We start from the raw sequence: 55,222 nt of genomic DNA, 5'->3' as shown, positions 1-55,222 counted from the left end.
GAAGGCGATGTGTTGGTAGCCGAGCCTGCGGAATGCCTTTTCGGGAAACAGCTCATCGGGAACTTTCGTTTCCTGCAGGCAGAGCACATCGGGGGCGTACTCATCGAGCAGTCGCTCGACGATCGGCATGCGCAGGCGGACGGAGTTGATGTTCCAGGTGGCAATCGAAAAGGGCATTGGCAATCCGGGACAGCGTGATTCCAGCCAGGACCGGTGGACCCTGACAGAGAAGACGCCTTTTGAGGGAGTCAGTCCGGAAATTGCCAGCCGGGCGCCGTAAAGACAAGCCGGGCTGTGCTTGGGCGGGACCCAAGGTTCGCTGAGATTCAGGTCAGGCTGAGTCGAGACGGCTTCCGAGAACTGGAGCGGAGCGTACTTAGAGTACGTGAGCCCAGTTCTACTGCGACGCAGTAGAACTGGGAAGCGCAGGAAGCCGCCATTCGCAGGCCGGCCTCACCTGAATATCTGCGTACCTTAGCGCGTCTTGGTGTTCAGCTCTCGGTTGGCCGTGTAATCGATGGCGAAGGTGTCGGGCGCGAAGCTGACGCCTTCCTTGGTGTTGAAGATCATCACCGTGGTGTCCTTGCCCTGCGCGTCGGTGATCGTCCACTGGCGCAGATCATAGGTCTTCGGATCGAACATCATGGTGATCATCGCATTGCCGAAAATCGACTTGTCGGAAAGCTTGATGGTGGTGAGGTCGTCCTCTTCCTTGACGCTCTTGACGCGGTCGCCGGAGAGGTCGATGCGGTCGTCGAGCAGCAATTTCAGCGGCGTCTTCGACAGCGGATAAAGATCGGAGGTCTTCATTTTCTTGTTGAGGATGACCACCGACTTGCCGTCCGAAATCACCTTGAAATTCGATGACCCGTCATAATTGAAGCGGATCTTGCCCGGCCGCTCGAGGAAGAACTTGCCGCCGGTCTGCTCGCCCTTGGGGCCGAACTGCACGAATTCGCCGCTCATCGATTTGACCGAGGAAAAATGGTCGGCGATCTTCTGCGCGGCAGGGGGCACGGCGGCCTGCGCCGAGGCCAGCAATTCAAAGCCTGGCACTACATTGAGGGCGGCGGCCCCCGCGGCGACAAGGCCGAGGCCAAGCAGCTGGCGGCGGGTCGGGGCGAAATTGCCGAGGGCTGAAAGATCGTTTTTCATGGCGGTCACTCTCGTGGTGATTCCTGTATCTGTCGCTGTCCTGAGCCCCCAGTTGGGCTGAAGTTTGGCGGACGGACGGTGCTCCTCGCTTCAACGCGCCGCAAGGTTCAAGGTTGCGGCCCAGCTTCCCATCAGAATTTGTCGTCTTCGGTCGGCACCAGGATCTCGCGTTTTCCCGCATGGTTGGCCGGACCGACAATGCCTTCCTTTTCCATCTTCTCGATGATCGAGGCGGCGCGGTTGTAGCCGATGCCGAGACGACGCTGGATATAGCTGGTCGAGGCCTTGCCGTCGCGCAGCACCACGGCCACCGCCTGGTCGTAGGGATCGTCGGAATCGTCCAGATTGCTGTTGCCGCCACCCCCGCCGGAGCCGCCCTTGCCGGACGGCTCGTCATCGTCCTCGTCATCGTCCTCGGTGATGGCATCGAGATATTCGGGCACGCCCTGCAGCTTCAGGTGCCCGACGATCTTCTCGACCTCGTCATCGGAGACGAACGGGCCGTGCACGCGCTGGATGCGTCCGCCGCCGGCCATGTAGAGCATGTCGCCCATGCCGAGCAGCTGCTCGGCGCCCTGCTCGCCCAGAATGGTGCGGCTGTCGATCTTCGACGTCACCTGGAAGGAGATGCGGGTCGGGAAGTTGGCCTTGATGGTGCCGGTGATGACGTCGACCGACGGCCGCTGCGTCGCCATGATGACGTGGATGCCGGCGGCGCGCGCCATCTGCGCCAGGCGCTGCACGGCGCCCTCGATGTCCTTGCCGGCGACCATCATCAGGTCGGCCATTTCGTCGATGATGACGACGATGTAGGGCATCGGCTCGAGGTCGAGATTCTCCGTCTCGTAGATCGCCTCGCCGGTCTGGCGGTCGAAGCCGGTCTGTACCGTGCGCGAAATCTTCTCGCCTTTTTTCTCGGCCAGCTGAACGCGAGCGTTGAAACCATCGATGTTGCGCACGCCGACTTTGGACATCTTGCGGTAGCGGTCCTCCATCTCGCGCACGGTCCATTTCAGTGCCACCACCGCCTTCTTCGGATCGGTGACGACGGGCGTCAAAAGATGCGGGATGCCGTCATAGACGGACAATTCCAGCATCTTCGGGTCGATCATGATCAGCCGGCATTCCTGCGGCGTCAGCTTGTAGAGCAGCGACAGGATCATGGTGTTGATGGCGACGGATTTGCCGGAGCCGGTGGTGCCGGCGACCAGCACGTGCGGCATCTTGGCGATGTCGACGATGACCGCTTCGCCATTGATGCTCTTGCCCAGCGCCAGCGCCAGCTTGGACTTGGTCGTCTCGAAATCGCGGCTGGCCAATATCTCCCGGAGGTAGACGGTTTCGCGCTTGGCATTCGGCAGTTCGATGCCTATCGCGTTGCGTCCGGGAACCACGGCGACGCGGCAAGCGATAGCGCTCATCGAGCGGGCGATGTCGTCGGACAGGCCGATGACGCGCGACGATTTGATGCCGGGCGCCGGTTCCAGCTCATAAAGGGTGACCACCGGACCGGGTCGCACGGCGATGATCTCGCCCTTGACACCGAAATCCTCCAGCACGCCCTCGAGCAGGCGCGCATTCTGCTCCAGCGCATCCTTCGACAGGCTTGCGTCCTTGGCAACGTTCTTCGGTTCGGACAGGAAATGCAGCGACGGCATTTCGAACGTGTCCGAGCCGATCAGCGAGGTCTGCGCCTCGCGCTGGACGCGCGCGCCTGGAGCCGGGCGCGGTGCCGGCGCCTCGACACGGGTTGCGGCGTCGGAGCGGAACTGCTGCACCTTGGCCGTGGGGGCCCCGCGGCGCTTGGTGACGGGCTCGTCGTCGAAATCCACGTCGTCGCGGTCGAAGATATCGTCATCGTCCGGATCGACGGATACGCTGCGGTCATTGACCATGGCGGCGAAGAATTCCGGTTCGACGCGAGCGCGGCCGTCCGGGCTCATCCGCTGTTCGGCGAATTCGGCCGATTCGACCCGTTCGGCGGCGCGCCGCCAAGCGGTGGAGCGCGGCTCCAGCTCCGGCTCGTACTCATCGCGTTCCTGCCTGCGGCGCACGGCGCGGCGATGCATCCACGCACGCAGCGACAGCCACCAATGGGTGATGGCGCCGAGCGCTAGTATGCCCTCGTCCCCCTCATCCTCGTCATTGTCGAACAGCAGATCGTCCTCGCGCGGATCCGCGGCGGCCGGCTCTTCCATCACGGCGAAGCCGTTCTTGCGCCCGATCAGCGCCGATCCATAGGCGAACAGCCAGAGCGTCGGCGCCGCCAGCAAGACGGCGAGCACGCTGGCGATCAGCCCGGTCGGATAGCCGCCGATGAGCACGCCGGGGATCTTGAGCACCATGTCGCCGAACACGCCACCAAGGCCGGTGGGCAGCGGCCAGGTCTTGGGCGGGACGATGCAGCCGGCGATCGCGGCGGCGAGCAGCGCGAAACCGAACCAGAACAGTCCGCGCTTGGGCAGCCTGTCGACGCCGCGCGCCGAAAACAGGAGATACCCCCAGATGACAGCCGGGACCAGCGCGGCAACCGCGGCAAGGCCGAAGAACTGCATGGCAAGGTCGGAGAACACGGCACCCGCATAGCCCATGGCGTTGGTGACGGTGTTGCTGGTGGCGTGCGAGAAGCTTGGATCGGCGACGTTCCAGGTGGCGAGGCTGGCGACCCCGAAGGCTACAGCCAGGAACAGGCCGGCGCCGACCAGCCGGCCGACCTGGCGCCGTGCGAAAGCCTGGATGCCGTGCCCCGTATCGGTCAGCGCGAGCGGTGCTGAAGCCCCTGAACGCATGCTCTTCCCCGTCAGTGATTGCCTGGCCGCAGCACATGACGCACTCCGGCAGATTCGGATGCCAGACTATCGGTGGGAAGGTTAAGGGCGCATTAACTATAAGAGGTTGAGATCATCAAACCCCGTCACTTCAGGTTGAAGCGGAAGCGGACAGGGCGTGCAACGTCGCCGTGCGACCCCCAAGGTGGATAGAGGCATGCAATCTGTCTTCCTTCGCGTGGCGGCTCTCGCCTGGGCAGGGCTTAGCCTCGTGCTCGCCCTGCATTGGTTTGTCGACCTCGGCATGGTGGGCTTTCCTGATGGCTACATCACGCCCTTCGCGCGGGCGACCGGCCCACTCCTGCACCTGCTTGCCTTCGCCTGTTTGATACAGGGCCTGTATTTTCTGTACAGAGCTCTCTTCGGCAAGGGATTTGGGGTACTGGGCCTGGGCCTGCAAATTCTGATTGCGGCCGTCCTGACGGTGGCGCCGGCGTTGATTGTCCGGAATTGTCCCCATTCGCAGACCTGCAGCAGCGCCTATGAGGCGCTGACAAACACCATGATGGACGACGGGGTCGGCGGATAGACCCGCCGGTCGGGCCAGGGAACCCTACTGTCTTCGCTAACGCTGCTTTGACCAAACGAGGCAATGGCGGGCACCAAGGCCCGCCATCATCCGCTCGTTCATGGACATCAGTCAGGCCATCCGGCCGCCCGTCTCACGCGTCAGTTCGCGCCGCCGAGCATATGGACGTTGGCGCAGAACTCGGCGTGCGGCTTGCTCATCGCCGCATCCTGGCATTCCTTCTTCATTGCTTCCTGCTTTTCCATCGGCATGGCCATGAAGGCGGCCTTGAATTCCGCCATCGGCTTCATGGTTTTCATGCTGGAATCGGTGAAGAACGGCGCCATATTGTCCGGCTCATCGAGTGCACCGGCAAATGCAACGCCGCTGACCATGGAAAGAGCAAGTGCCCCGAGGCAAATGTTCTTGAAGTTCATGAGGAGTTCCTTCCCTGTGTTTTTACACACGAGCGTCATAACGACGATCGCATCCACAGTTCGGAGCCAGGGCGGTCGATGTTTCCTCGAAAAGCGTCCTCACACGAACGTGACGGCGCAAAGTTGATCTCAATCAGGATGATTTTGCCAAAAAAGAGGCCCGGATCGCTCCGGGCCTCAATGCGTGAGCCTCTTTCGAGAACGTCACGACGGGATCTTTGGAGCAATTCCAAGGAAAGCCAAATTGCGGGTTTCCTGGAATTGCGTGAAGGAATCATGGGGCCGGCGGGAGGAGGGTTCCGCCGGCCCCGTTGGCGAGGCTGGCCTTACGGCACCACTTCGCCATGCTGGGAGATATCGAGGCCTTCGACCTCTTCCTGGGTCGTCGGACGCAGGCCGACCAGCGCCTTGACGATGTAGAGGATCACGAAGGTGGCAATCGCGGTCCACAGGATGGTGAAGACGATGCCGTAGAGCTGGGTGACCACCGAGCCGCCCTTGCCGAGCGCGTTGATCGCCGGGTCGGCGAGCGCACCGGTGAGCAGCGCACCGATGATGCCGCCGACGCCGTGCACGCCGAAGGCATCGAGCGAGTCGTCATAGCCGAACATGTGCTTCACCTTGACCGCCGAGATGTAGCAGAGCACGCCGGCGACGATGCCGATGATGAAGGCGCCTGTCGGGTTGACGAAGCCGGAAGCCGGCGTCACCGCGACGAGGCCGGCGACGGCACCCGAGATGATGCCGAGCACCGAGGGCTTCTTGGCGACGATCCATTCCGCGAACATCCAGGCGAGCGCGGCGGCAGCGGTGGCGACCTGCGTGTTCATCATCGCAGCGCCGGCAAGACCGTCGGCCGCCAGTTCCGAACCGGCGTTGAAGCCGAACCAGCCGACCCACAGCAGCGAAGCGCCGATCACCGAATAGACCAGGTTGTGCGGCGCCATGTTGGTGGTGCCGTAGCCTTCGCGCTTGCCCAGAACCAGCGCGCAGACCAGACCCGCGACACCGGCGTTGATGTGGACGACCGTACCGCCGGCGAAGTCGAGCACGCCAGCCGTGCCGAGGAAGCCGCCGCCCCAGACCCAATGCGCGATCGGGCAATAGACCACGATCAGCCACAACGCCATGAACAGCAGCAGCGCCGAGAACTTCATGCGCTCGGCGAAGGCACCGGCGATGAGGGCAGGCGTGATGATGGCGAAGGTCATCTGGAACATCGAGAAGACGAATTCAGGAATGTTCGAGACCCCAGGCAGCCAGAGCGTCGAGACCGTGATGCCGTGATGGAAGAATTTCGAGAAGCCGCCGAGATAGGCATTCATGCCGCCGCCGTCGGAGAAGGCGAGCGAATAGCCGAACATGAACCACAGCACCGTCACCAGGCAGGTGATGGCAAAGCTCTGCATGATGGTGGCGAGCACGTTCTTCTTGCGCACCATGCCGCCGTAGAACAGCGCCAGGCCCGGGATGGTCATCATCAGCACCAGCGCCGTCGAGGTCAGCATCCAGGCGGTGTTGCCGGTGTCGAGCACCGGGGTGGGAGCGGCAGCCGGCGCGGCAGCGGCAGCGGCCGGAGCTGCTTCCTGCGCGAACGCGGCGACGCTGCCCAATGCTGCGAGAGCAAGCGAGCCCAGAAGGGCCGCCCGTCCCGTCGTCTTCAAGGTGGAAGAAATATTCATTGAACTCTCCATTGGAATACGTGTTCGCCGCTCAGAGCGCGTCGGTGTCTGTTTCGCCGGTGCGGATGCGCACCGCCTGATCGATGCCGAAAACGAAGATCTTGCCGTCGCCGATCTGGCCGGTCTTGGCCGCGGCGGTGATGGCTTCGACGGCCTTGTCGACCGTGTCGGCACTGACCGCGACCTCGATCTTGATCTTCGGCAGGAAACTGACCGCGTATTCCGCTCCGCGATAGATTTCCGTATGTCCCTTCTGACGCCCGTAGCCTTTGACTTCGGTGACGGTCAGGCCCTGGATGCCGACGGCGGTAAGCGCTTCGCGCACCTCGTCCAGCTTGAACGGCTTGATGATTGCCATCACGATTTTCATAAGGTTTCACCCTTTGCTGTTGCGGTCCCCCGCGTTTGCACGACTTCACCGATCCCAAAGAGCCGGAGAGTGCCCCCAAGGATTCAAGCTCCGTGCCAAGTGCCGAAGCAGCATGTTAACCTGTTGTAAACAAAGGGAATGGAGCGATTGGAGGCAGCAGGTGCCAATGCCTGCGGCACGTCATATGCTCAAAAATTATGCAATTTTTCGATTTTGCCTAATTTGCCGGCTTTGAGCACGATCCCGAAAGCCGAGCCCGGTTTTCTCGGACAAGCGCTTTTCGTTTATCCAGAGATCCTGCTCAAACAAGACTCGCAATGCTCAACGCTTAAGCCGGATCAACCCTTCCTGCGCCATCGAGGCGATCAACGTGCCGTCACGCGCGTAAAGCGTGCCGCGGCTGAAGCCGCGCGATCCCGAGCTTGACGGGCTGTCCTGCGCATAGAGCAGCCAGCCGTCGAGCGGATGCGGCCGGTGGAACCACATCGAATGGTCGAGGCTCGCCGCCTGGATGTCGGGATCGAACAGGCCGCGCCCATGCGCGAAGGTCGAGGTGTCCAATAGCGTCATGTCGGAGAGATAGGCGAGCAGCACCGACTGCAGCGCGCGATCGTCGGGAACCGGCCCGGCAAGGCGGATCCAAACATTCTGCCGGGGCGGCAGCTTGTCGCGGCTTTCATAATGCTGGAGATTGACCGGCCTGAGCTCCAGCGGCCGCTCGCGCGCCCAGAAGCGGCGCACCGCCTCCGGCACGCGCTCGGCCCTTTCGAGCAGCTGCCGCTGCGTCTGCAGCCCTTCCGGCGGCGGCACGTCGTCGGGCAGCGCGAACTGGTGTTCCAGTCCCTTCTCACCGACCTGGAACGAGGCTTCGAGCGAAAAGATCGCCTGTCCGTGCTGGATCGCCAGCACGCGGCGGGTGGTGAAGGAGCCGCCGTCGCGTATGCGGTCGACCTCGTAGACGATCGGCACCCTGATGTCGCCCGGCCGCATGAAATAGCCGTGCAGCGAATGCACGAAGCGGTCCGGCTCCACCGTCCGTTGCGCCGCCACCAGCGCCTGGGCGATCGTCTGGCCGCCGAACACGCGCTGCCACTCCACCTGGGGGCTGCGACCACGATACAGATTGTGTTCCAGCCTCTCGAGGTCGAGAATGCGCAGAAGCTCGTCGATCGCCGCCGTCATGTTTTGTGACCTCGCCGCAAAATTGCTATGGCGGTTTCCGACAGGAACAACGAGCCGTCAAGGGCGCCAGCTGTGGCCGGCGCGCAAGGAGCCAAGACAATGGAACGCAAGGCGGACGCCAAGACCAGATCCGGGCTCGATGTTCTCGTCGCCGGCGCCGGCTATGTCGGGCTGGCCACCGCCGTCTCGCTGAAACAGGCGCGGCCGCATTTGGCCGTGGCGCTGGTCGATGCCGCGCCCGCCGGTGCCTGGCAACGGGACGGCCGCGCCTCGGCCATTGCCGCGGCCGCCTGCCGCATGCTCGACCAGCTCGGCGTCTGGGCCGAGATCGCGCCGCAGGCGCAGGCGATAACCGAGATGATCATCACCGATTCGCGCAGCGCCGATCCGGTGCGCCCGGTGTTCCTGACCTTCGGTGGCGAAGTGGCGCCCGGCGAGCCCTTCGCCCATATGGTCGCCAACAAGTCCTTGAACGGTGCCTTGCGGACCAGGGCCGAAAAGCTCGGCATCGACATCATCGAAGGCGTGGCGGTGCAGGGTTTCGAGACCAATGGCGCCGGCATATCCGTGCATCTGGCCGACGGGGCCGCGCTGACGGCGCGGTTGCTGGTCGCCGCCGACGGCGTCAATTCGAAGCTGCGCGACATGGCCGGCATCAAGACGGTGAAATGGGATTATGGCCAGTCCGGCATCGTCTGCACGGTTGCGCATGAACGCCCGCACAATGGCCGCGCCGAAGAGCACTTTTTGCCCGCCGGGCCCTTCGCCACCTTGCCGCTGAAGCCCGACGAAGACGGCACCAACCGCTCATCGATCGTCTGGGTCGAACGCGCGGAGGATGCCAAAGCGCTGGTGGAAGGCGACGATCTCGTCTTCGAGCATGAACTCGAACAGCGCTTCGGCCTGAAGCTCGGCGAAATCCGCGTTGCCGACAAGCCGCGCGCCTGGCCGCTCGGCCTGACCATCGCGCGTGCCTTCGTCGCGTCGCGCGTGGCCCTTGCCGGCGACGCCGCCCACGGCATTCACCCGATCGCCGGCCAGGGCCTCAACCTCGGCTTCAAGGACGTCGCGGCACTTGCCGAGGTGATCGTCGAGGCCGACCGGCTCGGCCAGGACATCGGCGCGCTCGACGTGCTCGAGCGCTACCAGCAATGGCGCCGCTTCGACACGGTGCAGATGGGCGTCACCACGGATGTGCTGAACCGGCTGTTCTCCAACGACATCGCCCCGCTGCGCGCCGTCCGCGACATCGGCCTCGGCCTCGTCGAGCGCATGCCGCGCCTGAAGGCGTTTTTCATCCGCCAGGCGTCGGGACTGTCGGCCGGCACGCCACGGCTGCTGAAGGGCGAAGCGATCTGACTGTCTCACGCACACGCCAGGGTGTGTTGAGATTCAGGTCAGGCCGAGTCGAAAACGATGGCTTACGAGAACCGGAGCGGAGCGTACTTAAGTACGTGAGCACCGGAAGCGCAGGAAGCCGTCGTTTGCAGGCCGGCCTCACCTGAATATCAGCACACCCTCAATTTACCTCGAAACCCAGCTTCTGCCGCAGCCGCAGCATGCGCTGGTCGGCGATCTCGAGGCGCTTCTCGCCGCCCTGGGCCGCGCGGTTGACCATCTGCAGCAGGTCGTTGCGCTCGGCGACATCCAGACGCTCGCGCAGGAACGGTGCCAGCTTGTCGATGACGACGGTGGTGTCGTCGATCTGCGAGGCCGCCCATTTGGCGTAGATCACCGCCTCGTCGGTCTTCTTCTTGTCGGCGATCTCGGAAATGACAGCACGGATGACGGCCTCGCGCTGCGGCAGGATCGGTCCATTCTCGGAGACGATCGATGTGATCAGCGTCGCAGCGGCGACCACCGGGTCGTCGATCGCCGTTAGTGGCGATAGCGCCGCCTGCTTGCGCAGCTTCTTGCGCCTGATGTTGCCTTGCACGCGCCCGACGACGTCGGCGACCTCGCGCGCAGCGTCGTTCATGGCCTTCATCCGGTACCACCAGAACGCCGCCGCTCCGAGCACGCCAAGGACAGCAATCAGGAAAGGCATGTCGAAATCCCCCAGGAACCCGCGCGACGATAAGAGAACTGTCGCCTTGCTTCAACACGCGAGAGTTGACCCTGGCCAAGAAATTCAATTTGCGGCTGGTGACGCTTTGGCGATTAAACAAGCCGATCTGCCGCCCCAACCGCCAAAGCCAGATGCCATCTATGACCCCGGTATGTCGTAGATCGCCCGCACCTCGATCGTGCCGATCTCGGCCAGCGGAATGCCGGCGGCGATGTCCAGCGCTTCGTCGAGATTGTCGGCCTCGACCATGACGAAACCGAGCAGCTGTTCCTTGGTTTCGGCGAACGGGCCGTCGGTGACAAGGCGCTTGCCCTCGCGCCGCCGCACCGACTTCGACGTCCTCACCGATTGCAGCGCCTGCGCGATGATCAGCTTGCCCTCCTGGTCCAGGGACCTGTCATAAGCCAGTGAATCCGCGTCGAGCTTGGCCCCGCGCTCCGCGGTCAATGCGTAGAGGTCTTTTTCCTCGCCATAGACCAGGCAGACATATTTCATTGCGACCTCCCCTGCTGCAGCGAACCATAAGATGCGATAGCGAGCGTGTCAGCCTTGCCTTCGACCGCCGCCGCATGGTCAAGAAGGCATGCCGCGATCCCGATGATGGCAACAGCCGCAAGCAGCCGGCCGAAGACGGGCGCCGGCGGATCCATCCAGAAGTCTTCCTGTCGCCCGGCCTTGTTGCCCGGGCTCTTCCACAATGCGAAAAACAGATTGTCCATGTGAACCTCCAACCGGCCACAATCCCATGGCCGCCCGCAGGACGGCTGGGCCGGATGGGAGTCGACATTTTTGCCCGAATATTTTTTCAGGAAAGCCCGGTTATTTTTTCCGGAAGGCATGAGCCATCATCGTGCGCCGTCATCGTGCCGTGGTTCAAACAGCGCAGTGGTCTTCGCGCGCACCCGCGCTATAGTTGACCCGATGCCACTCAGGCCAAGTTCAAGACAACCAAGGAGGACTTCATGGACCGCACCGCAACCGCCGTCTGGAAAGGCAATCTGAAAGAAGGCAAGGGCACGCTCGACAGCCAGAGCGGGACGCTCAAAGGCACGCCCTATTCGTTCAAGGCGCGTTTCGAGGATGAAAGCGGCAAATCCGGCACCAATCCGGAAGAGCTGATCGCGGCCGCGCACGCCGGCTGCTACGCCATGCAGCTTTCGCACTTCCTGGCTGAGAACGGCACGCCAGCGGCTGAGCTCGACGCCAAGGCCGTGGTGACGCTGGTTCCGGGCACCGGCATCACCGGCAGCGCGATCACGCTGGTCGGCAAGGTGCCCGGCATCGATGCGGCGAAATTCAAGGAACTGGCTGAGAAGGCCAAGGCCGAATGCCCGGTCTCCAAGGCGCTTGGCGCCATCAAGGTGTCGCTCGACGCGAAGCTGGGGTGATCGGCGTTTCTATCTGAAGGGCAGCGATCCTTCGCCCCCCTCTCTGCCCTGCCGGGCATCTCCCCCTCAAGGGGGGAGATCAGATGTCATGCCGGCTTTCGCAAATCACCAACGTTGCAAGAGAAGCGCCAGCGCTGGAACTGCCAATCTCCCCCCTTGAGGGGGAGATGTCCGGCAGGACAGAGAGGGGGGCCTCGCGCCGCCGTCTCCGTTGACTGTTAAGCCCCCAGCGCGTCGAGTCGGGCGCGCAGAGCGGCGACTTCCTGCTCCAGCGCCTCCACTCTCGCCTCCAGGTCAGAGTGAGGCGTGGCCAGCGCGCTGCGCTGGACCGATAGAGCTGCAACGTCCACGGCTCCTGCGAGAAGATGCACGTAGCGGTCCTCGCGCTGGCCTGGCCCGCGCGGGATTTCCTGGATCAGCGGCGGCCGGCGGCCGATCAGCATGTCGAGTTCAGCGCGCAGATCCTCGATCGTCGAAAACCGCGCCATGCGCTCGGCTCGAGCCAGGAGTTCATGCGCCGTTTGCGGTCCGCGCAGCAGGAGCAGACCGATCAAGGCGGTCTGCGGCGTGGTCAGCGAGAAGCGCTGCGCCATCTGATGCTCATAGCGCTCGACGCGCGAGCCGAACATCTGCCGCACCAGCCCCTTCTGCTCGAGCAGCTTCAGTCCGCGGTGCACCTCTGTCTGCTCCAGCGCCATGACAGGCTCGCGCGCCGTCTTCTGGTTGGCGGCGGCAAGGGCTGCATTGAGCGTCAGCGGGTAGACGTCAGGCGTCAGCTCCTTCTTCTCGATCAGGCAACCGAGCACGCGGGCTTCGACGAGATTGAGGATGGGAAGGTCTTCGCTCATGAAAGTTGTTCAGCCTCCTGACGATAAAACACGGTTGCAAGGGCATGTTTGCGCGCCTGGCGGGCATTATCCCTCACCGGGGCGGCAAGGTTCATTGCGTGATGACCATATCGCGCTTCGAGATAGCGCGCGATGGCGGTCGGGATGAGACCGGACCCCATCTCCCGCGTCCGGCTTTTCCGCTCGGTCAGGCCGCGGATTTCCTTTGCTGCCGGCACCGGCACGGCCGTCTGGTCGAGGCATTCGCCGAGGTTCATCGGCGGCAGGCCGGCAAAGCCGCGCTGTTCCATCCAGTCCAGGGCCACCAATGTCCGGATCAAATAGAACAGCTTCTTCAGTTTCACCTCGCCGGAAAAACTGCCGATCTTGGCGACATGCGAGCGCGCCAGACCAAGATAGTGCTGCGATACCTTTACCGGATCGACGATCTCGGCCAGCAGGTCGAGAAGGCGCGCGCGAAATCCCGCGACTTCCTCATAGACGATGGGTGACTTTGCCCATTCGACGATGACCGCATTGCCGCCGAGCGCCAGGAGCAAGGCCTTGCGCAGATCCCAGCCACCGGCATCGATCTCGCCTTCGATCGGAAACTCAATGACGTCGCGCGGCTGTTGCAGGACGAGGTGATCCGACACGCGCCTGATATAGACAAAACGGCAGTCATAGTCGCTGTCCGGAGACGGAAAACCCCAGGCGCGACTGCCGCTTTCGATGGCGAACAGGATTATTACACCCTGGCTTCGCACCAGATCGAGGCGCTCGCGGAGGGCCCCGACGGCGTCCGGCGAAAAGTCAGCGGGTAGTTTCGGCGTCAGACTCGGCGCTCCACCATCATCTTCTTGATCTCCGCGATCGCCTTGGCTGGGTTGAGGCCTTTGGGGCAGGTCTGGGCGCAGTTCATGATGGTGTGGCAGCGATAGAGCCGGAACGGGTCTTCGAGATTGTCGAGCCGCTCGCCCTTGGCCTCATCGCGGCTGTCGATCAGCCAGCGATAGGCCTGCAAGAGTGTCGCCGGGCCGAGATAGCGGTCGCCGTTCCACCAGTAGCTCGGGCACGAGGTGGAGCAGCAGGCGCACAATATGCACTCGTAGAGCCCGTCGAGCTTCTCGCGGTCTTCGTGGCTCTGCAGCCATTCCTTGGCCGGCTGTGGCGACACCGTCTTCAGCCACGGCTCGATCGAGGCATGCTGGGCGTAGAAATTGGTGAGGTCGGGCACCAGGTCCTTGACCACCTGCATATGCGGCAGCGGATAGACTTTCACGGCGCCGGAAATGTCGTCGCAGCCCTTGGTGCAGGCCAGCGTGTTGGAGCCGTCGATGTTCATGGCGCAGGATCCGCAAATGCCTTCGCGGCAGGAGCGGCGCAAGGTCAGCGTCGGGTCGATCTTGTTCTTGATCCACAGCAGCGCGTCGAGCACCATCGGCCCGCAATCGTCCATGTCGACGAAGTAGGTGTCGATGCGCGGGTTCTCGTCATCGTCCGGCGACCAGCGGTAGATGCGGTATTCCCGCAGATTGGTGGCGCCTTCCGGCTTCGGCCAGGTCTTGCCCTGCTGGATCTTCGAATTCTTGGGGAGCGTCAGTTCGACCATTACCTCAGGTCCTTTCGGATGACGAGCTTCAGCCCGGACCAGATTTCATTGACGGCGGCGACCTTGACGTCGACAAGGTCGCGTTTCAGCGCTTCGGTGCGCACGACGCCTTCGGTGACGTCGGTCGGCACTTTCGATGCCTTCTTCGGCCAGGACACCCAGACCATGCCGTTGCGCTTGATCGCCGCCTCGACATCGCCGAGGCGATCCTCGATCTCGGCGCGCTGCCGGGTGAAGGCATGAACGGCGTCGTATTTCAAAACAGCCCCTGAAATGGCAGACCAATCGGCCAGCCGATCGACTTCGGCAAAAGCCACGGCGTCAGCCAGGTCGTCGAGTTCCGGCGGCAGCGCGATGAAGGCGGCAGTCATGCCGTCCTTCAGGCCAAGCTTGGCCGGAAGGGGCGTGCCGGAATATCCCGAGGCCGCCGGTGTCATGGTCAGTACACCCTGGCCTTGGGCGCGATCTTGGCCGGGTTGATACCGCCGTCGGCTTCCTTCCGCAGCAGTTCGGTGTGCACCGGCCGATAGCTGAGCGCCACCTCGCCGGCCTCGTTGAGCCGCGCCAGCGTGTGCTTGCGCCAGGTCGCGTCGTCACGCGCCGAGAAGTCCTCGCGGGCGTGCGCGCCACGGCTTTCCTTGCGCGCAGCGGCGCCATGGACGGTGGTGATGGCGTTGGCCATCAGGTTTTCCAGTTCCAGCGTCTCGACCAGGTCGGAGTTCCAGATCATCGAGCGGTCGAACACTTTTATGTCCTTGAGTTCACCCCAGATCTGCGAGATGCGCTTGCAGCCATTGTCCAGCGATTCCTGGGTGCGGAACACCGCCGCGTCCTCTTGCATCGCCTTCTGCATCTTCTCCCGCAACACCGCCGTCGGGGTCGAGCCGTTGGCGTGGCGCAGCCGGTCGAAGCGATCCATGATCTTTTCGACCGAGGCCTCGTTGGGCGAAGGGATTGCCGATTTGCGGTCGATGACCTGGCCGGCGCGGATCGCCGCCGCGCGACCGAACACGACAAGATCGATCAGCGAGTTCGAGCCCAGCCGGTTGGCGCCGTGCACCGAGGCGCAGCCGGCCTCGCCGACAGCCATCAGCCCGGGCGACACCTGGTCCGGGTTCTTGGCCGTCGGATTGAGCACCTCGCCCCAGTAGTTGGTCGGCACGCCGCCCATATTGTAGTGCACCGTCGGCAGCACCGGGATCGGCTCCTTGGTCAGGTCGACGCCGGCGAAGATCTTGGCCGATTCCGAAATGCCCGGCAGCCTTTCGTGCAAGACGGCCGGGTCGAGATGGTCGAGATGCAGGAAGATGTGGTCCTTCTTCGGGCCGACGCCGCGGCCCTCGCGGATCTCCAGCGTCATGCAGCGCGACACCACATCGCGTGAGGCAAGGTCCTTGGCCGACGGCGCGTAGCGCTCCATGAAGCGCTCGCCCTCGGAATTGACGAGATAGCCGCCCTCGCCGCGCGCGCCCTCGGTGATCAGGCAGCCGGCACCGTAGATGCCGGTCGGGTGGAACTGCACGAACTCCATGTCCTGCAGCGCAAACCCGGCCCGCGCCGCCATGCCGCCGCCGTCGCCGGTGCAGGTGTGCGCCGAGGTCGCCGAAAAATAGGCGCGGCCATAGCCGCCCGTCGCCAGCACCACCATCTTGGCCGAGAAGCGGTGAATGGTGCCGTCGTCGAGGTTCCAGGCGACGACGCCGGTGCAGGTGCCGTCAGGCTCCATGATCAGGTCGAGCGCAAAATACTCGATGAAGAACTGCGCGTTGTGCTTCAGCGACTGGCCGTAGAGCGTATGCAGCATGGCATGGCCGGTGCGGTCGGCGGCGGCGCATGTGCGCTGTACGGGCGGGCCTTCGCCGAAATTCATCATCATGCCGCCGAACGGCCGCTGATAGATCTTGCCCTCTTCGGTGCGCGAGAACGGCACGCCGTAATGTTCGAGCTCGTAGACGGCGGCTGGCGCCTGCTGGACCATGTATTCCTGTGCGTCGATGTCGCCCAGCCAGTCCGAACCCTTGACGGTATCGAAGAGGTGCCATTGCCAGTTGTCGGGGCCCATATTGGCAAGCGAAGCGGCAATACCGCCTTGCGCCGCAACGGTGTGAGAGCGGGTCGGGAACACCTTGGTGATGCAGGCCGTGCGCAGGCCCTGCTCGGCCATGCCGAGCGTGGCGCGCAGGCCGGCGCCGCCGGCGCCTACGACCACCACGTCGAACTTGTGGTCGACAAAAGTATAGCCTGCCGTGTTGGCTGATTTCGCGTCCTTGGCCAACTCAGCCTCCAAATGCCAGCTTGAGCAGGGCGAAGATCGAGGCGACGCCGACCGCTACGGTAAAAAATGTATTGAGCGCGATCAGCGCCAGCTTCACGCCTTCGCCATGCACGTAATCCTCGATGATCACCTGCATGCCGAGCCGCATATGGAGGAGCCCGGAGACCAGCACGAGCGCCAGCACCAGCGCCACGAACGGGTTGGCGAGCGCTGCCCGCACTTCCGTATAGCCGGCGCCGTTGAGCGCGATCAGGAACCCAACGAAGAACAGTGTCAGTGGGATATTGGCGATGGCTGTCAGGCGCTGACGCCAGAAATGGCCCGTGCCCTCACGGGCGGAACCAAGACCGCGGACTTTCGCCAGCGGCGTGCGCATGTCGGTGTTGTTCTTGCCGCTCATGATCAGGCTCTCCGCGCCATGTAGCCGGCGACCCAGATCAGCAGCGTGAGCAGGATCGAGCCGACCAGCGTCGCCCAGGCGATCTTCGAGGCGGTGTGCTTTTCGAGACCGGCGCCGGTATCCCAGACCAAGTGGCGCACGCCGCCCAGCATGTGGTGCATCAGCGCCCAGGTGTAACCGAACAGGATCAGCCGGCCGAGCCAGGTGCCGAAGGCCCAGTTGACCCAGTCGAAGACCGGTTGCGAACTTGCCGCCGCCATCAGCCAGACCGCGACCAGCAGCGTACCGAAATAAAGCGCCCCGCCGGTGATGCGATGGATGATCGACATCGTCATCGTAATCGGCGGCCGGTAGATCGTCAGGTGCGGCGAGAGCGGCCGTTCACGTCTGGCGAATTCGCGGGTGGCTGGTGATTTGCTCATGGCTCCCCCAGGTTCGGCGTCTCTGGAGCCTCAGGTGGGAATGCGGCATTGCCGCTTCCGGTTGCGACTTCGGACAGGCGGTTTCTAATGCTCTTTTTGCACCGCGTCAAAGCCAGAAAATCGTTTTGAAAACGTCATTTAGTCTGACAAAAAGGCAGGCTCGGGCTTCAATCGATTAGGGCTTGGCGACCCGAAGCCGGCTCGATATCGCTGCAGTGCAGCATACGCCGCCCATTAGCCGTGCAGCCTATCGTTTGCAGGTCTGCGGCGTCGAGCCTCTCTTCATCACCAGCGCCTCACGCCCGTCGATCACAATTGCGTCATGCGTGGCGGCCTCCTGGTAGCGGCTGGACTGGTTGGCGGGCGACGCCGCGAACTCCTCTGTCGCGCCGTCGGGCCCGACCACACGCAACGCCGTGCCGAGATTTTGGATGGTGATCATGCCGTTGTTACCGCATCTGTAGGTGGCCGTGCCTATGCCGGATCGCGGCGCGGTAAGGTCGGTGGTGATCTTGGTTGCCGGTGCTGGAGGCGCGGGTGCCGGGGGCGCGGCTGCTGCGATGGGCGGCTGAGCCGGTGCAGGCGAGACGGCATTGGCCGCCTTCGGCGCGCCATCCTGCGGCACACAGGCGGCAACGAGAGCGAGCAACGGGAAAACGGACACCCAAACCGTCCGGCGTAACGCCATATGCTGTCCTCCCGCGCGGCAGACTAGCCACGATGCTACGCCAAGATCAAGGTTGCCCCAACGCCACCTTTTGAATCCATTCGATGCCGGCCGCGATGGTGCGTCCAAGCATGGCCGAATGATGGCCGACGGTTTTCCCTCCAGTCGGAAATTAACCATGTTTACCGAGACATCACCGCGCAGCGCGCCGGCCTCTTAACAAAGGTTAAGAAAAGGTTAATTTCTGATTCGAGGAGGCATGCATGTCGCCCAAAAGTGCGTCAGCGGTTTTGGGACAAACGACATGCATCCAAACAAGAGATAAAAGCGCGTCGCGACGCGCTTTGGCCTCAAAGAAGGAAAACGCCATGCGTTCAAACTCGAGCAGATTGCGCCTTGCTGCGCTCATTGTGGCGGCCTCGGTGGCCGGCCTGGCGACGCCCACGCTGGCCGATGGACGCCACCAGGATCGCGTCTACGCTGATTCTTTCGGCAATCTCGTCATCGACAGCGCCGCCGGCTACAAGCGCATCATCGTCGGCGAAGGCAAGCTGGCCAAGCAGCTGTCCAACTACACCAGCGCCGGCCAGCCCAAGGTGATCTACCAGAACGAATCGGACGAGATATCAGGCGGCGGCGATTGCTACCGGCCGCCGGTCTTCGTCAAGGGCCGCAGCTACATGTACGGGCTTTCCGACGGCGAAATGCCGGAACTCAGCCCCTGCCGCTAAAGTTGATGGCGATCGCGTTGGACGGCCACTCGCCTCCCGGCCCGGCTGAAGCGCGTACGCAGTCGCGCCCGGCATTCTTCGCCAGATAAAGCGCCTCATCCGCGCGCCGCATGAGATCGGCAATGGTTTCACTGGGATGAAGTTCGGCGATCCCGAAACTCGCGGTGCAGCGATTGTCCGGCGGCAGGCCGTCGATGGGCAGCGTGCCGAACGCGCTGCGCGTGCCCTCGGCGAACAGCCGGGCGGCGGCAAGGTTGGCCCCCGGCAGGATGACGGCGAATTCCTCGCCGCCGATACGGCCGGCGACATGGTGCCTGGCGGCCGCCCCGCGCAGGAAACCGGCAAAAGTCTCGATCACGCGGTCGCCGGAGGCATGGCCGAAACTGTCGTTGATACTCTTGAAATGATCGAGATCGGCGATGACCAGCGCGACCGGCACAGCTTGCCGGACGGCGCCAAGCACGGCCTGTTCGGCCTGACGCGTGAAAGCACCGCGATTGAGCAGTCCCGAAAGCGTATCGGTCTCCGACTTCGACGTCACATCGGCCAACACCTCGCGCACCAGGATGGCCAGGATGAGCAACGCCAGCGCCAGGCCGAAGACGGTGCCGAGCGACTGCGACACCAGCGCGTAGCCACTTTGCAGATAGGCCTGCGGATTGGCGCCCCAACCGCCGAGCGCATGGGCGATGAACGGCTTTGAGGCGAATTGCACACCGCTGGCGGCCAGGACCGCCATCAGGATGCGATCGAGCCGGCCACGCCTTTGCCTGGACGACCAGACGATGGCCAACCCGACGAATTGCATGACGGCATAGGGAAGCTGGTAGGCCATCATGCGGGTCAGCGACTGGCGCGGCAGGTCCTGGACGAAATAGACGGCGATGGTGGCGGCGACCAGGAAGAACAGCATCGGCGGCCATGGCGTCGCGATGCCGTATTTGCGGGCGAGCCCGACATTGAAGGCCATGGTGGCACCAAGGAAGACAGCGAAGGCGGCGACCACCGCCGGCCGCGCATCCGTAAAGGCGGGAATGCTGAATTCGATGGCGAAATAAACCATGCCCAGGAGATAGCCGGACGCCAGCCAGCGCGCCGGGGCGCGGCCGACATCGTGGAACGCGACCGCCATGAAGGATGCCGCCAGCAGGCCGGCAACCGACAGATTGATCAGCAGGATGAAGTTCGCGCCGCTCATCTCTTTCGCACCCCGTGCCGCAGCTAAACATCGACGGGCGAAAAAGACGTTAACGTGGGCCGGAAAGCCCGGTGTCAGGCGGTCTTGGACTGTTCCAGCACGAACAGCGTTTCGGGCCGTTCGTAGGACAGGCGCACGCTGTCGCGGCCGTTCTTCTTGGCCTTGTAGAGCGCCTCGTCGGCACGGCGCATCAAGGGCTGCAGCGCTTCCTCGCCGCTGCGGGCTGCCACGCCGAAACTGGCGGTGACCTTGGTGCCGGGAGGAAGCCCATCGACGCCGCCTGCCGAATAGAGCGTGCGCACGGCCTCCGCGAACAATCGTGCGGCGGCGAGATCGCTCAGCGGCAAAAGTACTGCGAACTCCTCGCCGCCGATGCGTCCGGCAGCGCCGCGCGTGCCGGTGGCCGCTCGCAGCTTGGCGGCGAAGTCGGCGATCACCCGGTCGCCGGCGGCATGCCCGTGCACGTCGTTGAGTGCCTTGAAGTGATCGAGGTCGGCCAGGACCAGCGCGACCGGAAACTTGGCCGCCGCGCAACGCTGCAACAGGAACTCGGCGCGCTCCTCGAAGCCGCGCCGATTGAGCAGGCCCGACAGCGGATCGGTATATGTCTCGGCCTTCAGCGCCTTCATGACGTCGAGCGCCGCGGCGCTGAACAGGCAAAGCGCGATCAGAAGCGACAAAAGCGCATGCGACAGCAGCGCCGTCGTCCAGTAGGACGAGCTATAGAATCCGTCATAGCTGGTGAACGGCCCGTGCGCGATGACGACGACAAGCGTGCGCACGAAGAAGTTGAGGCCCGACAGCAGCGACAGCACGAACAGGATTTTCTCGGTCGGGCCGTTGTTGCGCACCGGCCTGAGTTCGGCGCCGACCAGAAGGCTGAGTCCGCCGAAGGCAAAATTCATCGCCAGGATACGCCAGGTGAGATCCGGCGCGACGAACAGGAACCAGCAGAACGAAGCCAGCCCGCCACCTGCCAGCACGCCGATCCCCACATAAGGCACCTTGCGGCCATAGCGGGCGACGATGGCGCCTGACAGGCAGCAGCCGGCGATGGCGAAGCAGATGTTGGACACCAGCTTGGTCAGCGCCATGCCGATGGGCAAGGTGAAATACTGGAACAGAAAGCCGGGCGCCGAAACACAATAGCTGAGCGCCAGCACGGCCAGATAGGGCCGGTGGCGCTGATAGGTCCATAGCACGAGGAAGGCCGCGCCGAGGGCCAGCGCGATCGTCGGATTGAGCAGCGCTATCAACAGGCCAGTGTCCAAAGGACGGTGACTTCCCCTCGCTTGACGTCACGGAAGAGCTTAGGGCGCAAGCCCAAACAAGCGGTTAAGCCCGAGCGAATATGCGCACCGCGCGAATGAAAAAAGACCCCGGAAGCGCAAGGCGATCCGGGGTCTGGCAGGCGTCAGAACGTGTAAACCGCTGTTATTTCCAGTCGCGGATGTCGACGAAGTGGCCGGCGATCGCCGCCGCCGCCGCCATGGCCGGCGACACCAGATGGGTGCGGCCCTTGAAGCCTTGCCTGCCCTCGAAATTGCGGTTCGAGGTCGAGGCGCAGCGCTCATGCGGCTTCAGCCGGTCGTCGTTCATGGCCAGGCACATCGAGCAGCCCGGCTCGCGCCAGTCGAAACCGGCGGCGCGGAAGATCTTGTCGAGACCCTCGGCTTCCGCCTGTTCCTTGACCAGGCCGGAGCCCGGCACGATCATCGCATTGACATGCGGGCTGACGGTCTTGCCCTCGATCACCTTGGCGGCGGCGCGCAGATCCTCGATGCGGCCATTGGTGCAGGAGCCGATGAAGACTCGGTCGAGCGTGATGTCGGTCATCTTGGTTCCCGGCGTCAGGCCCATATAGTCGAGCGCGCGCTGCTTGGAGGTGCGCTTGTTCTCATCGGTGATATCGTCCGGGTTCGGCACGATGCCTTGCACGGAGACGACATCCTCGGGCGAGGAACCCCAGGAGACGATCGGCGGCAGCTTGGCCGCGTCGAGCACGATCACCTTGTCGAAATGCGCGCCTTCATCGGACTGCAGCGTCTTCCAGTAGGCGAGCGCCGCATCCCAGGCCGCGCCCTTCGGCGCACGCGGCTTGTCCTTGACATAGGCGAAGGTGGTCTCGTCGGCCGCGATCAGGCCGGCGCGCGCGCCGCCCTCGATCGACATGTTGCAGATCGTCATGCGGCCTTCCATCGACAGCGAGCGGATCGCCTCGCCGGCATATTCGATGACATAGCCGGTGCCGCCGGCGGTGCCGATCTCGCCGATGATGGCCAGGATGATGTCCTTGGCGGTGACGCCTTCCGGCAGCTGGCCGTCGACACGCACCAGCATGTTCTTGGCCTTGCGCTGGATCAGCGTCTGCGTCGCCAACACATGCTCGACCTCGGATGTGCCGATGCCGTGCGCCAGCGCCCCGAACGCGCCATGCGTCGAGGTGTGGCTGTCGCCGCAGACGATGGTCATGCCGGGCAGTGTAAAGCCCTGCTCCGGGCCGATGATGTGGACGATGCCCTGGCGGATATCGTTCTCGGAATAATACTCGACGCCGAAATCCCTAGCGTTCTTGGCGAGCGCCTCGACCTGGATGCGGCTTTCCTCGTTCTTGATGCCGAACTTGCGCTCGGGCGAGGTCGAGACATTGTGATCGACCACGGCCAGCGTCTTTTCCGGATGGCGGACCTTGCGGCCGCTCATGCGCAGGCCTTCGAAGGCCTGCGGGCTGGTCACTTCATGGACGAGGTGACGATCGATGTAGAGCAGGCAGGTGCCGTCGTCCTGGCGGTCGACGACGTGGTCGTCGAAAATCTTGTCGTAGAGGGTGCGCGGTGCGCTCATGTGCGTAAATCCGTCGATATGAGAGTGGGAAGAGGGTAACGCCGCAGGCCCTTGGCCCGGCGAAAACGGCCTAGCTAAGTCGGCTGGTCAATGCGCCGCTGACGCGCGCGGAGAAGCGCGACGGCTTCCCTTCTCCCCTTGTGGGAGAAGGTGGATCGGCGCGGAGCGCCGAGACGGTTGAGGGGTGGGTGACGGAGTGCTGTCGGCGCCAAGCTGGAGCACCCCTCATCCGACCTCGCTTCGCGAGGCCACCTTCTCCCACAGGGGGAGAAGGGAAGAACGAACATTCACATCACCTCAAACACAAACGTCTTCACCAGCGCATCCGGTTCGGCAATGGCGTAACACCTGAACCACCGGCTTTGCTCGACCAGCCGCCATTTGCTTGCCCGCTCCAGCTCGTCGAAAACGCCCTGAAAACCGCCGCTTTCAAAAACCTGGTCACGCACGGTGAAGATGGCGTGGCCGCCCTTTTTGGTGATGCGCACCAGTTCGTGCAGGCCCGACGCCGGCGCGTGGCTGATGGTGAAGACGCCGGTCGAGAAGAAGGCGCGGAAATGACCATCCGGCCATGGCAGCGGGCCACCCAGCATGGCCTGTTTCAGCTCGCCATAGGCGTTGCGGCTGCCGGCGATCTTGAGCATGTCGTCCGAGAGATCCAGCCCTGCAATATCGCCGTAGCCCAACGCCTTTAGCGACGGCCCCGACAGGCCGGTGCCGCAGCCGGCGTCGAGCAGCGGCCCGTCATCAGCCGGAACGTAGCGCGCCACCCAGGCGGTGATCAGGAACGGCAGCAAATAGCCGAGCGAGGCGGTCTCGCTGTCATAGGTCGCGGCCCAGGCGGCATAGGCCTGCGCCAGCGTTTCCGGCGTGTCGGCGCCATAGACGGAATCGAGCGCCGCATTGGCCTTGTCGACGATCATGAGACCTGCCTCTGTGCAGACAGGATTGTAACCCTGTCTGCGCCCAAAAACTATTCCTCGTGCTGGCGGCGCAAGCGCCGCTCCAGCGCCCTGAGCGCCAGCGACAGGCCGACGGTCAGGATGAGGTAGATATAGGCTACGATCGAATAGGTCTCGAAGAAGCGGAACGAGCCGGCGGCATAGACCTTGCCCATCTGGGTGATGTCGGCGACGCCGAGCACCGAGACCAAGGAGGAATCCTTGACCAGGGCGACGAAGTCATTGCCGAGCGGCGGCAATATGGTGCGGATCGCCTGCGGAAACACGATCAGCCTGAAGCGCTGCGCGCGGCTCAAGCCCAGCGCCTTGGCCGCCTCGATCTGGCCTTTCTCGACCGCCTGGATGCCGGCCCGGAAAACTTCCGAGATGAAGGCGGAGTAGCCGATGGTCAGCGCCATGATGGCGCGCCACAACAGCGACACGTCGCGCACCAGCAGTTCGCCGAGATAGCCGGCACTTTGCAGCGGCGCGGTCAGCACATTCCAGGCCGCGACGAAGGCCGGCGCGCCGGCGAAGGCGATCCAGAACAACAACACCAGAATCGGCACGCCGCGGATGATCTCGACGTAGAAGCGCGCGATCTGCCGTAGCCACTGCGAGCCCGACAGGCCCATCAGCGCGATGCCGAGACCGATGACCGATGCCAGGGCGAAAGCGATCACGGTGACGAGGACGGTGATGCCGATGCCCTTGGCGACCGTGGCGAAGACCTGGGCATAGAGGTCGCTGGCCGCGATGAACAAGGCTGCCGCCAGTGCAAGCACGGCGGCAACGGCAAGCCACCAGGGGAATTCGGCTTTGGTCGAAGAGGACGAAGGCGGTGCCATCAGGCGATGCCTGTGGAGCGAACGTCCCGAGAGGATAGCGCCCAGGCCCCCCTCTCTGGCCTGCCGGCCATCTCCCCCTCAAGGGGGGAGATCGGCAGCTTCAGCGCCGCCGCAGATCTTGCATCGCCCAAAATTAGCGAAAGCCGAACGGGCTGCCAATCTCCCCCCTTGAGGGGGAGATGCCCGGCAGGGCAGAGAGGGGGGCCTGGGCGCAAAGTCAGCGGGAATTCCCGCGCACAATCATGCAATGCGCGTAACAACGAGGCTCACTGCCCCATCTTGTAATCAAGGAACCACTTCTTGTTCAGCGCATCGAGCGTCCCATCCGCCTTCAGCGCGGCGATCGCGGCGTTGACCGGCTTCACCAGGTCCGACCCTTTCGGGAAAATGAAGCCGAAGTCCTCGGTGCCGAGCGGGCCGCCGATCAGCTTCAGCTTGCCTTCGGACGCATCGACATAGCCCTTGCCGGCGGTGCCGTCGGTCAGCACGACATCGACGTCGCCCGCCTTAAGCGCCTGCACGGTCGCGCCAAAAGTCTCGAACAGTTTGATGCGCGGGTTCTGCTCATTGCCGTCGAGCACACTGTAGACGGCGGTGTAGAAGGGCGTGGTGCCGGGCTGCGCGCCGATCAACCCGTCCTTGAAGGCACCAAAAGTCTTGGCGTCGGTGAAGCGGCTCTCATCGCCGCGCACCAGCATGAACTGCTCCGAACGCATATAGGGGTCGGAGAAATCGACCTTCTCCTTGCGATCGTCTTTGATGGTGATGCCGGTCATGCCGATGTTGTACTGGTTGTCGGAAACCGCCTGGATCATCGCGTCCCAGGAGGTGTTCTGGTACTCGACCTTGAAATTCAGCCGCTTGGCGATTTCGTTCATCGCGTCATATTCCCAGCCGATCTGTTTTCCCGTCTTGGGATCGATGAACTGCAGCGGCGGATAAGCGTTTTCGGTGACCACCACCACTTGTCTGCCACCGAGATCGGGCAGCGCCTGCGCGAAGGCGGCAACGGGCGCCAGCACAAGGGCAAGCAGGCCGGCCAGCAGCAGTTTCGACTTGGTCATGACACACTCCCGAAAATTGAAAGCGCCCGGATGGGCCTACAGGAAAATCCGGCGCCGACTTTAGCTTTCCGCATGCGTCATGCAAGACGGTCCGCTGCGTCAGCGTGCGCGAAAAGGGATTCAGATGCCCTGAATTCTGGGATTTCGGGATGATCTGGTTATGTCGAGCCAGAAACCAACGCTTCCTCTGGCGACGCGTCTTCCGTCACGGCGTTGCGCAAGCCGGCGACAAGATGGGTGAGTGTCGCGTGCAGAGCCTTCGCTTCGCCCGGCTCAAGTGGCACGCTGCAGGCAAGGGCTGCGGACACATCCTTGATGCGCGCGCGCAGCGCCTGGCCATTGGCCGTCGGCTCGACCAGCACGCGGCGCTCATCGGCGGCATCGCGGCGGCGGGTGAGGAGGCCGCCCGCTTCCATCCGCTTGAGCAGCGGCGTCAGCGTCGCGGAATCCAGGCCCAGTGCCTCGCCAAGCGCGCCCACAGTGCTCGGCGCATGCTCCCACAGCGCCAGCATGACCAGATATTGCGGATAGGTCAGGCCGAGCGGATCGAGCAACGGCCGGTAGAGCTTGGTCATCAGCCCGCTCGCCGAATAGAGCGCGAAGCAGAGCTGCTGATCAAGTCGCGGAACCTTCACCGTCCCGGCGGTCTCCGCCGGGACGTCGCTGGCGCTCTTTGTGGTCTTTCCCGTCATGCCGCCTTTACCGAAAGCGCCACCTCGACATTGCCCCGGATGGCGTTCGAATAGGGGCAGATCTTGTGTGCTTCCGATACAAGCGCTTCCGCCGCCGCCTGATCAAGGCCTTTCGTTTCCGCAGCGAGCGCGACGCCAAGCTTGAAGCCCTCGCCATGGGGAAGCAGGCTGACGGTCGAGCTTACCCCGGCATCCGTGAGCGGCAGCTTCTGCTTGCGCGCGACGAAGCGGATCGCGCTTTCGAAGCAGGCGGCGTAGCCGATGGCGAAAAGCTGCTCGGGATTGGTGGCGCCACCTGGCCCGCCGAGCTCCTTGGGCAAAGCCAGATCGACCTTGAGCAGGCCGTCGCTGGTCTCGCCATGGCCGGCGCGGCCGCCGGTGACGTGAGCCTGTGCGGTGTAGAGTGCCATATCTTATCTCCAATTATCTTGTGCGCGATTATTTAGTACACAAGATAATATGCCGTCAACACCGACGTCCGATTTCGGAGGCTGAAAGCGTTCACAGTCTGGTGAAACGAAAAAAGGCGGCCAAAGCCGCCTTTTCGAATGGGATTTCCGAAAGCTTATTCGGCCGGGGTCGCCTCAGCAGCGGCCTTGGCTGCCTCGGCCTCGGCGGCCGCCTTCTTCTCGGCGGCTTCCTTGGCGGCCGTCTCGGCGGCCAGCGCCTGGGCGGCGGCAACCTTCTCGGCCTCGATGCGGGCCTTCTCGGCGTTCAGCGCATCGCGCTCCTCATCGTTGAGCTTGCGGGCGCGCACGCCGGTGTTTTCCGAAATACGGGCCGACTTGCCGCGACGATCGCGCAGGTAATAGAGCTTGGCGCGACGCACCTTGCCGCGGCGCACGATCTCGACGCCCTCGACCATCGGCGAGAACACCGGGAACACGCGCTCGACGCCTTCGCCGTAGGAGATCTTGCGGACGGTGAAATTTTCCTGGAAGCCGGAACCGGCGCGGGCGATGACGACGCCCTCATAGGCCTGGACGCGGGTGCGGGTGCCTTCGGTCACGCGGACCTGGACGCGCACGGTGTCGCCGGGCTGGAATTCGGGAAGCTTGCGCTTGGCTTCGATCTTGGCGGCCTGCTCGGCCTCGAGCTGACGGATGAGATCCATCTTGGGTAATCCACTTCTTGTTCTTCCGACAGTCAGAGCGTCCGACACTCGCCTTGCAGTTCCATTGACCGCTCGGCTATGCCCTTTGTTCCGGGACACGTTGTGTCCAAGACATCAGGCAGGGGCGACTACACCGTCATTGTTGACGGGTCCGGCAGATTCTTCTTCCGGTTCGGCGGCGACATACAGCTATTTCGGCGCTTTGTCACGCCCGCGCACGAGTCTTTTTTGCCGGCATGGCATCATCGTAATCGCTTCGTGCCGGGTTGCGCCGCTCTCCGGGGCTTTCTAAGCCTGACATAACACAGTTTTTGAGCAGCGGCATTCCATGTCTGTCCTCGACGCCATCCTGCTTTTCCTGGCGGGCTTCCTGTCCGGCGCCGCCAATGCGGTCGCCGGCGGCGGCACGTTCATCACTTTCGGCGCCATGACATTGGTCGGTGTGCCGCCGATCGTCGCCAACGCCACCTCCTCGGTCACGCAATTCCCGGGCTATATCACCTCGACGCTCGCCTACTGGACCGACATCCGCCACTTCTGGCGCGGTGCCCTGCTGCTTTGCGCCATATCGGCGATCGGCGCACTGGCCGGCGCGCTGATCCTTCTGGCGCTGTCCAACCCGTCCTTCCGCGTCCTGGTGCCGTGGCTGCTTTTGGGCGCAACCGCCCTGTTTGCCGCCGGGCCGTGGCTGAAACCCGCGCCAAAACCCGGCCATGAGGCGGCGGTCGGCTCGCTCGCCGGTTCGCTGGCGCAGTTCGTCACCGCCATCTATGGCGGCTTCTTTGGCGCCGGCATGGGCGTGATGATGCTGGCGACGCTCGGCCTGACGCAGTCCGGCGACTACCACCGGCTGAACGCGCTGAAGAACATGCTGGCCGTGGTCATCGCGGCTGTCGCCATCATCGTCTTCGTCTCGGGCGGCGTTGTCGCCTGGCCGCAGGCGATCATCATGATCCCGGGCGGGGCGCTCGGCGGCTATGCCGGTGTGTGGATCGCCAAACGCGTGCCGCAGAGCGTCGTACGCGGCTTCGTCGTCGCGGTTGGCCTGTTCCTGGCGTTTTATTACTTCGGCAAGGGGTGAGCGACGAGCAGATCCGGCCGCCGCTCCCTCGTCAGCCGCTCGGACTGCTCACGCCGCCATGCAGCGATCTTCTTGTGATTGCCCGAAATCAGCACCTCGGGAATCTCCCGGCCTTCGAACTCCTGCGGTCGCGTGTAGTGGGGATGTTCGAGCAGGCCGTTTTCGAAACTCTCTTCCTCGCCGGACACGGCATTGCCCATGACGCCGGGCAACAGCCGCACCACCGCGTCGAGCAGCACCAGCGCTGCCGGTTCGCCGCCGGAGAGGATGAAATCGCCGATCGAGACTTCCTCTAACCCCCGCGCTTCGATCAGCCGCTGGTCGACGCCCTCGAAGCGGCCGCATAGGATGACCGCGCCCGGCCCGGCGGCAAGTTCGCGCACCCGCGCTTGCGTCAGCGGTTTACCGCGCGGGCTCATCAAAAGGCGCGGACGCGTATCGCCCGGCGGCGAGGCGTGGTCGATAGCCCTGGCCAGCACATCGGCGCGCATCACCATGCCGGCGCCGCCGCCGGCCGGCGTGTCATCGACGGTGCGGTGCTTGTCGGTGGCGAAGTCGCGTATCTGGATCGCTGCAAGCGACCATGTGCCGGCATCGAGCGCGCGGCCCGCCAGCGACAGGCCGAGCGCGCCCGGAAACATCTCGGGATAGAGCGTCAGTACCGAGGCGGCAAAACTCACCGGTTGCCCCCGGCGTCGCGCGGACCGCGCGGCCTGCCCTTCGGATCGAAGTCCTCCTCGCGCGGCGCCTCGCCATCCTCGTCCTCGACCAGTCCGGCCGCCACCGGATCGACGCGGACGAAGCCTTCGGCGATCGACACATCAGGCACGGCGGCCTGCGTGAACGGGATCAGCACGCCCTTGCGGCCGGCAAGCGTCACGTCGAGAATGTCGCCGCCACCGAAATTATGCACCGCGACGACCTTGCCGAGCGCAGTGCCGGTGTCGTCGCGAACCTCCAGTCCGACTAGGTCGGCATGGTAGAATTCATCCTCCTCGCCATCGTCCGGCAGCATCGAGCGGTCGACGAACAGTTCGGTACCGGCGAGCGCTTCGGCCGCATTGCGGTCATTGATGCCTTTGAAGCGCACCACGACGACGGTGTTGGCCGGCCTGATGTCCGTGATCTGGAAGGCGCGGCCATCCCTGGCATAGAGCGGCCCATAATCGGCCAGCGCCATCGGATCGCCGGTGAAGGTTTTCACCCGGAGCTCGCCCTTGATGCCATGGGCGGCGCCGATCACGGCCATCTGGACAGGGTTTTGCGGCTTGCTCATGGCGAAATATCCTTTGGCCTGCTCTAGCCCCAGGCCGGCGTCATTTCAATGATCGCCCCTTGTCATTTCAATGACGGGCTCTTCACCGCTTCCTAACCCGAACACCCCAAAATGCCGCCATGCAGGAATTCCTCATCCCGGCGAAACCCGATCTCCAGGCGGCGCGCGAAAGCTGGCTGAAGATGCTCGCGCGTGAACGTCGCCTGTCGCCCGCAACCGTCGAGGCCTATGAGCGCGACACGCGCCAGTTCCTGCATTTCCTCACTGGCCATTGCGGTGGCTCGCCTGGCATTTCCGACATCGCCAATCTGCGCCCGGCCGATCTGCGCGGCTTCCTCGCCGCCCGCCGCAACGCCGGCGCCGGCGCCCGCACGCTGGGCCGAGGCTTGGCCGGCATCCGCTCGCTGTTGCGTTTTCTCGAACGGCGAGGTCTCGCCAATGCGGCTGGTGCCGCAGCACTTCGCGCTCCGCGCCAACCCAAATCGTTGCCAAAACCGCTGACGGCGAGCGACGCCAAACAGGTCGTATCGGTGGAAGGCCAACTGGCCGAAGAGCCCTGGATCGCCGCCCGCAACGCCGCCGTGCTGACGCTGCTCTATGGCTCCGGCCTGCGCATTTCCGAAGCGCTCGGCCTTGCGGGCGCCGATCTGGCCTCGGAAAGCGACACGGTGCTGCGTGTCACCGGCAAGGGCGGCAAGACGCGGCTGGTGCCGGTGCTGCCGGTGGCGCTTCGGGCCATCGCCGAATATCGCCGGCTCTGCCCTTACCATCTCGACCCCAAGGGCCTGCTGTTTCGCGGCGCGCGCGGCGGCCCGCTCAACCCGGCCATCATCCAGCGCGACATGGCCAAACTGCGCTCGGCGCTGAACCTGCCCGACACTGCGACGCCGCACGCCCTGCGCCATTCCTTCGCCACGCATCTGCTCGGCCGCGGCGGCGATCTGCGCACCATCCAGGAACTGCTCGGCCACGCCAGCCTGTCGACGACGCAAATCTACACCGGCGTCGACACCGCAAGGCTGCTCGAAATCTACGAATCGGCCCATCCGAGGGCGTGAACGCCGGCGCCGCCGCACTGTATCGGTGGCCAAACATTCGATTGGCCGAAGCCGTCCCACCTTCGTCATCCACGGGCGGAGCAGCCGCGCAGCGGCGTCGCGGAGACCCGAGGATCCATGCCGCGACCTTGCTGACGGGTGCAGCGGAGCGAAGTTTCTGCACCCGTTGCGCGCTCCAGAGTCCCGGCATGGATCCTCGGGTCTGCGCCGCGTCGCTACGCTCCTTGCTCCGCCCGTGGATGACGACGTGATGGGCGTTTCCGCTAATCACCGGGCATGAGCTCCGTCAACGTCAGCACGTACTCCTGCGCGGGGGCCATAGCCGGTCAGGACAATTTCATCCCCCCAATTAACCGTTTTGCCGCTTTTCACCCTTAGAAAGGGGCCATGAAACGTGTCATTGCCATCGCCGACCGTGCAGCTTCCATCTCGCTGAAGCTGCTTGTCGCGCTCAACGTGCTGTTTTTCCTGTCCTTCCTTGCCGTCCTGTTGTTCGCGGCAGGCAGGGCGCATGCGGAAGTCCCGACCTGCGCCGGCGCCGACATGCTGTCGGCCCTGCAGAAGAGCAACCCTGCCACCTACAACAAGATCGAGGCGGAAGCCGCCGCGACGCTGAATGGCAAGGGCCTGTTGTGGAAGCTGGAGAAACCGGGCGAACAGCCATCCTACCTCTTTGGCACCATGCACATGACCGACCCGCGCGTCACCACCTTGCCTCCGGACGCACAGAAGGCCTTTGACGCCGCCGGCACCCTCATCATCGAAACCACCGATGTGCTCGACAAGCAGAAGATGATGACGGCGATGCTGAAGGAGCCGGACCTGATGATGTTCACCGACTCCACCACGCTGTCGTCCTTGCTGACGCCGGACGAAGCAGCGGCGATGAATGCAGCACTCGACGCGCGCGGCATTCCGCCGGCAACGGTCGCCAAGATGAAGCCGTGGATGCTGTCGGCGATGATGGCGCTTCCGGCCTGCGAACTCGCCCGCCAGTCCGGCGGAGCGCCGGTGCTCGACGTCAAGCTGGCCGAGAGCGCCAAGGCTGCCGGCAAGCCGGTCGAAGGGTTGGAAACGGCCGAGAGCCAGCTGCGCGCCATGGCCTCGTTGCCGCTTGCCTTTCACATGAAGGGCCTGGTCGACACGCTGAAGCTCGGCGACAAGGTCAACGACATCAACGAGACCATGATCGTGCTCTACCAGCGCGGCGACACCGGCATGTTCTGGCCACTGTTCCGCGCCGCCATGCCGGAGGAGCAGAACGACGCCTCGGGCTATGCCGCCTTCGAGGAAACCATGATCACCAGCCGCAACAAGGTCATGGTCGATCACGCCGAGCCGATCCTGGCCAAAGGCAATACCTTCATGGCGGTCGGCGCGCTGCACCTTCCCGGTCCCGAGGGACTGGTCGAGGATTTTCGCAAGGCCGGCTACACCGTCACCGCCGTTGGGCTTTAGCCGCTATTTGAACAAGACCTGAGCCAGCATCGCCGGAACGATGATGCGGTGAAACGGCATGATGACGGCGAGATAGGTCCGCCCGAACAGATTGTGCGTCTTCACGATCGTCGACGCGGCCACCTCCTGCCGGCCCGCACCGAGATCGTTCACCTCCACCAGGAGGCGGAAATCGAGATGCCGGTCGTCCAGGCCAAGCAGAACCCTGCCGGGCGCCTGGCTGATGAGCGGAAATATGCCGATCTTGCTTTCCGGCGGTGCGTCGGGGTCAGCCCCGCCTTTCAGCCCAAATGGCCTGACAGCGAGGTTGCGCAGCGCCGTAAGCCGGCCGACCCACAGCGGGGTTCGCCCCAGGGCGCGCTCGGCCGCGCCAATGGCGGTCAGGGCAAGACCATCGGTTGTCAGCACGTAGCGGTCGGCGAACTGAGCGCCGGCAAGAACGCCTTCGGGGTCGGGAAAGGTTTGTGCTGTGGGCGTCATACCGGCAAATCCTTCGCAACCAACGATAGCATCGGTTGGTTTGGAACACTGCGTGGCGAAACGCCGCCAGGACTGGTCGAGGATTTTCGTAAAGCCGGCTATACTGTCACCGCCGTCAATTGAGTCGGATGGCAGTGGGGGGCCCAAACGCCGCGTTTTCGGCGCTTTCCTTCCCTAGCGTGAAACCCATTCAACGGTTGCGCGTTGATGGCTGTTGATTGATCATTTTCATCCACGGAGGACACTTTTATGGCGAATCCATCGAACGACACTCCCAGGCCAAGCGGCGGGGGCGGCAGCCCCTGGCTGATTGCGCTGGTCGTCGTTATCCTGGCGATTGTCGCGTATTATGTTTTCGGCAGAAGCGGCGAGCATCCGGCACCCGCCGAACCGCCAGCGGCCAGCACGCCGGCCCCTGCGCCCGCTCCGGCACCCGCGCCCGCTCCGGCACCCGAGCCAGCACCGGCTCCTGCGCCAGCTCCGGCCCCTGCGCCTGCTCCGGCCCCTGCTCCGGCACCAGCGCCTGCTCCCGCTCCGGCGCCTGCACCGGCCAACTGATCGGCCCGGCACCAGATACCAACGGCCCGCTGAAAGGCGGGCCGTTTTGTTTTGAGGCGATAGCGCCTGAAAGGCCTTTCCAGAAACTCGCTCCGGTGAGTCAGCTGGTGTGATTTTCGAGAACCGGAGCGCAGCGGACATTCAGGTCCGTGAGCAGCGCATGCCCCCGAAAATCGGTCCGATTTTCGGAAAGGATCATGCGCCAGTCAAAAGTGTCACAGCGTCCTTTGCGCGTCCAAGAGGGCGCGCGGCGCTGTGAGAAGCGCAGAAAACCGCACCAGATGGCCGCCGGAGTAGAGTTTATGAAAGGCCTTTAGATATGGATGGGCTTGAAGAAAGTGGCCAGCGCCGCTTCCTTCACCGCTTCCGACATCGTCGGATGCGCGTGGCAGGTGCGGGCGAGGTCTTCCGACGAGCCGCCGAACTCCATCAGCACCGCCGCCTCGTGGATCATCTCGCCGGCACCGAAGCCGACAATGTGCACGCCGAGCACGCGGTCGCTCGCCTTGTCGGCGAGGATCTTCACGAAGCCGTCCGTGTGCAGCATGGCGCGTGCGCGGCCATTAGCGCTGAATGGGAACTTGCCGACCTTGTAGTCGATGCCGGCCTTCTTCAGCTCTTCCTCGGTCTTGCCGACCGAGGCGATTTCCGGGCTGGTGTAGACGACACTCGGGATAACCTCGTAGTTCACATGGCCGGCCTGGCCGGCGATGGTTTCGGCCACCGCCACGCCCTCGTCCTCGGCCTTGTGCGCCAGCATCGGCCCGGCGATGACATCGCCGATGGCATAAATGCCCGGGACATTGGTCTTGAGGTGTCCGTCGGTCTTGACCCGGCCGCGCTCGTCGACCTCGACGCCCGCTTCTTTCAGCCCGAGACTGTCGGAAAAAGCGCGGCGGCCGGTGGCGATCAGCACGACATCGGCGGCGACGGTCTCGGCGGCGCCACCCTTCACCGGCTCGAAGGTGACGGTGGCACCCTTCTTGGCCTTGGCGACACCGGTGACCTTGGCGCCGAGCTTGAACTCGAAGCCTTGCTTGGAGAGCAGCCGCTGGAATTGCTTGGAGACCTCGCCGTCCATGCCGCCGAGGATCGTGTCGAGGAACTCGACGACGGTGACCTTGGCGCCGAGCCGCGCCCACACCGAGCCGAGCTCGAGCCCGATGACGCCGCCGCCGACCACCACGAGGTGGCCCGGAACCTTGTCCAGCGACAGCGCGCCGGTCGACGACACGATGATTTTCTCGTCGAAATCGACCTTGACGCCAGGAATGCCGGCGACATCGGAACCGGTGGCGATGACGATATTCCCGGTCTCGATCTCCTCGACCTTGCCGTCCTCGGAGGTGACCGAGACCTTGCCGGCCGCGACTACCTTGCCGGTGCCGCGGAAGGAGTCGATCTTGTTCTTCTTGAACAGGAAGGCGACGCCGTTGACGTTGGACGCCACCGTCGCATCCTTGTGCGCCATCATCTTCTTGAGGTTGAGCTTGGGTGCCGCGATCTCGACGCCGAGCGTGTCGAAGGAATGGCCAGCCTCGGCGAACATTTCGGAGGCGTAGAGCAGCGCCTTCGACGGGATGCAGCCGATGTTGAGGCAGGTGCCGCCGAAGGTAGCGTTCTTCTCGACCACCGCGACCTTCAGCCCAAGCTGTGCCGCCTTGATGGCGCAGACATAGCCGCCGGGTCCAGATCCGATGATAACGACGTCATAAGCCATGTTTGTTTCCCTTTGCTTGGCGCTCAGCGGCCGCCGCTGACATTCAGGATCGCGCCTGTCGTATAGGATGCGGCGTCGGATAGAAGATAGAGAATCGCTGCCGCGACTTCATCCGCGGTGCCCGCCCTTTTCATCGGCAGCGAGTCCTGGATCAGCGCCACCCGATCCGGCTGTCCGCCGGAGGCGTGGATATCGGTGTCGATAATGCCCGGCCGCACCGCGTTGACGCGGATGCCTTCCAGCGCCACCTCGCGGGCAAGCCCGATGGTGAACGTGTCGATGGCGCCCTTGGAGGCGGCATAGTCGACGTAATTGTCGGGCGCCCCCAGCACCGCCGCCGCCGACGAGATGTTGACGATCGCTCCGCCCTTGCCACCATGGCGCGTCGACATGCGCTTGACCGCTTCGCGGGCGCAGAGGATGGAACCGACGACATTGATGCGCATCATGCGTTCGAGCCGTGCCGCGCTCATCTCGTCGACACGGGCCTTGGCGTCGACGATACCGGCATTGTTGACGAAGGCGTCGAGCCGGCCCCAGGTGCGGTCCACCGCCTCGAAGATGGCCAGGATGTCGGCCTCGCTGCCGACATCGCCCTTGACCGCAAAAGCGTCACCGCCGCCGGCCTTAATGTCGCCGACCAGCGCGTCGGCGGCAGCCTGGTTCGAGGCATAGTTGATTGCCAGGCGATAACCGGCCTTCGCCCCGAGCCGGCAAACGGCGGCCCCGATCCCGCGACTGCCGCCGGTGACCAGCAGCACTCTTTGCGCCTCGCTCATTCCTGGCATCCCTTCAGCGTAAACACATCCGACGGCACTTTCGAAAATCCACTGCCGCCAAAGGCCAGTGAATGCCGCAATGACGGCCCGAGGTCGGGAAGGATCAGGGTCTTCGGCGCATCGACGCCTTGCGCCGGCAACAGCCCGATCGCGCCCTTTTCATCCGACGTATAGATCACACCGTTCCACAGCGTGCAGGCGGCAAGTTCGCCGCCGGTGACGTCGCCCTCGGGGCATTTGTACATCAAGGAACCGTTCGGCCGCGCTTCACCCGAGCTCCACATCACAATGCCGTTCAGCACGACATTGTTGTCGAGGACCATGCGGTAACTGTTGGTGACAACAGCTGAGGTCCCGGTCGGCGTAAAGTCGATCTCGCTGCCACTCTGCGCGTCACCATAGACGGCGAGTTCGATCGGGCAGGCGGCATAAGCGGCAGAGTTGGTAAACAAGATCGCCAGCAATCCAGCGAGACATCGGATGGTGGGCGACATTGCGCTTTGCATCGCGGTGCCCTACTGGCTCTCGCGGCCATCGGCGTTTTCCAGCACGCCAAAATCGGTCATCAGCAGCAGCGGCTCGCCGGCCGCGTCCAGCCCCCAGAACGATGGATAGAATCCGTCGCCCCAGCCGCTCCAGAACATGGCGATGTTGAGCGGGTTGCCGGCAACCGGATGATGCATGACGAACCTGTCCTGGTTGGGCGCGAATTCGGCCGCCAGCACGTCGTCATAGTAATTCTGCTCGGCCTTGAGCTTGTCCTGCTCACCCGACATCAGCGCCATCGCCGTTTTGTCCATGAACGAGCCAAGGCCGGCATCGACGGGATAGCCGAAGATCTCGTCGCCCTTCAAGGTCGACGCATCCTGGCCGGGCACTGTCGCCAGTTCCCAGCGAACCGGCGTGCCGGGCTTGAAGCGCAGCACCGAAATCGCGACGCGGCCCTGGGCTTCCAGCAGCGAAACCGGGTAGCGCCCCGGTTTGACCCTACGGCTCAAGGCCGGCATCTCGGTATCGCTGATCAGAGGATCGCACGCGATGATTTCACCGGTCGGCAATTCGAGTTCGCCGATCGGAGTGACGGTGATCTTCCGCTCTTCCAGTTGAGCATCGCTCAAAGCGAAAACGCCAAGATTGCTGCTCGCCTGCGAAGGGTCCCATTGGGCTGCCGTCGCCAGCGACGGAACGACGGCGGCGGCCAGGCCAATAGACCGCAGCACGCCACCGGCTCGCCGGCCCAGGCTGTAACCGAACCGCTCCAGCCAGCCGCTCATCGGGGGCCAGCCTTGCTCACAGATCGAGCACCAGCCGTTCCGGATCCTCCAGGCTTTCCTTGACGCGCACCAGGAAGGTCACGGCTTCCTTGCCGTCGACGATGCGATGATCGTAGCTCAGCGCCAGATACATCATCGGCCGGATGACGATCTGGCCGCCGACCACGACAGGCCGGTCCTGGATCTTGTGCATGCCGAGAATGCCCGACTGCGGCGCGTTGAGGATCGGCGTCGACATCAGCGAGCCATAGACGCCGCCATTGGAAATCGTGAACGTGCCGCCCTGCATGTCGGCGACCGACAGCTTGCCGTCACGCGCGGCGATGCCCAGCCGGCCGATCTCCTTCTCGATCTCGGCGATCGACATCTGGTCGGCATCTCGCACCACAGGCACGACGAGGCCCTTTTCGGTGCCGACGGCGACGCCGACATGGGCAAAGTTCTTGTAGATGATGTCGGTACCGTCGATCTCGGCATTGACCGCCGGGATTTCCTTCAGCGCGTGGGTGACGGCCTTGGTGAAGAAGCCCATGAAGCCGAGCTTCACGCCGTGCTTCTTCTCGAACACGTCCTTGTATTTGGTCCTGAGCGCCATCACCGCTGACATGTCGACCTCGTTGAAGGTCGTCAGCATGGCTGCGGTCGACTGCGCTTCCTTCAGCCGGCGCGCGATGGTCTGGCGCAATTTGGTCATGCGCACGCGCTCTTCGCGCGAGGCATCGTCGCCCGAGGATGGCGCACGCACCGCGATCGGTGCAGGTGCTGCCTTCGGTGTCTCGGCCGGTTGCGACGGCGCACCCTTGGAGATGGCATCGAGCACGTCGCCCTTCAGCACCTGGCCACGCTTGCCGGAACCCGAAAGCTGGTCGACCGACAGATTGTTCTCGGCGATCAGTTTTGCTGCCGCCGGCGCCGGCGGCATGCTGCGTGGCTCGACCGCGCCGGCATCGCCGGCGATCTTGGCGGTCTCGGCCGCGGCCTGCTTGCTGGTCGACGCCGCATCCGGCGACGAGGCCTGCGACACCGCCTGCGGCTTGGTCGCCGGAGCAGCACCACCGGCCGAAATCGAGCCCAGCAGCGCGCCGACACCGACCGTCTCGCCTTCCTTGGCGACGATTTCGCCCAGCGTGCCGGCGGCGGCGGCCGGAACTTCCACCGTCACCTTGTCGGTTTCAAGCTCGACCAGCGGCTCGTCGACGGCAATGGCATCGCCGACCTTCTTGAACCATTTGCCGATGGTCGCCTCGGTGACGGATTCGCCGAGAGTGGGGACGCGGATTTCGGTAGCCATTGTGCCTGTCCGTTTCTTTCGTTCTGTTATTCGCCCAATTCTGCTTTATTCGCCAAGCGCGTCTTCGAGCAAGGCGGCGAGCTGGGCAAGGTGCTTGGACATCAAGCCGGTCGCCGGCGACGCGGCCGCCGGGCGGCCGGTGTAGCGCACCCGCTGATGCTTGGCGTCGATATGCGCCAGCACCCATTCCAGATACGGGTCGATGAACGACCAGGCGCCCATGTTCTTGGGCTCCTCCTGGCACCACACCATCTCGGCGTTGCGGAAACGTGAAAGTTCGGTGATCAGCGCCTTGGCCGGGAATGGATAGAGCTGTTCGACGCGCAGCAGATAGATGTCGTTAATGCCGCGCTTCTCGCGCTCTTCATAGAGGTCGTAATAGACCTTGCCCGAGCACAGCACGACGCGGCGGATCTTGCTGTCCTTGGTGAGCTTGATCGCCTGGTTGGGCAACAGCTGGGCGTCGTCCCACAACAGCCGGTGGAACGAGCTTTCGCCCGAGATTTCCGGCAGTGTCGACACCGCCCGCTTGTGGCGCAGCAGCGACTTCGGCGTCATCAGGATCAGCGGCTTGCGGAAGTCGCGCTTCAGTTGCCGCCGCAAGATGTGGAAGTAGTTGGCCGGCGTGGTGCAGTTTGCCACTTGCATATTGTCTTCGGCGCAAAGCTGCAGGAAGCGCTCGAGCCTTGCCGAGGAATGTTCCGGACCCTGGCCTTCATAGCCATGCGGCAGAAGACAGACGAGGCCCGACATTCTGAGCCACTTGCGCTCGCCCGACGAGATGAACTGGTCGAACACCACCTGGGCGCCGTTGGCGAAGTCGCCGAACTGCGCTTCCCACAAGGTCAGCGCCTTCGGCTCGGCGAGGCTGTAGCCATATTCGAAGCCCAGCACCGCCTCTTCCGACAGCATCGAGTTGATGACTTCGTAGCCAGCCTGTGCCGCCGACAGATTGTTGAGCGGGATATAGCGGGTTTCGTCGCGCTGGTCGTAGAGCACGGAATGGCGCTGCGAGAAGGTACCGCGCTCGGAATCCTGACCCGACAGGCGGATCGGGTTGCCGTCAAGCAGGATGGCGCCGAAGGCCAACGCCTCGGCCGTCGACCAGTCGATGCCTTCGCCGGACTCGATCGCCTCGCGGCGGTTTTCGAGGAAGCGGATGATGGTCTTGTGCGCCTCGAAACCCTTCGGCACCTCGGTCAGCTTCTTGCCGATTTCCTTCAGCGTCTTGACCGGCACGGCGGTTTTGCCGCGCCTCTGTTCGTCCTGGTTGTCGGCCGTGCGCAGGCCCGACCAGGCGCCATCCAGCCAGTCGGCCTTGTTGGGCTTGTAGGCCTGGCCGACTTCCCATTCCTGCTCCAGATGCGCGCGCCAGTCGGCCTTCATCTGGTCGAGCTCGGCCTGGGTGATGTGGCCCTCTGCGATCAGCCGGTCGCCATAGATCTGCACCGTCGTCTTGTGGGTGCGGATGTTGCGGTACATGATCGGCTGGGTGAAGGCCGGTTCGTCGCCCTCATTGTGGCCGAAGCGGCGATAGCAGAACATGTCCACGACCACCGGCTTGTGGAACTTCATGCGGAATTCGATCGCCACCTTGGTGGCATGCACCACGGCTTCCGGGTCGTCGCCATTGACGTGGAAGATCGGCGCCTCGATCATCTTGGCGACGTCGGACGGATAGGGCGACGAGCGCGAGAAGCGCGGATTGGTGGTGAAGCCAATCTGGTTGTTGATGATGAAATGCAGCGTGCCGGCGACGCGGTGGCCGCGCAGGCCCGACAGGCCGAGGATTTCGGCGATCACGCCCTGGCCGGCGAAGGCGGCGTCGCCATGCAGGAGCAGCGGCAGCACCTTGGCCCGCTCCTCCAGCGGCACGATCTCCTCGCGGCCGCGGCCGAACAGATAGTCCTGCTTGGCGCGTGCCTTGCCCATCACCACCGGATCGACGATTTCCAGGTGCGAGGGGTTGGCGGTCAGCGACAGATGCACCTTGTTGCCGTCGAACTCGCGGTCTGACGAGGCGCCGAGATGGTACTTCACGTCGCCCGAGCCTTCGACCTCGTCGGGGGCTGCCGAGCCGCCCTTGAATTCGTGGAAGATGGCGCGGTGCGGCTTCGCCATCACCTGGCTGAGCACGTTCAACCGGCCGCGATGCGCCATGCCGAGCACGATCTCCTTCATGCCGAGCTGGCCGCCGCGCTTGACGATCTGCTCCAGCGCCGGGATCAGCGCCTCGCCGCCGTCGAGGCCGAAGCGCTTGGTGCCCTTGTACTTGACGTCGATGAACTGCTCGAAGCCCTCCGCCTCGACCAGCTTCTGCAGGATCGCCTTCTTGCCGGTGTTGGTGAAGGAGATCTCCTTGTCGGCTCCCTCGATGCGCGCCTGGATCCAGGCCTTCTCCTCGGGATCGGAGATGTGCATGAACTCGACGCCCAGCGTCGAGCAATAGGTGCGGGTGAGTATCTCCAGCATCTGCCGGATGGTGCCGAATTCGAGGCCGAGCACGTTGTCGAGGAAGATCGGCCGGTCGTAATCGGCTGCAGTGAAGCCGTAATTCTCCGGCGACAATTCATTGTAGTCCTCGAGCGGCTTGGCGATGCCGAGCGGGTCGAGATTGGCGTGCAGATGGCCACGCATGCGGTAGGCGCGGATCATCATGATGGCGCGCACGGAATCGCGTGTCGCCTGGTGCACGTCGGCGTCCGACAAGACAACGCCGTTGGTGACCGCCTTGTCCTTGACCTTCTTCTCCAGATGCTTCTCGACGATGCCCCAATTGCCGTCGAGCGCCGACACCAGTTCGCCATTGGCCTGCAGCGGCCAGGAAGGTTTTGCCCAGGAAGCGCCCTTGGCATTCCTGCGCACATCGCCGGCATCGTCCTTCAGCCCGGCGAAGAACTCCTGCCACTCCGGATTGACCGATTCCGGGTCATCCTCATAGGCGGCATAGAGCGCGTCGATGTAATCGGCGTTGCCGCCATAGAGGAATGAGGTGAGCGAAAATTGGTCGTTGGCCTGATCTTGTCTTGCCATTTTTTGTCCGCGGAGCCGCGCTCCGTCTCCATTTAGGGGATAGTGAGTAGGCAGTAGTGAGTAGAAAGATAAAACTCCCGCTCAGCTGCTACTCGCCCGTCCATCCTTTTTTACTAATGACTACTGCCTACTCACTACTGCCTTAACCCTTGATCGCCTCGACCAGCGTCGTGCCGAGACGAGCCGGCGAGGGCGAAACTTTTATCCCAGCCGATTCCATCGCCGCGATCTTGTCCTCGGCGCCGCCTTTGCCGCCGGAGATGACCGCGCCGGCATGGCCCATCGTGCGGCCGGCCGGCGCCGTGCGCCCGGCGATAAAGCCGGCCATCGGCTTCTTGCGGCCACGCTTGGCTTCGTCCTTGAGGAACTGCGCGGCGTCTTCCTCGGCCGAACCGCCGATCTCGCCGATCATGATGATCGACTTGGTCTCGTCATCGGCGAGGAACATTTCGAGCACGTCGATGAACTCGGTGCCTTTTACGGGGTCGCCGCCAATGCCGACGGCGGTGGTCTGGCCGAGGCCGACATTGGTGGTCTGGAACACGGCCTCATAGGTAAGTGTTCCCGAGCGCGAAACAACGCCGACCGAGCCCTTGCGGAAGATGTTTCCGGGCATGATGCCGATCTTGCATTCGTCGGGGGTGAGCACGCCCGGGCAGTTCGGGCCGATCAGCCGCGAGGTCGAGCGGTCGAGCCGCGCCTTGACCTTGACCATGTCCATCACCGGAATGCCCTCGGTGATGCAGATGATCAGCGGGATCTCCGCTTCGATCGCTTCCAGGATCGCTTCGGCGGCACCCGCCGGCGGCACGTAGACGACCGAAGCATTGGCGCCGGTCTTTTCCTTGCCTTCGGCAACCGTGGCGAAGATTGGCAGGCTCTCGCCCTTCGACCCGGTCCAGGTTTCGCCGCCCTTCTTGGGATGGATGCCGCCCACCATCTTGGTGCCGTGATAGGCCAGCGCCTGTTCGGTGTGGAACGTGCCGGTCTTGCCGGTCAGGCCCTGCACCAGCACCTTGGTGTTCTTGTCGACGAGAATGGACATCGGAGCCCTTTTCTAAAGACTGTTGATCGAGGAAGGCGAGACGCGCCGGTAGACGCCGCTCACCATGTCTTGCCAGCCATCGCTGCCGGCGGGTTTGAAATGCAGTCGCATGCGGTAGGTGTCGGCGTCGTCGAAAATATACGTCACGCGTGCCGCGCCGCGCGGCGACGACCGTTCCAGATTGAGCTCGTTGCCGTTCCACGTTCCCGTGGCCGGCGAGGCCGGCACGAAGCCCATCGAATCGAACTGATGCATGGTGACGACGCTGTTCGGCTGGTCGAAGCCGAACACATTGTGCGCACCGAAGGAAATCGTGCCGTCGCGGCGCTGGCGATAGCGCTGCACCACGAACAGGCCGCCGAACTGTGCCTCTGCCAGCACCTCCGAGGTCGCTTGGCCGCCATCAGCCCATTGTGTGTCCGCCACTTCTTCCTCGCCGCGCCACGCGCCGACCAGCGCCTGCAGGCGCTGGTGATCGGCGGAAAGTGAGGAGAAGGAGGCAGCGTTCATCGGTCAGAGCCGCTTCAGGTCGGTGACGGTCAGATCGCTCTTGGCGTTGCCGGTGTTGAGCGTCGTCGCCGGCTCGAACATCAGCACCACCGGCTCGGCGGTCAGCGAACGCGGCCGGTGCTCGACACCGCGCGGCACGACGATGAAGTCGCCCTCGCCGAGTTCGACCGGACCGTCGCGGAAATCGATGGCGATCCTGCCCCGCAGCACGAGGAAGGCCTCGTCCTCATTGTCATGCGCGTGCCAGTCGAAGGTCGCGCCAAACTTGGCGACCTTGGCCTGGCTGTCATTGACGTCGCCGGCAATATGCGGATCGAAGACCTTGCGGATCTTTTGATCCGCCGCCTCGACGAGGTTTATCTTGCGCGGAGGCATCCGCTCAGCCCTTCACCGCCGCCACGATCTTCTTGGCTGCGTCGTCGAGATCATCGGCCGAGACGACGTTGAGGCCGCTGTCGTTGATGATCTTCTTGCCGAGCTCGGCATTGGTGCCTTCCAGGCGCACCACCAGCGGCACCTTCAGGCCGACTTCCTTGACCGCGGCGATGACGCCCTCGGCAATGATGTCGCACTTCATGATGCCGCCGAAGATGTTGATCAGTATGCCTTTGACCGCCGGATCCTTGGTGATGATCTTGAACGCCGCCGTCACTTTTTCCTTCGACGCGCCGCCGCCGACATCGAGGAAGTTGGCGGGCTCGGCACCATAGAGCTTGATGATGTCCATCGTCGCCATGGCGAGGCCGGCGCCGTTGACCATGCAGCCGATATTGCCGTCGAGCGCGACATAGGCGAGGTCGTATTTCGACGCCTCGATCTCCTTCTCGTCCTCTTCGGTGGTGTCGCGCAGTCCGAGCACGTCGGGGTGGCGAAACAGCGCATTGTTGTCGAACGACACCTTGGCGTCGAGCACGCGCAGCCGGCCGTTCTTCATGACGATCAGCGGATTGACCTCGAGCAGGCTCATATCCTTCTCGACAAAGGCCTTGTAGAGGATCGGAAACAGCGTATCGCCATCCTTGGCCGCGTCGCCGTCGAGCTTGAGAGCGCCGTTGAGCGCCTTCAGATCGGCTGCTGTGACGCCCTTTTCCGGGTCGATGGCAACGGTGATGATCTTCTCCGGCGTATCATGCGCCACCGCCTCGATATCCATGCCGCCTTCCGTCGAGACAACGAAGGCGATGCGGCCGACCGAACGGTCGACCAGGATCGACAGATAGAGCTCTCGCTCGATGTCGGCGCCGTCTTCGATATAGAGCCGGTTGACCTGCTTGCCGGCCGGGCCGGTCTGCTTGGTCACCAGCGTGTGACCGAGCATCTCGTTGGCGTTGGCGACGACGTCGGCGACCGACTTCGCCAGCCGCACGCCACCCTTAGCGTCGGGGCCGAGCTCCTTGAACTTGCCCTTGCCGCGGCCGCCGGCATGGATCTGGCTCTTCACCACATAGAGCGGGCCGGGCAGCGCCTTGGCTGCGGCTTCCGCCTCGCCCGCCTTGAACACCGGCACGCCTTCGGCCACCGGCGCGCCAAAGCTCTTCAGCAGCGCCTTGCCCTGATATTCATGGATGTTCATTGGGAACTATCTCCAGGTCTTTTGCCGGGGTTGTCTTTTGGCGGGGTTTACTTCGAGGCGAGCTGTGGTGCGATCTTGACGCAGGCCTCGGTCAAGCCCTGCACCGTCGCCACCGAGCTTTCGAACATCTTCTGTTCGGTCTTGTTGAGGTCGATCTCGATGATGCGCTCGACACCGCCGGCGCCGATCACCACGGGAACGCCGACATAAGTGCCCTTGACGCCATACTGGCCGGAGAGGTGCGCGGCACAAGGCAGGACGCGCTTCTTGTCCTTGAGATAGGCTTCGGCCATCTGGATCGCCGAGGCGGCCGGCGCGTAGTAGGCCGAGCCGGTCTTGAGCAGGCCGACGATCTCGGCGCCGCCGTCGCGGGTGCGCTGCACGATCTGGTCGAGCTTCTCCTTCGAGGTCCAGCCCATCTTGACGAGGTCGGGCAGCGGAATGCCCGACACCGTGGAATAGCGGATCATCGGCACCATGGAATCGCCGTGGCCGCCGAGCACGAATGCGGTGACGTCCTCGACCGAGACCTTGAATTCCTCGGCCAGGAAGTAGCGGAAGCGTGCGCTGTCGAGCACGCCGGCCATGCCTACGACATGGGTCTTGGGCAGGCCGGAAAACTTCTGCAGCGCCCACACCATGGCATCGAGCGGGTTGGTGATGCAGATGACGAAGGCCTTGGGCGCGTACTTCTTCAGACCGGCGCCGACCTGCTCCATGACCTTGAGATTGATGCCGAGCAGGTCGTCGCGGCTCATGCCCGGCTTGCGCGGCACGCCGGCGGTAACGATGCAGACATCGGCGCCCTCGATGCCGGCATAGTCGTTGACGCCGGTTAGCCGGGAGTCGAAACCATCGACCGGCGACGATTGCGCAATATCGAGCCCCTTGCCTTGCGGAATACCCTCGGCGATATCGAACAGAACCACGTCGCCGAGGTCCTTGAGGCCGATCATGTGGGCCAGCGTGCCGCCGATCATGCCCGAGCCGATAAGCGCTATCTTGTTGCGTGCCATGTGAGGATATTTTCCCTTTGTCTGTTACGGTGCCCCAAGTCTTTAGTGACTTGATGACGGCATCGAGGAAGAGGCCGGAATGCTGCGGAAACCCGTGAGATTTCGCCGCACCCATAGCCCCGGTGCAAGATAAATTCAAACGATTATTTTGGAGTGAGCATTTTCAATCGGTTAGATGGTTTGGGATTTACGTAAACGTCAAAGTTTGTAAGCCGACTTGGGAGAATTTACACAATGACCGTGTCAATCAGAAGGCTTGAAGCGGGTGATGACGCCCTTGTGATGCCGGTTGCCGAGGATGTGTTCGACGAGCCGGTCAGGCCAGATCGATTGGCAGCCTATCTCAGGCAACCAGGCCATTTCATGATCGTGGCCTTAGCTGACAGCGTGGTTGTCGGACAATGCGCGGCGGTGATCCACCGCCATCCCGACAAGCTCAGCGAAATCTACATCGACGAGGTCGGCGTAACGCCCGCATTCCAGCGCCAGGGCATTGCGCGAAAGATGCTCGACGCGATGTTCGCGATCGGCAGGGAGCATGGCTGCGAAGAGGCCTGGGTCGGCACCGAGCCCGACAACGTCCCGGCCCGCGCGCTTTATGAGTCGCGCGATTCGGTGGCCGAGCCGTTCGTGATGTACGTTTACAGGCTTTAGATCATGCAGATGGGTCGCTGTGCGGCCACGACAACAAGGAGGTTAGCCATGGCCGAAACAGAACCTCTCATTCTGCGCCGCTGGTCGTCCGTCATCCGTACACGGGATCGCGCTGCCTATGCCGCCTATGTCGGGAGGACAGGGGGGCTCGATTATGCGGCCACGACAGGCAATCGCGGCTTCCAGATGCTTATGCGTGATCGTGGCGACGACACGACGGAGATCGTGACCTTGAGCTGGTGGACATCAATGGATGCCGTGCGAGGTTTTGCCGGCGACGCACCGGAACTGGCCCGCTACTACCCTGAAGATGATCGCTATCTCCTGGAGAAATCCGAATTCGTCGATCACTACACAGTTGTTGCCGGCAGTTTGCCAACCGCCTGAAGGGTTCAAGCCGTGGCGACGGGAGGCTCGCCGTGCCGGCCTTCCGGTTTGTTCGTCTTCGCTTTCCGCCGTTCCACCCAGTCCTCCAGCCAGTCGCGGCTCTGCATCTCGATCAGGCGGGAGGCCGTGCGTTCGAACTCGAACACTTCGACGCCGCGCTTGGCCACATAGAGCTCTTGAGGCGCGGCCTCGGCGCTCACCACCAGGCGCACATGATGGTCGTAGAGCGTGTCGATCAGCAGGATGAAGCGTTTGGCTTCGTTGCGCTTGCCTTCGCCCAGCACCGGCACGTGATCGATGAAGACCGTCGAGAAACGCCCGGCGATGGCCAGGAAATCGCGCGCGCCGAGCGGTTTTTCGCAGAGATCGGCGAAGGAAAACCGGGCCGCGTTGCCGGCGGCGGCCGGCACCACAATTTGCCGTCCCTTCAGCGTCAGCGACGTCGCTTCTGTCGGCGCGCCGCGCGTCATCGTCCGCCAGGCCTCGTCGAGCGCCCGGTCGGCCGCTTCATCGACCGGCGTGACATAGACCGGCGTGCGGTCGAGCTTTTCCAGCCGGTAATCCTTGTCGCTGTCGAGCGACAGCACCTGCGCATGCCGTTCCAGGATGCCGATGAACGGCAGGAACAGCTGGCGATTGAGCCCGTCGCGGTAAAGATTTTCCGGCGCCACGTTCGAGGTGGCGACCAGTACGACGCCATTGGCAAACAGCGCCGAAAACAGCCTGGACAGGATCATCGCGTCGGCAATGTCGGTGACCGAAAATTCGTCGAAGCACAGCACCCAGGCCTGTTCGGCCAGCGCCTTGGCCACCGGCGGGATCGGATCGTCCTCTTTGACGTCGCCATTCTTGCGCGCCTGCCGGTGCTTCTGGATACGGTCCTGCACGTCGGCCATGAAGTCGTTGAAATGCACGCGGCGCTTGCGACGGACCGGCAGCAGCTCGAAGAACATGTCCATCAGCATGGTCTTGCCGCGGCCGACACCGCCATGGATGTAGAGACCCCTGACGATGTCCCGCGTCTCGCGCTTACGGGCAAACAGCCAGCCCAGCGCACTGGATTTGTGCGCCAGCCGCTTGGCCGAGATTTCATCGGTCAGCCGGTCGAGCGCAGCGGCAATGCGTTCCTGCGCCAAGTCGCGTTCGACCGCGCCGGTTTCCACCAGATGGTCGTAGCGCTGCCTGACGGTCGCATGGGTCTGGAGGCCGTCACGCAGATGCATAGGTCACGTCGTTTGTTCTATGCGTGTCGCGGTCCCGAAACCGGGGCCGTTTGTGCGACATGCACTGGGGAGGTCGGGCCTATCTTGTAAGCGAGATCGGCTGGCCGTTGGAAGTCTGGCCGTCGAATTTCGAGCCGCCCGAGGAATAGAGCCGCGCCAGCGAGCCGCCATTCTCATCGTAGAGCGTCAGCTGCTTGCCGGCGACGTTCCAGGACTTGATGCCGTCGATCGGCGCCGGGCAATGCAGCGGCCCGGCGCGGAAGCCGGCGCCGAACTTCGTCTGCGGCGTCGCGATCTTGCAGCTCTGGCCGGAAACACTGGCGTTCCAGACGCCGGCCACGCTTGCCGCGTTGAGATCCGAGGCGCCGGCGGGCGCCGCGCCGTCAGGCGGCAAGGACGCAACCTGTGTGTTTGCCGGTGCGGTCGGGAATTGCGACGGGTCGGTGGTGCCAGGCGAGGCCGGCGGCGGCAGCTGGTTGGAACTCACCTGGCCGGCCGGAGCCGCAGGCAGTGGCGCGGGCTGCTGGTCGTCCATCGACGAGAAGCGTGTGGTCGAGCAGCCACTCGCAACGAGCGCAGCCAGCGATACGGCCACAAGGCCGCTTTTCGAAAAATTCATTCCAACCTCCGTCGGATCCGGCTGGGGGATGCCGTCCGCGCAATCTCACCTCCACCAAGATGGAGAAGGTGGCGAAATTTCAACCCGATATGGTTAAAATAGGGTTTGCGGCAAGAATTGTTGCAAATTTATCGCAATCATCCTGCCAAAGGCGCGCTCGTCGGTCATCGAAGGCGCCCCTAACGCGGCTCGAACCGGTAGAGCGGCTGCGAAATCGGCATTGGGGGCCGCAGCAGGTCGGCGCATCGGCGGTCCAGCCTAAGCGCCAGCTCATGAGAGCGCCGCACTGCCGTCTTCCAATCGCCGGTCGTTTTCAGCAAGGCCAACGCATCCGCAGGACGGTCGGCTGCGATCAAGAGATCGGCCGCAACGATGCGATCCTCTGGCGCGATGGCTTCGCCGGCCTTCAGTCTGCCGGCCAATCCGACCCACTGTTCCCAAGGTAAGGCCGCTGTGAGCAGTTTCGGGCGAGGTGGCGGTTTGGCCACATTGCCTTGCATGAAGGAGGCCAACGTCGACCGGGCCAACGCCCTGTCGATGAACGACTCTGCCGTTTCGCCCATTTCAAAGATTAGGGCGTGACGCAGGTTATCCTCCCGGTCGCGGTGACCAAGAACATGATCGATCCCGTCGAGCATGGCTGTCGTAACAGCATCGGGATCGTTGACCGGGTCGAGCTGCTTTCCAGCAATCTGCGCGTTAAGCGCAGCTGCCACCGTGGTGCCGAGGCGCAGGTCGCCGGTCTGGTTGACGAGAGGCAGCAAGATCGCGGCCTGAGGAGCATAGTCGATCAGCCGCCCGATCTGTCGGATAGCCGGCCCCATGCCGTTTTGACGGTCGAGCGCCTGCACTTCGGCTGGCTGTTTGGAGATATCGAACGAAGGTCGAAGATCGGCTGAGTAAAGAGCATTGCGGATAAACCCCGTGCGATTGCCTTTGTGGGGTGGAAGCTTGTCGAGGTACGCGACGTAGTCGGAGAGGTCGTCCTTGACCGCCCGCATCTCGAGAGCCAGCGGCCAAACGCCTGCATTTTCGGCCCTTTGGGCGAACTGAGACTTTGCCTCGTCATCGAGAACGGACAGCGCGCCCGCAATTGCTTTGGCGGCGTCTAACGCATGGTAAAGATCCAACGTCTGCAAGTGACCCAGTTCGCCCAGCAGCCAATCGCCGCCATCCTCGATGACCAGCACGCGCAAGGCAGGTAACCCAAGCTGAGGCAAAATCGACTTCGCATTGGGCTGCGGCTGCATGCCGGCAATCATCGCCGCCCGGTCCGCTGTTTTGGCATAAGCGAGCCTCAGTTCGGCAATGCGCTGCGGCGGATGGCTACGTTTTTCCAAGTCAGCCAGAAGCGCCGAGCCCTCGGCATGGCTGAGATCGCCATAGCGTATCTTCAGATACGCGGCGTCGTCCCCGTACCGATCGCGCCAGAAATTCGGGAACTGCGCCGGTTCGGCCAGCAGAAAATCGGCCGCCGCCATGATGGCTGGTGCGTGGCTGCAGGCGCCGGGCTTGTCTTGCCGTGTCTGCGCCGCAGCCATCGACGACATCGACGCGATTGCGATGATCACAAGAATTGCCAGCCGCCGCATGGTGAACCCTCATTCCGCCTGCCGATGGTACACCGAAAGTTGTGGCCGTCACAGCGCGCAGCCTGTTGCCCCAGGCGCCGCGACCTTGGAATTCCGCAAGGCAATGCTTGCGCCAACCGGCACAGAACCTATGTCAAGGAGCCGAAACCGCTGGAGCGCAGACCTTGGCCGCCAGAAAGAAAGCCGCCAACCGCTATTACAGCGGTCCGTCCAGCGACCATTTCGATGGCACTCTGTTCTTCAATCCCGGCGGCCGGATGCCCGGCCGCTTTACCGATCTGCTGAAATGGCAGTTCAACGGCCAGCGCGCGAAATGGCCGGCGATCAGTCCGAGCCCCTTTGCGCAGGCAAGGCCAGCCGCGCGGGCAGACGGTTCCGATCTGACCGTGACCATGGTCGGTCACTCCACCCTGCTGATCCAGACGGCGGGTTTGAACATCCTCACCGATCCGGTCTGGTCGCAGCGCACCTCGCCGTTTTCCTTCGCCGGGCCAAAACGCGTCAATCCGCCAGGCATCGCCTTCGACGATCTGCCGCCGATCGACCTCGTTCTGGTCAGCCACAACCACTATGACCATCTCGACCTTGCCACGCTGAAGCGGCTGAAGGAAAAGCACGATCCGCTGGTGGTGACGCCGCTCGGCAACGATGTGCTGATCGGCGAGGCGGTTCCAGACATGCAGCTGGCGGCGCATGATTGGGGCGATAGGGTCGACATCGCTGACCGCACGGCCATCCACATCGAGCCGACGCATCACTGGTCGGCGCGCGGTGCCCGCGACCGCCGCATGGCGCTGTGGGCCGGCTTCGTCATCGAGACGCCGAGCGGCAAAATCTATTTCGCCGGCGATACCGGCTTCCATGACGGCATCAACTACCGGCTGATGGCCGACAAACATGGCGGCTTCCGCTTCGCCATCCTGCCGATCGGCGCCTACGAGCCGCGCTGGTTCATGGCGCCGCAGCACCAGAACCCGGGGGAAGCGGTGCAAGGCATGGTCCTGTGCAAGGCCGCCTTCGCCGCCGGCTGCCACTGGGGCACGTTTCAGCTCACCGACGAACCGATGGACGAGCCGTCCCGCAAACTGACCGAGGCGCTCGAGGCAGAGGGCCTGCCGCCGGAACGTTTTCGCGCCTTGCTGCCCGGTGAGGTCTGGAAGGTACCGGAGGTCGAGCACGGCTGAAGTCCGCATTGGCCATTTACGGCACGGTCATTTTCGCCGATGGTCCGGCCAGCAAAAAAGGGGACCTCAGATGAAATCGATCCTTGCAGCACTGATGGCACTGGCAATTTCGGCGCCGGCGGCTTTCGCGGGTGACATCGCCGATCGCGCCGCCGAGGCTGAAAAGGCGCTGCAAGCAGGTGACGGACCCGGCGCGCTGGAGAAATTCCGCGGCGCCGAGGAGGCGTTGTGGCAAGCGATGCCGCTCGCCGTGCAGAACGTCAAACAGGTCGATTCGGCCGGCGGCTTCGGCATCTACAGCGAGCGTGCCAATCACATCTACAAACCCGGCGAGAAGGTCGTGCTCTACATGGAACCGGTCGGCTATGGCTATGGCTCGGACGGCCTCGGCAACAGCCAGATCGCGCTTTCCGTCGACCTCACCGTGCTTTCCGACACGGGCGAAGCCCTGGGCACTTTCGAGAAGATCGGCAGCGTTCAGGTCGCTTCCCGCTCGCACAACCGCGAACTCTTCTTCAAGCTCGACCTGTCCCTCGATGGCCTGCCGGCGGGGAAATATAAGTGCAACTTCCTCATGCATGACCAGAATTCGACCAAGACGGCGCCGTTCAGCACCGACATCGAGATCGCCGGCTAGGTTTACCACTGACATTGCCTCGCAAACCGCGGGAACCCAGGCACGACAGAAGCGTTCTTCATGCGGTTCAAATCTGTCGGCTTGCGAGGCATTCCCATGATCAAATGGATCATCATCCTGCTCATCGTCGCCGCCGCGGCGAGCCTGCTCGGCATGCCGGCGCTGGCCGGAGCCGCGGCCACCGGCGCGCGCATCCTTATCGGCATCGTTCTCGTCATCTTCCTGCTGGTGGTGCTGGGCATCTTTGCCGTGACCTAAGTCCGGCGTCTCCGCCGTGACCAAGTCCGGCACCTTCGCCGTGACTGAACACGCCTGCGCACTGGTAATTCCCGCCCGTTTCCGCCATATAGCGCCAAACGGACACGGAATTTCGCGGAGCAATGGCAAGCACTGCCCCTTTCGCCAAGATGAACGGCATCGGCAACGAGATCATCGTCGCCGATATGCGCGGCCGTGCCGATCAGGTGACGGCGGCCGCCGCACTTGTGCTGAACGCAGATGCCGCGACCCGCTTCGACCAGATCATGGCGATCCATGATGCGAAGACACCGGGCACTGCCTATTATGTCGACATCCTGAATTCCGACGGCACCAGTGCGCAGGCCTGCGGCAACGGTATGCGCTGCGTCGTCCAGGCACTCGCCGCCGAAACCGGCCAGAAGACTTTCACCTTCGAGACCCGCGCCGGCATCCTCAACGCCCGCGAACATGCCGACGGCACGATCTCGGTCGACATGGGTATCCCGCATTTCGGCTGGCAGGAGATTCCGCTGGCCGAAGAATTCCGCGACACCCGCATGATCGAACTGCAGATCGGCCCGATTGACGCGCCGGTGCTGCATTCGCCCTCCGCCGTCTCGATGGGCAATCCGCATGCCATCTTCTGGGTCGACCGTGACGTCTGGTCCTATGAGCTCGAACGCTTCGGCCCGCTGCTCGAAAACCACCCGATCTTCCCTGAACGCGCCAACATCACCATCGCCCAGGTGACGTCGCCCGAAAGCATGATCATCCGCACCTGGGAGCGCGGCGCCGGCTTGACCAAGGCCTGCGGCTCCGCGGCCTGCGCATCGGTGGTGGCCGCGGCCCGCACCAGGCGCACCGGCCGCAGCGTCAGCCTGCTGACCCCCGGCGGCGGCACGCTGCATGTCGAATGGCGCGACGACGACCACGTCATCCTGACCGGTGCGGCCGAATGGGAATTTTCCGGCAGTTTCGATCCTTCGACCGGTACCTGGGCCCGCGACACCGAAAGCGCGGCCTGATGTCGGTTGCTCTTTCCAAGAGCCCGGATTTCGACGGCTCCCTTTCCGAGGCCCCCAGCCGCATTGACGTGGTGACCTTTGGCTGCCGGCTGAACACCTATGAATCCGAAGTGATGCGGCGCGAGGCCGAAAGTGCCGGGCTCGGCGCGCTGCAAGGCGGCGCCGTGATCTTCAACACCTGCGCCGTCACCGGCGAGGCGGTGCGCCAGGCCAAACAGGCGATCCGCAAGGCGCGCCGCGACAACCCTGGGGCGCGCATCATCGTCACCGGCTGCGCCGCGCAGACCGAGCCGGAAAAATTCGCCGCCATGGACGAGGTCGATCTCGTGCTTGGCAATGAAGAGAAGCTGAAGGCACACTCCTATCGCGCGCTGCCGGATTTCGGCGTCAACGACACCGAGAAGGCCCGCGTCAACGACATTTTCTCGGTACGCGAGACCGCCGGCCATATGGTCGACGCCATCGAGGGCCGCGCCCGCGCCTTCGTTCAGGTGCAGAATGGCTGCGACCACCGCTGTACCTTCTGCATCATTCCCTATGGCCGCGGCAATTCTCGCTCGGTGCCGATGGGCGCTGTGGTCGAGCAGGTCAAGCGGCTGGCCGGCAACGGCTATGCCGAGATCGTGCTGACCGGCGTCGACATGACGTCTTTTGGCGCCGACCTGCCGGGCGCGCCCAAGCTCGGCAAATTGGTCAAGACCATCCTGAAACAGGTGCCCGATGTGAAGCGCCTGCGGCTATCCTCGATCGATTCCATCGAGGCCGACGACGACTTGCTCGATGCCATCGCCACCGAACCCAGGCTGATGCCGCATCTGCATCTGTCGCTGCAGTCGGGCGACGACATGATCCTGAAGCGGATGAAGCGAAGGCATCTGCGCGACCAGTCGATCCGCTTCTGCGAGGACGTGCGCAAATTGCGGCCCGCAATCGTCTTCGGCGCCGACATCATCGCCGGCTTCCCGACCGAGACCGACGCCATGTTCGAGAACTCGATAAAGATCGTCGAGGAATGTGGCCTGACCCATCTCCACGTCTTCCCGTTTTCACCGCGCGAAGGCACGCCTGCCGCGCGCATGCCGCAGGTCCGCCGCGAACTGGTCAAGCAGCGCGCCGCCCGGCTGCGCGCCGCCGGCGAAGCCGCGTACCGGCGCCATCTATCCTCGCTGACCGGCACCCGGCAATCGATCCTGATCGAGCGCGACGGCCTTGGCCGCACCGAAGGATTTACGCTTGCCGCGCTCGGCACCGGCGCGCCTGGCGAGATCGTCGAAGCGACAATTACTGGCCACGATGGTATCAGGCTGAACGCAGCCCCGCTTGCCGCACGCGCCGCCTGAGAAACGCAAAGCATGGCTGGTTTTTTCAAGAAGATATTTTCGTTCGGCAAGAAAGAGGTTGTCGAGGAGCGCGTCGACGAGACCGCCCCGCTGCCACCCATCAAATGGGACCAGCTCGATGCGCTGAAGCCGGCGGCCGAACAGGTCGTTCCGGAGTTCTTGAAGCGCGACGGGCCCCTGCCCGAGGCAGAACTTGCGCCGATAGCGCCGACCGAGCCAGAACCAGCCCCTCACCCTCCCCTCGATGGGGAGGGACGCCACGAAGTGGCGGGGAGGGGTGACAGCGCCGACGCTGGCGCCAGTCACCCCCAAGCTGCGCTTGGGACCTCCCCCATCGAGGGGGAGGTAAAGAGCGCGCCGACGCCTGTCGAAGAGCCAGCACCCGAGCCCGCTCCAACCATTCCGACTGAGCCGGAGCCGGCCGTTCCGTCTGAACCGGAACCGCTGCCTGAGCCGGCGCCGGTCGAGGAACCAGCACCCGCGCCACAGCCTCCGGAGCCCCCGGCGCCGGAGGAAATTCCGCTTCCCCCCGCCGCCCCGGGGCCCGCTCCCGAACCGCAGCCGCAGGAAGTCCCTGCTCCGGCGCCAGCCGAGCCGGAAATTGCGCCGTCGCGTCCGGAAAGGCAGCCCGAACCGGCGCCGATCGAAGTGCCGGCGCCGCCTGCCGAGATTCCGGTCGAGACGCCAGCACCGGTCGAGGTGCCACCACCGGCTGCACCTTCCGCACAGCCAACTTCGGATGTTAGCGCCGCCCCTCAAGCGCCGACGCCTCCTCTTGCGAACATCAAAGAAATAGCGCCGCTCGCTGAAGCCGCGCCGACGCCCCACCCTCCCCTCGATGGGGAGGGTCGACGCGAAGCGTCGGGGTGGGGTGATGGCGCCGGCGTCGGCGCCATGACCCCCCCCCCCCCCCTCG

Annotated in this window: 58 protein-coding genes (1 of these 58 cut by a window edge); 14 read left to right on the top strand and 44 right to left on the bottom strand. The window is 63.8% G+C overall.

The window, feature by feature from the left end:
* From AC04SF_RS30990 to AC04SF_RS30980, 3 genes are all read right to left on the bottom strand, one after another.
* Positions 1-177: the beginning of an exodeoxyribonuclease III gene (locus AC04SF_RS30990; RefSeq protein ID WP_488480886.1), read on the bottom strand. The gene continues 630 nt to the left of window position 1, outside the view; the window shows 177 of its 807 coding nt (coding positions 1-177); it begins with the start codon at positions 175-177; the stop codon falls past the left edge of the window.
* A 297-nt stretch (positions 178-474) separates the two neighbouring features.
* The gene (locus tag AC04SF_RS30985) at positions 475-1,155 is read right to left on the bottom strand and encodes an outer-membrane lipoprotein carrier protein LolA (protein ID WP_488480885.1); all 681 of its coding nucleotides are present in this window, start codon (positions 1,153-1,155) and stop codon (positions 475-477) included.
* Between the two features lie 131 nt (positions 1,156-1,286).
* Positions 1,287-3,944 (bottom strand): DNA translocase FtsK, encoded by a 2,658-nt coding sequence (locus AC04SF_RS30980; RefSeq protein ID WP_488480884.1) that lies wholly within the window; start codon positions 3,942-3,944, stop codon positions 1,287-1,289.
* 196 nt (positions 3,945-4,140) lie between these two features.
* Here AC04SF_RS30980 and AC04SF_RS30975 point away from each other — a divergent pair, with 196 nt between their 5' ends.
* The gene (locus tag AC04SF_RS30975) at positions 4,141-4,512 is read left to right on the top strand and encodes a hypothetical protein (protein ID WP_488480883.1); all 372 of its coding nucleotides are present in this window, start codon (positions 4,141-4,143) and stop codon (positions 4,510-4,512) included.
* Positions 4,513-4,652: 140 nt separating this feature from the next.
* On the opposite strand, the gene AC04SF_RS30970 is transcribed toward AC04SF_RS30975, so the two are convergent.
* The 4 genes from AC04SF_RS30970 to tesB all read right to left on the bottom strand — a co-directional run bounded on the left by AC04SF_RS30970 (position 4,653) and on the right by tesB (position 8,162).
* Positions 4,653-4,928 carry a hypothetical protein gene (locus AC04SF_RS30970; protein ID WP_096451620.1) on the bottom strand — a complete coding sequence of 92 codons (276 nt, stop codon included), beginning with the start codon at positions 4,926-4,928 and terminating at the stop codon, positions 4,653-4,655.
* Positions 4,929-5,254: 326 nt separating this feature from the next.
* Positions 5,255-6,610 carry an ammonium transporter gene (locus AC04SF_RS30965; protein WP_010912290.1) on the bottom strand — a complete coding sequence of 452 codons (1,356 nt, stop codon included), beginning with the start codon at positions 6,608-6,610 and terminating at the stop codon, positions 5,255-5,257.
* 31 nt (positions 6,611-6,641) lie between these two features.
* The gene (locus AC04SF_RS30960) at positions 6,642-6,980 is read right to left on the bottom strand and encodes a P-II family nitrogen regulator (RefSeq protein ID WP_010912291.1); all 339 of its coding nucleotides are present in this window, start codon (positions 6,978-6,980) and stop codon (positions 6,642-6,644) included.
* Positions 6,981-7,301: 321 nt separating this feature from the next.
* Positions 7,302-8,162: an acyl-CoA thioesterase II gene (tesB, locus tag AC04SF_RS30955; RefSeq protein ID WP_488480882.1), complete on the bottom strand. Its 861-nt coding sequence runs from the start codon at positions 8,160-8,162 to the stop codon at positions 7,302-7,304.
* 99 nt (positions 8,163-8,261) lie between these two features.
* Here tesB and AC04SF_RS30950 point away from each other — a divergent pair, with 99 nt between their 5' ends.
* Positions 8,262-9,521 carry a ubiquinone biosynthesis hydroxylase gene (locus AC04SF_RS30950; RefSeq protein WP_488480881.1) on the top strand — a complete coding sequence of 420 codons (1,260 nt, stop codon included), beginning with the start codon at positions 8,262-8,264 and terminating at the stop codon, positions 9,519-9,521.
* Between the two features lie 160 nt (positions 9,522-9,681).
* On the opposite strand, the gene AC04SF_RS30945 is transcribed toward AC04SF_RS30950, so the two are convergent.
* The 3 genes from AC04SF_RS30945 to AC04SF_RS30935 all read right to left on the bottom strand — a co-directional run bounded on the left by AC04SF_RS30945 (position 9,682) and on the right by AC04SF_RS30935 (position 10,949).
* Entirely contained in the window at positions 9,682-10,209 is a 528-nt protein-coding gene (locus AC04SF_RS30945; RefSeq protein ID WP_202352240.1) for a hypothetical protein, read from the bottom strand.
* Positions 10,210-10,368: 159 nt separating this feature from the next.
* Positions 10,369-10,725, bottom strand: coding sequence for a YciI family protein (locus AC04SF_RS30940; RefSeq protein ID WP_202352239.1), 357 nt, complete (start codon positions 10,723-10,725; stop codon positions 10,369-10,371).
* Complete coding sequence (locus AC04SF_RS30935) at positions 10,722-10,949, bottom strand: hypothetical protein (RefSeq protein ID WP_488480880.1); 228 nt, start codon at positions 10,947-10,949, stop codon at positions 10,722-10,724. The genes AC04SF_RS30940 and AC04SF_RS30935 overlap by 4 nt, the downstream gene beginning before the upstream one ends.
* A gap of 243 nt (positions 10,950-11,192) precedes the next feature.
* Between AC04SF_RS30935 and AC04SF_RS30930 the strand changes: the two genes are divergently transcribed.
* Positions 11,193-11,618, top strand: coding sequence for an OsmC family protein (locus AC04SF_RS30930; RefSeq protein WP_069090493.1), 426 nt, complete (start codon positions 11,193-11,195; stop codon positions 11,616-11,618).
* Positions 11,619-11,836: 218 nt separating this feature from the next.
* Here AC04SF_RS30930 and AC04SF_RS30925 read toward each other — a convergent pair whose 3' ends face one another.
* The 8 genes from AC04SF_RS30925 to AC04SF_RS30890 form a co-directional block, all read right to left on the bottom strand.
* Entirely contained in the window at positions 11,837-12,466 is a 630-nt protein-coding gene (locus AC04SF_RS30925; RefSeq protein WP_488480879.1) for a YceH family protein, read from the bottom strand.
* On the bottom strand, positions 12,463-13,212 hold the full coding sequence (locus AC04SF_RS30920) for a nucleotidyltransferase domain-containing protein (protein WP_488480878.1): 750 nt from the start codon (positions 13,210-13,212) through the stop codon (positions 12,463-12,465). The genes AC04SF_RS30925 and AC04SF_RS30920 overlap by 4 nt, the downstream gene beginning before the upstream one ends.
* 65 nt (positions 13,213-13,277) lie before the next feature.
* Complete coding sequence (locus AC04SF_RS30915; RefSeq protein WP_010912301.1) at positions 13,278-14,057, bottom strand: succinate dehydrogenase iron-sulfur subunit; 780 nt, start codon at positions 14,055-14,057, stop codon at positions 13,278-13,280.
* Positions 14,057-14,494: a DUF3052 domain-containing protein gene (locus AC04SF_RS30910; RefSeq protein ID WP_488480877.1), complete on the bottom strand. Its 438-nt coding sequence runs from the start codon at positions 14,492-14,494 to the stop codon at positions 14,057-14,059. The genes AC04SF_RS30915 and AC04SF_RS30910 overlap by 1 nt, the downstream gene beginning before the upstream one ends.
* A gap of 2 nt (positions 14,495-14,496) precedes the next feature.
* Positions 14,497-16,332 carry a succinate dehydrogenase flavoprotein subunit gene (sdhA, locus tag AC04SF_RS30905; RefSeq protein WP_096451636.1) on the bottom strand — a complete coding sequence of 612 codons (1,836 nt, stop codon included), beginning with the start codon at positions 16,330-16,332 and terminating at the stop codon, positions 14,497-14,499.
* Position 16,333: 1 nt separating this feature from the next.
* A complete protein-coding gene (sdhD, locus tag AC04SF_RS30900; protein WP_488480876.1) occupies positions 16,334-16,732 on the bottom strand; it encodes a succinate dehydrogenase, hydrophobic membrane anchor protein in 399 nt (132 codons plus the stop codon).
* A 2-nt stretch (positions 16,733-16,734) separates the two neighbouring features.
* Positions 16,735-17,154 carry a succinate dehydrogenase, cytochrome b556 subunit gene (sdhC, locus tag AC04SF_RS30895; protein WP_488480875.1) on the bottom strand — a complete coding sequence of 140 codons (420 nt, stop codon included), beginning with the start codon at positions 17,152-17,154 and terminating at the stop codon, positions 16,735-16,737.
* Between the two features lie 247 nt (positions 17,155-17,401).
* Complete coding sequence (locus AC04SF_RS30890) at positions 17,402-17,842, bottom strand: hypothetical protein (RefSeq protein ID WP_488480874.1); 441 nt, start codon at positions 17,840-17,842, stop codon at positions 17,402-17,404.
* A gap of 347 nt (positions 17,843-18,189) precedes the next feature.
* On the opposite strand from AC04SF_RS30890, the gene AC04SF_RS30885 reads away from it, so the two are divergent.
* The gene (locus tag AC04SF_RS30885; protein WP_488480873.1) at positions 18,190-18,552 is read left to right on the top strand and encodes a hypothetical protein; all 363 of its coding nucleotides are present in this window, start codon (positions 18,190-18,192) and stop codon (positions 18,550-18,552) included.
* On the opposite strand, the gene AC04SF_RS30880 is transcribed toward AC04SF_RS30885, so the two are convergent.
* The 9 genes from AC04SF_RS30880 to rplS form a co-directional block, all read right to left on the bottom strand.
* Complete coding sequence (locus AC04SF_RS30880) at positions 18,536-19,750, bottom strand: GGDEF domain-containing protein (RefSeq protein ID WP_488480872.1); 1,215 nt, start codon at positions 19,748-19,750, stop codon at positions 18,536-18,538. The two genes, AC04SF_RS30885 and AC04SF_RS30880, sit on opposite strands and share 17 nt — an antisense overlap.
* 74 nt (positions 19,751-19,824) lie before the next feature.
* Positions 19,825-21,021: a GGDEF domain-containing protein gene (locus AC04SF_RS30875; RefSeq protein ID WP_096451648.1), complete on the bottom strand. Its 1,197-nt coding sequence runs from the start codon at positions 21,019-21,021 to the stop codon at positions 19,825-19,827.
* A gap of 163 nt (positions 21,022-21,184) precedes the next feature.
* The gene (gene leuC / locus AC04SF_RS30870; protein ID WP_488480871.1) at positions 21,185-22,594 is read right to left on the bottom strand and encodes a 3-isopropylmalate dehydratase large subunit; all 1,410 of its coding nucleotides are present in this window, start codon (positions 22,592-22,594) and stop codon (positions 21,185-21,187) included.
* 287 nt (positions 22,595-22,881) lie between these two features.
* Complete coding sequence (locus AC04SF_RS30865; RefSeq protein WP_488480870.1) at positions 22,882-23,517, bottom strand: class I SAM-dependent DNA methyltransferase; 636 nt, start codon at positions 23,515-23,517, stop codon at positions 22,882-22,884.
* Positions 23,518-23,567: 50 nt separating this feature from the next.
* Positions 23,568-24,383, bottom strand: coding sequence for an amino acid ABC transporter permease (locus tag AC04SF_RS30860; RefSeq protein WP_488480869.1), 816 nt, complete (start codon positions 24,381-24,383; stop codon positions 23,568-23,570).
* 266 nt (positions 24,384-24,649) lie between these two features.
* Positions 24,650-25,447 carry a transporter substrate-binding domain-containing protein gene (locus tag AC04SF_RS30855; protein WP_488480868.1) on the bottom strand — a complete coding sequence of 266 codons (798 nt, stop codon included), beginning with the start codon at positions 25,445-25,447 and terminating at the stop codon, positions 24,650-24,652.
* A 158-nt stretch (positions 25,448-25,605) separates the two neighbouring features.
* A complete protein-coding gene (locus AC04SF_RS30850; protein WP_488480867.1) occupies positions 25,606-26,139 on the bottom strand; it encodes a MarR family winged helix-turn-helix transcriptional regulator in 534 nt (177 codons plus the stop codon).
* Positions 26,136-26,549, bottom strand: coding sequence for an organic hydroperoxide resistance protein (locus AC04SF_RS30845; protein WP_096451660.1), 414 nt, complete (start codon positions 26,547-26,549; stop codon positions 26,136-26,138). Before AC04SF_RS30845 ends, AC04SF_RS30850 begins: the two co-directional genes overlap by 4 nt.
* A 155-nt stretch (positions 26,550-26,704) precedes the next feature.
* Complete coding sequence (rplS, locus tag AC04SF_RS30840) at positions 26,705-27,253, bottom strand: 50S ribosomal protein L19 (RefSeq protein ID WP_096451662.1); 549 nt, start codon at positions 27,251-27,253, stop codon at positions 26,705-26,707.
* A 328-nt stretch (positions 27,254-27,581) separates the two neighbouring features.
* Between rplS and AC04SF_RS30835 the strand changes: the two genes are divergently transcribed.
* Complete coding sequence (locus tag AC04SF_RS30835) at positions 27,582-28,334, top strand: sulfite exporter TauE/SafE family protein (protein ID WP_488480866.1); 753 nt, start codon at positions 27,582-27,584, stop codon at positions 28,332-28,334.
* On the opposite strand, the gene trmD is transcribed toward AC04SF_RS30835, so the two are convergent.
* Both trmD and rimM read right to left on the bottom strand, forming a co-directional pair.
* On the bottom strand, positions 28,316-29,014 hold the full coding sequence (trmD, locus tag AC04SF_RS30830) for a tRNA (guanosine(37)-N1)-methyltransferase TrmD (RefSeq protein WP_488480865.1): 699 nt from the start codon (positions 29,012-29,014) through the stop codon (positions 28,316-28,318). The two genes, AC04SF_RS30835 and trmD, sit on opposite strands and share 19 nt — an antisense overlap.
* Positions 29,011-29,610, bottom strand: a complete 600-nt coding sequence (gene rimM / locus AC04SF_RS30825) for a ribosome maturation factor RimM (protein ID WP_488480864.1) — start codon at positions 29,608-29,610, stop codon at positions 29,011-29,013. Before rimM ends, trmD begins: the two co-directional genes overlap by 4 nt.
* 119 nt (positions 29,611-29,729) lie before the next feature.
* Between rimM and AC04SF_RS30820 the strand changes: the two genes are divergently transcribed.
* Both AC04SF_RS30820 and AC04SF_RS30815 read left to right on the top strand, forming a co-directional pair.
* Entirely contained in the window at positions 29,730-30,668 is a 939-nt protein-coding gene (locus AC04SF_RS30820; protein WP_096451670.1) for a tyrosine recombinase XerC, read from the top strand.
* A gap of 387 nt (positions 30,669-31,055) precedes the next feature.
* Positions 31,056-32,126: a TraB/GumN family protein gene (locus tag AC04SF_RS30815; protein ID WP_488480863.1), complete on the top strand. Its 1,071-nt coding sequence runs from the start codon at positions 31,056-31,058 to the stop codon at positions 32,124-32,126.
* Positions 32,127-32,129: 3 nt separating this feature from the next.
* Here AC04SF_RS30815 and AC04SF_RS30810 read toward each other — a convergent pair whose 3' ends face one another.
* The 12 genes from AC04SF_RS30810 to mdh all read right to left on the bottom strand — a co-directional run bounded on the left by AC04SF_RS30810 (position 32,130) and on the right by mdh (position 45,405).
* Positions 32,130-32,606, bottom strand: a complete 477-nt coding sequence (locus AC04SF_RS30810) for a DUF2867 domain-containing protein (RefSeq protein ID WP_488480862.1) — start codon at positions 32,604-32,606, stop codon at positions 32,130-32,132.
* An 871-nt stretch (positions 32,607-33,477) separates the two neighbouring features.
* A complete protein-coding gene (lpdA, locus tag AC04SF_RS30805) occupies positions 33,478-34,884 on the bottom strand; it encodes a dihydrolipoyl dehydrogenase (protein ID WP_488480861.1) in 1,407 nt (468 codons plus the stop codon).
* A 23-nt stretch (positions 34,885-34,907) separates the two neighbouring features.
* Positions 34,908-35,663, bottom strand: a complete 756-nt coding sequence (locus tag AC04SF_RS30800; protein ID WP_488480860.1) for an SDR family oxidoreductase — start codon at positions 35,661-35,663, stop codon at positions 34,908-34,910.
* Positions 35,660-36,157: a hypothetical protein gene (locus AC04SF_RS30795; protein WP_488480859.1), complete on the bottom strand. Its 498-nt coding sequence runs from the start codon at positions 36,155-36,157 to the stop codon at positions 35,660-35,662. The genes AC04SF_RS30800 and AC04SF_RS30795 overlap by 4 nt, the downstream gene beginning before the upstream one ends.
* Before the next feature lie 21 nt (positions 36,158-36,178).
* A complete protein-coding gene (locus AC04SF_RS30790) occupies positions 36,179-36,937 on the bottom strand; it encodes a DUF4241 domain-containing protein (RefSeq protein WP_488480858.1) in 759 nt (252 codons plus the stop codon).
* A 16-nt stretch (positions 36,938-36,953) separates the two neighbouring features.
* Positions 36,954-38,228 (bottom strand): 2-oxoglutarate dehydrogenase complex dihydrolipoyllysine-residue succinyltransferase, encoded by a 1,275-nt coding sequence (gene odhB / locus AC04SF_RS30785; protein WP_488480857.1) that lies wholly within the window; start codon positions 38,226-38,228, stop codon positions 36,954-36,956.
* A gap of 45 nt (positions 38,229-38,273) precedes the next feature.
* A complete protein-coding gene (locus AC04SF_RS30780; RefSeq protein WP_488480856.1) occupies positions 38,274-41,261 on the bottom strand; it encodes a 2-oxoglutarate dehydrogenase E1 component in 2,988 nt (995 codons plus the stop codon).
* Positions 41,262-41,403: 142 nt separating this feature from the next.
* The gene (sucD, locus tag AC04SF_RS30775; protein ID WP_115141880.1) at positions 41,404-42,306 is read right to left on the bottom strand and encodes a succinate--CoA ligase subunit alpha; all 903 of its coding nucleotides are present in this window, start codon (positions 42,304-42,306) and stop codon (positions 41,404-41,406) included.
* 12 nt (positions 42,307-42,318) lie between these two features.
* The gene (locus AC04SF_RS30770; protein WP_488480855.1) at positions 42,319-42,816 is read right to left on the bottom strand and encodes a DUF1579 family protein; all 498 of its coding nucleotides are present in this window, start codon (positions 42,814-42,816) and stop codon (positions 42,319-42,321) included.
* 3 nt (positions 42,817-42,819) lie between these two features.
* Positions 42,820-43,191, bottom strand: a complete 372-nt coding sequence (locus tag AC04SF_RS30765) for a cupin domain-containing protein (protein ID WP_488480854.1) — start codon at positions 43,189-43,191, stop codon at positions 42,820-42,822.
* Between the two features lie 4 nt (positions 43,192-43,195).
* On the bottom strand, positions 43,196-44,389 hold the full coding sequence (gene sucC, locus AC04SF_RS30760) for an ADP-forming succinate--CoA ligase subunit beta (protein WP_488480853.1): 1,194 nt from the start codon (positions 44,387-44,389) through the stop codon (positions 43,196-43,198).
* A 47-nt stretch (positions 44,390-44,436) separates the two neighbouring features.
* Positions 44,437-45,405: a malate dehydrogenase gene (mdh, locus tag AC04SF_RS30755; RefSeq protein WP_096451699.1), complete on the bottom strand. Its 969-nt coding sequence runs from the start codon at positions 45,403-45,405 to the stop codon at positions 44,437-44,439.
* A 234-nt stretch (positions 45,406-45,639) separates the two neighbouring features.
* Between mdh and AC04SF_RS30750 the strand changes: the two genes are divergently transcribed.
* Positions 45,640-46,059 (top strand): GNAT family N-acetyltransferase, encoded by a 420-nt coding sequence (locus AC04SF_RS30750; RefSeq protein WP_488480852.1) that lies wholly within the window; start codon positions 45,640-45,642, stop codon positions 46,057-46,059.
* A 48-nt stretch (positions 46,060-46,107) separates the two neighbouring features.
* Complete coding sequence (locus AC04SF_RS30745; protein ID WP_202352226.1) at positions 46,108-46,446, top strand: hypothetical protein; 339 nt, start codon at positions 46,108-46,110, stop codon at positions 46,444-46,446.
* A gap of 5 nt (positions 46,447-46,451) precedes the next feature.
* Here the strand turns inward: AC04SF_RS30745 and zapE are convergent, their stop codons facing one another.
* The 3 genes from zapE to AC04SF_RS30730 form a co-directional block, all read right to left on the bottom strand.
* Positions 46,452-47,669 (bottom strand): cell division protein ZapE, encoded by a 1,218-nt coding sequence (gene zapE, locus AC04SF_RS30740; protein ID WP_488480851.1) that lies wholly within the window; start codon positions 47,667-47,669, stop codon positions 46,452-46,454.
* Positions 47,670-47,748: 79 nt separating this feature from the next.
* Positions 47,749-48,288 carry a protease inhibitor Inh/omp19 family protein gene (locus AC04SF_RS30735; protein WP_488480850.1) on the bottom strand — a complete coding sequence of 180 codons (540 nt, stop codon included), beginning with the start codon at positions 48,286-48,288 and terminating at the stop codon, positions 47,749-47,751.
* A gap of 179 nt (positions 48,289-48,467) precedes the next feature.
* A complete protein-coding gene (locus tag AC04SF_RS30730) occupies positions 48,468-49,880 on the bottom strand; it encodes a hypothetical protein (RefSeq protein ID WP_488480849.1) in 1,413 nt (470 codons plus the stop codon).
* A 164-nt stretch (positions 49,881-50,044) separates the two neighbouring features.
* Here AC04SF_RS30730 and AC04SF_RS30725 point away from each other — a divergent pair, with 164 nt between their 5' ends.
* From AC04SF_RS30725 to mtaB, 5 genes are all read left to right on the top strand, one after another.
* On the top strand, positions 50,045-51,064 hold the full coding sequence (locus AC04SF_RS30725; RefSeq protein ID WP_488480848.1) for an MBL fold metallo-hydrolase: 1,020 nt from the start codon (positions 50,045-50,047) through the stop codon (positions 51,062-51,064).
* A 70-nt stretch (positions 51,065-51,134) separates the two neighbouring features.
* Entirely contained in the window at positions 51,135-51,701 is a 567-nt protein-coding gene (locus AC04SF_RS30720) for a hypothetical protein (RefSeq protein WP_488480847.1), read from the top strand.
* A 96-nt stretch (positions 51,702-51,797) separates the two neighbouring features.
* Complete coding sequence (locus tag AC04SF_RS30715; RefSeq protein ID WP_010912345.1) at positions 51,798-51,959, top strand: DUF1328 family protein; 162 nt, start codon at positions 51,798-51,800, stop codon at positions 51,957-51,959.
* Positions 51,960-52,081: 122 nt separating this feature from the next.
* Complete coding sequence (dapF, locus tag AC04SF_RS30710; RefSeq protein WP_488480846.1) at positions 52,082-52,966, top strand: diaminopimelate epimerase; 885 nt, start codon at positions 52,082-52,084, stop codon at positions 52,964-52,966.
* Positions 52,966-54,306 carry a tRNA (N(6)-L-threonylcarbamoyladenosine(37)-C(2))-methylthiotransferase MtaB gene (gene mtaB / locus AC04SF_RS30705; RefSeq protein ID WP_488480845.1) on the top strand — a complete coding sequence of 447 codons (1,341 nt, stop codon included), beginning with the start codon at positions 52,966-52,968 and terminating at the stop codon, positions 54,304-54,306. The genes dapF and mtaB overlap by 1 nt, the downstream gene beginning before the upstream one ends.
* Positions 54,307-55,222 lie beyond the last annotated feature (916 nt).

The organism is Mesorhizobium sp. CNPSo 4671 (genome assembly GCF_057784245.1).
The sequence above is the reverse complement of the archived record's forward strand: the minus strand, read 5'-3'. Positions and strand labels throughout refer to the sequence as shown.

Coding starts and splice junctions, on each gene's coding strand:
- AC04SF_RS30855 (WP_488480868.1), bottom strand. CDS start 25,447: ATGACCAAGTCGAAACTGCTGCTGGCCGGCCTGCTTGCCCTTGTGCTG.
- mdh (WP_096451699.1), bottom strand. CDS start 45,405: ATGGCACGCAACAAGATAGCGCTTATCGGCTCGGGCATGATCGGCGGC.
- AC04SF_RS30820 (WP_096451670.1), top strand. CDS start 29,730: ATGCAGGAATTCCTCATCCCGGCGAAACCCGATCTCCAGGCGGCGCGC.
- AC04SF_RS30985 (WP_488480885.1), bottom strand. CDS start 1,155: ATGAAAAACGATCTTTCAGCCCTCGGCAATTTCGCCCCGACCCGCCGC.
- dapF (WP_488480846.1), top strand. CDS start 52,082: ATGGCAAGCACTGCCCCTTTCGCCAAGATGAACGGCATCGGCAACGAG.
- AC04SF_RS30890 (WP_488480874.1), bottom strand. CDS start 17,842: ATGGCGTTACGCCGGACGGTTTGGGTGTCCGTTTTCCCGTTGCTCGCT.
- AC04SF_RS30790 (WP_488480858.1), bottom strand. CDS start 36,937: ATGAGCGGCTGGCTGGAGCGGTTCGGTTACAGCCTGGGCCGGCGAGCC.
- AC04SF_RS30810 (WP_488480862.1), bottom strand. CDS start 32,606: ATGACGCCCACAGCACAAACCTTTCCCGACCCCGAAGGCGTTCTTGCC.
- AC04SF_RS30930 (WP_069090493.1), top strand. CDS start 11,193: ATGGACCGCACCGCAACCGCCGTCTGGAAAGGCAATCTGAAAGAAGGC.
- AC04SF_RS30860 (WP_488480869.1), bottom strand. CDS start 24,383: ATGGCACCGCCTTCGTCCTCTTCGACCAAAGCCGAATTCCCCTGGTGG.
- AC04SF_RS30835 (WP_488480866.1), top strand. CDS start 27,582: ATGTCTGTCCTCGACGCCATCCTGCTTTTCCTGGCGGGCTTCCTGTCC.
- AC04SF_RS30735 (WP_488480850.1), bottom strand. CDS start 48,288: ATGAATTTTTCGAAAAGCGGCCTTGTGGCCGTATCGCTGGCTGCGCTC.
- AC04SF_RS30915 (WP_010912301.1), bottom strand. CDS start 14,057: ATGGTCGAACTGACGCTCCCCAAGAATTCGAAGATCCAGCAGGGCAAG.
- AC04SF_RS30815 (WP_488480863.1), top strand. CDS start 31,056: ATGAAACGTGTCATTGCCATCGCCGACCGTGCAGCTTCCATCTCGCTG.
- AC04SF_RS30975 (WP_488480883.1), top strand. CDS start 4,141: ATGCAATCTGTCTTCCTTCGCGTGGCGGCTCTCGCCTGGGCAGGGCTT.
- AC04SF_RS30935 (WP_488480880.1), bottom strand. CDS start 10,949: ATGGACAATCTGTTTTTCGCATTGTGGAAGAGCCCGGGCAACAAGGCC.
- AC04SF_RS30970 (WP_096451620.1), bottom strand. CDS start 4,928: ATGAACTTCAAGAACATTTGCCTCGGGGCACTTGCTCTTTCCATGGTC.
- AC04SF_RS30730 (WP_488480849.1), bottom strand. CDS start 49,880: ATGCGGCGGCTGGCAATTCTTGTGATCATCGCAATCGCGTCGATGTCG.
- sdhC (WP_488480875.1), bottom strand. CDS start 17,154: ATGAGCAAATCACCAGCCACCCGCGAATTCGCCAGACGTGAACGGCCG.
- odhB (WP_488480857.1), bottom strand. CDS start 38,228: ATGGCTACCGAAATCCGCGTCCCCACTCTCGGCGAATCCGTCACCGAG.
- sdhD (WP_488480876.1), bottom strand. CDS start 16,732: ATGAGCGGCAAGAACAACACCGACATGCGCACGCCGCTGGCGAAAGTC.
- rplS (WP_096451662.1), bottom strand. CDS start 27,253: ATGGATCTCATCCGTCAGCTCGAGGCCGAGCAGGCCGCCAAGATCGAA.
- AC04SF_RS30795 (WP_488480859.1), bottom strand. CDS start 36,157: ATGTCGCCCACCATCCGATGTCTCGCTGGATTGCTGGCGATCTTGTTT.
- AC04SF_RS30850 (WP_488480867.1), bottom strand. CDS start 26,139: ATGACGGGAAAGACCACAAAGAGCGCCAGCGACGTCCCGGCGGAGACC.
- sucC (WP_488480853.1), bottom strand. CDS start 44,389: ATGAACATCCATGAATATCAGGGCAAGGCGCTGCTGAAGAGCTTTGGC.
- AC04SF_RS30715 (WP_010912345.1), top strand. CDS start 51,798: ATGATCAAATGGATCATCATCCTGCTCATCGTCGCCGCCGCGGCGAGC.
- AC04SF_RS30945 (WP_202352240.1), bottom strand. CDS start 10,209: ATGCCTTTCCTGATTGCTGTCCTTGGCGTGCTCGGAGCGGCGGCGTTC.
- AC04SF_RS30720 (WP_488480847.1), top strand. CDS start 51,135: ATGAAATCGATCCTTGCAGCACTGATGGCACTGGCAATTTCGGCGCCG.
- AC04SF_RS30770 (WP_488480855.1), bottom strand. CDS start 42,816: ATGAACGCTGCCTCCTTCTCCTCACTTTCCGCCGATCACCAGCGCCTG.
- AC04SF_RS30800 (WP_488480860.1), bottom strand. CDS start 35,663: ATGAGCGAGGCGCAAAGAGTGCTGCTGGTCACCGGCGGCAGTCGCGGG.
- zapE (WP_488480851.1), bottom strand. CDS start 47,669: ATGCATCTGCGTGACGGCCTCCAGACCCATGCGACCGTCAGGCAGCGC.
- AC04SF_RS30885 (WP_488480873.1), top strand. CDS start 18,190: ATGCGTTCAAACTCGAGCAGATTGCGCCTTGCTGCGCTCATTGTGGCG.
- sucD (WP_115141880.1), bottom strand. CDS start 42,306: ATGTCCATTCTCGTCGACAAGAACACCAAGGTGCTGGTGCAGGGCCTG.
- AC04SF_RS30940 (WP_202352239.1), bottom strand. CDS start 10,725: ATGAAATATGTCTGCCTGGTCTATGGCGAGGAAAAAGACCTCTACGCA.
- AC04SF_RS30965 (WP_010912290.1), bottom strand. CDS start 6,610: ATGAATATTTCTTCCACCTTGAAGACGACGGGACGGGCGGCCCTTCTG.
- AC04SF_RS30765 (WP_488480854.1), bottom strand. CDS start 43,191: ATGCCTCCGCGCAAGATAAACCTCGTCGAGGCGGCGGATCAAAAGATC.
- rimM (WP_488480864.1), bottom strand. CDS start 29,610: ATGAGCAAGCCGCAAAACCCTGTCCAGATGGCCGTGATCGGCGCCGCC.
- AC04SF_RS30910 (WP_488480877.1), bottom strand. CDS start 14,494: ATGACACCGGCGGCCTCGGGATATTCCGGCACGCCCCTTCCGGCCAAG.
- lpdA (WP_488480861.1), bottom strand. CDS start 34,884: ATGGCTTATGACGTCGTTATCATCGGATCTGGACCCGGCGGCTATGTC.
- tesB (WP_488480882.1), bottom strand. CDS start 8,162: ATGACGGCGGCGATCGACGAGCTTCTGCGCATTCTCGACCTCGAGAGG.
- AC04SF_RS30780 (WP_488480856.1), bottom strand. CDS start 41,261: ATGGCAAGACAAGATCAGGCCAACGACCAATTTTCGCTCACCTCATTC.
- AC04SF_RS30865 (WP_488480870.1), bottom strand. CDS start 23,517: ATGATCGTCGACAAGGCCAATGCGGCGCTCGATTCCGTCTATGGCGCC.
- AC04SF_RS30880 (WP_488480872.1), bottom strand. CDS start 19,750: ATGAGCGGCGCGAACTTCATCCTGCTGATCAATCTGTCGGTTGCCGGC.
- AC04SF_RS30745 (WP_202352226.1), top strand. CDS start 46,108: ATGGCCGAAACAGAACCTCTCATTCTGCGCCGCTGGTCGTCCGTCATC.
- leuC (WP_488480871.1), bottom strand. CDS start 22,594: ATGAGCGCACCGCGCACCCTCTACGACAAGATTTTCGACGACCACGTC.
- AC04SF_RS30950 (WP_488480881.1), top strand. CDS start 8,262: ATGGAACGCAAGGCGGACGCCAAGACCAGATCCGGGCTCGATGTTCTC.
- AC04SF_RS30925 (WP_488480879.1), bottom strand. CDS start 12,466: ATGAGCGAAGACCTTCCCATCCTCAATCTCGTCGAAGCCCGCGTGCTC.
- AC04SF_RS30750 (WP_488480852.1), top strand. CDS start 45,640: ATGACCGTGTCAATCAGAAGGCTTGAAGCGGGTGATGACGCCCTTGTG.
- AC04SF_RS30845 (WP_096451660.1), bottom strand. CDS start 26,549: ATGGCACTCTACACCGCACAGGCTCACGTCACCGGCGGCCGCGCCGGC.
- AC04SF_RS30980 (WP_488480884.1), bottom strand. CDS start 3,944: ATGCGTTCAGGGGCTTCAGCACCGCTCGCGCTGACCGATACGGGGCAC.
- AC04SF_RS30960 (WP_010912291.1), bottom strand. CDS start 6,980: ATGAAAATCGTGATGGCAATCATCAAGCCGTTCAAGCTGGACGAGGTG.
- mtaB (WP_488480845.1), top strand. CDS start 52,966: ATGTCGGTTGCTCTTTCCAAGAGCCCGGATTTCGACGGCTCCCTTTCC.